The sequence below is a fragment of the Aquirufa sp. TARAVU-A1A genome, assembly GCF_054558675.1.
Genome location: NZ_JBPXKP010000005.1, coordinates 173,014 through 230,684, shown reverse-complemented (window position 1 = coordinate 230,684; position 57,671 = coordinate 173,014). Strand labels below are relative to the sequence as shown.

Genomic DNA, 57,671 nt, shown 5'->3' with positions numbered 1-57,671 from the left:
CCTTACCTTGCCTATTCTTAGCTTTATTGTTACTTAAAATCCAGATGTAAGTTGTTATACCAGTATTGTAGAACAAGTTATTGGGCAGTTGCACAATGGCTTCTAACCAATCATTTTCGATAATATATCTCCGAATGTTGCTTTCTCCTCCACCAGCATCTCCGGTAAATAAACTACTTCCATTATGCACAGAAGCAATTCTCGAACCTAATGGACTTTGAGATAATGGCTTCATTTTATTTACCATCTCCATTAAAAATAGTAATTGTCCATCTGATGAACGAGGTGTCGCATCAGCATCTTCCTCTATACCCCAATAATTGCTAAGCCTAATTTGAAAACGGGGGTCTATTATATCTTTACCGTCCTTAATGTATTTTTTCTCTGTATCCCACGATTTACCGTAAGGGGGATTAGAAAGCATAAAATCAAAGGTAGTTCCTGCAAATTCATCAGTACTCAGCGTTGAACCTACACGAATGTTTTCAGGGTTATTCCCTTTGATCATCATATCCGATTTACAAATAGCATAGGTCTCATCATTGATCTCCTTGCCGTATAAATAGACATCCCCTTTTGCCTTAATTTCTCCTTCTTCATCCTTTACAAAATTTTGGGATTCTGTCAGCATTCCACCGCTACCACATGCAGGATCATAAATGGTCATTACAGGAGGGAGTTTATCTTTGATTGGCTCAAAAATAATATGGGTCATTAAATCAATTACTTCACGAGGAGTAAAGTGCTCCCCAGCTTCCTCATTATTGTCTTCATTGAACTTACGAATCAGTTCCTCAAAAACATAACCCATTCCAAGATTGGTCAAAGGAGGCAGTTTACGCCCATCTGGATCATTCTTTTCGAAAGGTGTAAGATTTATATATGGTGAAGTAAATTTCTCCAAAACGTTTAGCAAGACATCTTTTGAGGCCATGTGACGAACCTGACTCTTGAGTTTAAACTTCTCTATTATTTCTTTCACATTACCACTAAAACCGTTCAAATAATCCTCAAAATTGGCTTGAAGAATTTGCTGGTTATTAGTTGCAGTATCGTGTAAACGTTGCAAAGTCCACTCACTCGTATTGTAAAAAACATAACAGCTTGCTTGTCTTAATCCATTTTCATCCCATTCCGTAAACTTTGCCACGTCTCGTTGAAACGCCAACTCTTCCAACACTGCAGCTTTTGTTGTTTCAAGTAATGCATCCAATCTACGTAGTACCACCATCGGTAAAATTACATCACGGTATTTTCCTCGGACATATACGTCACGAAGACATTCGTCTGCTATTGACCAAATGAATGAGATTGATTTATTGTGGACTGATTGGTTCATTCTTTTCTAGTGTTATTTTATATAATTCTATTTGATTTTATTCGTTAGGTATTTTTTTTCATAAACATACCCGATTTCTATTTCGTTTTTAATCTTAAAAGGCACTTCAATTCTCCTATAATCTTAATCTTTAATGTCGTAGAATTTGATAAAAATAATTTAATTAACTACCTCATTTAATTATTGAATAAAAAAGTCAGTAGCCGTTGTATATTTTTGATGTTTTTCCATGTAGATTAATTGATAATGCAAATACCTAATTAATTACTTCAGATTATTCCTTATTGCTCTCGTTATTATTTTTAGAATTGTGTCAAGTTGAAACCATAGGTTTTCAGCCTTAGTAATAAGATTATTTTCTTTTAAATGTTGATGCAGAGAAATATAGTTATAGAGCAAAAAAAATGCCAAAGGGCACTTATCCGCCAATTTTATTAGACTCTTGTTTTGTGGTGCTGTTAATTTGCTTGTTAATTTTAGCCGCTAGTTTATAAAATTCACTAAAATATGTTTCGTCAAATTTAATGTCTTTTTTAAACTCGGTTAAATACAGCGATTTCAGTCTTTTTTTAGCTGATTCTCTTTCGTCTTTATCTTCAGATTGAATTGCAAAAACTAACTCCGCATTTTCAGCATTTACTTTTGTCTTGATAAAGTCAGGGAGAAGTCCTTCTACACAGCGGTAGCCTGGTTTGTCTATTCCAATTTTAAAATAATCGACTTCGTTACGATATCCCGCTTTGTCAAAATTTGATCTTACATGACCAATTGCGTCAAGGTCAATTGTCACAATTAGTTTATTGAAACGTTCTTTAAGAAACTTCAATAAAACAGGATTATTTAAAAATCCAAAGCCATCATATGGATATAATTCACCTTCAAACTGAAGTCTTTTTGTCCCGTGTTTTTTGTCCCTTAATAGGTTGAAATATTCAACATCAATTTTTCCTTCCAAAAGTATTATGTTGTTGGACTTGCTAAAAAACGCTTCTTTTAAACTTTCAAATTCTGGCCCTACCATACCTAAAGCTAACTCAAATGGATCTCTCCAGTTTTCACCTTCTATATTTTCAATTACAGACTCTCTGGTTTTATTTCTAATAATATTTCGCTTTACCAAAATATTCGATTTGGGATTGTAATGACTCAGTAAATACGGGCTATGGGTTGTAGCAATAACTTGAATTTCTAGCTCTTTACTTAAGTCTTGCAGAATTCTTCCAAATTCAGATTGAGCCGAAGGGTGCAAAAAAGATTCAGGTTCTTCAATAATTACTATAGGGGTAATTTTATTAGATTCATCATCATGATTGATTAAGTTTTTTGCATTGAAAATGCTACTTAAAATCAAAGTTCTATTTTTTGTTCCACTTCCCCATTCTTCGAGAGGTAATTCAAAATTACTTTCACCTAATGATATTTCATAAGGTATATTCTCATAGTCCATATCAAATCCACTGATCGACAAACTTACTTCATACTTTTCAGTTAATCGCCCGATTAACTCCTGTAACTCTGACTTGTGTTTTTTAATTGCTTTGGATAACTCTTTGTTAATTTGATTAACTTTTCCTTCAATCAACTCTTTTGTTTTAACATTTAAACTATCCAATTGTCCGTGTTGTTGTGACCGTCTAAACGGATTCATCGGTTGCGTGGAATTATGAAATACAATAACCTGTGCAAAGTTTATACGCCTTAAGATTTCACCTACTTTATAAATATCGGTTACGGTCTTGTCATCAACTGAAATATTAATCTGATTTTCCTTAGGATTAGGAGTCACTATTAACTTTATGATAAGTAAAGTGTCCTCTATTTCTAACTCTTGAAATTCTTCTTTGCTTTCTTGCAAAAACACATTTAAGAATTTTATTAGCCCAATATCTCCAGTTTTGTCAAGTTGAACTTGAACTGTGATTTCAATATTTTCTTTAGTAGACTTCGCCTTCCATATTGGGAAGTCTTGATGATAATTTATTCTATTTCTGGGTCCCATTTGTCTTTCAAAAACATTTAGGATGGCTCTAATAATATTAGATTTTCCAGAATTATTCTTACCACAAATTGCAGTATAGAAATCTTCAAATTCAATGTTGCAATCTTCAAAAGACCTAAAATTTTTTAAATGTATGTCTTTTATTTTCATAATGTCGGTCTATTTTTAAAATGCCACAATTCACTTATTCAAGAATAATCTTTTCGTTTATCCCTCATAATTTAGAATTAATTAATAAGGGTTTTCTTGGCTCCTCCCTTAAAATAATAGTCAAATTATTTATACAACCATTTCCACCTCTCCCGGCATTCCCCTCAAAATCCGTTCCACCGGCTCCATACTATTTACCTCCCCTTCCAGCAACCAAGATCCGTCCGCTTGTTCCTTCAAAAAAGGTGCCGTTGCCGGATAATCATCTTTTAAGAAGAGCATGGCCCGCATGCTTAATTTTAGCTTGATTGGGAATTTGGAGCCTGTCTCGTTGAAACCAAAGACATCCGGTTTCAATAGGAGATGTGCTTCTTTAAATTTATGATTTTCTACTAATATTTCAATGGCAAACATGCGTTCCAGTTTGAAATATTTGTTCTGCGCTGACGCTGGTTCATAAGCACAGAGGTATTGATAGTTGGCCGTAAATCCAATCGGCTCCACGCGTCGGTCGCTGATGCTTTCGCTGCTGGCCGACTGGTATTTATGCAGGATGATTTGTTTTTCGGTGGATATCGCCTCCTTGATTTGCGTGACGAGTTTGGCTAAATGACCAGCGAGGATGTGTTGGCCCATCGCATGTTGTTCATCCAAATAAGGCAACTTACTCAAAATGGATGCGGCCAAGGGATGGTTTTTGGCAGCTACGGTAATCGTCTCGTGGATCAAAGTCGCTTCCTCTTTGGTCAAGGGTTCCGAGAAATCCTCTGCCGGGATGAAGAATTTGTTGTGCGCATCCTTTTCCACCACAAAACCCAGTTCGGCCAATAAATCCAAATAGCGGTAGCAAGACCGTTCGGAGATTTCGAGGGATTGTGCGAGGCGTTTGATGGACTTGTTGGGAAAAGCCTTCAACAAACTGATCAACTTGAATACGCGTAAAATACGATGTTGGTTGAACATAAATTCGATTTAAGAATTTAAACATAATGAATTGTTTTTTAGGGATTTGGGGAAATGACTTGATTTGTCAGTAAAATTTAGACATTGGACGTTAGACGTTGGACGTTAGTCCGGAGGGAATAGTCCGAAGGGATTAGTCGGGAGTCGCTAGTCACTAGTCTGGAGGGGGGCTGAAAGAATATTAGATTTTAGATTCAAGATTTATGGGTACGTTTTTTTGACCCCCCCCAGGTTAAAACCTGGGGTTATAAATATCCCTAAGCTTTAGCCTAGGGAATAGACGCGAGGTATCGCGTCTCTACACGCATCGATAAATTCTTGTCATTTCGGGTCGCTCCCAGAATATTGACCTTGTCTGTCAAAAGATCGCTGCTACTTGCCGGAAACAAAATATAAACACATGAAAAAAATAGTCCTAGTTCTTAGTTTAGTGGTAGCAAGTGTGTCTGTCAATGGGCAGTCGGTGGTGGTGTCACCTTGTAACGATAGCCTGTATACGGTCTTGAAATCACGTCCCATTGCACAGATGTCGGATCGTGAATTTGCTTATTTTAATCAGAAGGAGAAGGATTGTGCTGAGTATCGCAAGGCCTTGATGCAGGAAGAGGTGAAGGTGGAATCTTTGAATGTGGCAAAGAAGACGATGAATACGTATTGGACGGTGGCGATTATTGGGGTGGCGCTGTCTTTGGTGCCTTTGTTGTTGTTGAAGTAATTATATTTCTATTGTGATTTGCGTGCATGGGCCAAGCTTTGGCAAACCGGTGAGGTTTGCCAAAGAGGGCTACTCAAGACTGTATTATGCATTACCCAGGGCTTTGGCCTAGGGACTAGACGCGAGGTGTCGCGTCTCTACAGTCAAAGGATCAATCGACGCGAAATGCGTCTCAAACTTTGGCAATCCCAGGAGGTTTGCCAAAGAAAAAATGGGTATGAATTTTGTCACTGAAATTTCCTTCACCGTTTTTGGCCTATTGTGTAATTCGCTTTCTTGCAGCTAATTACCGTAGGGATATGCAAAAAATCATTTGGGTTATATGTTTGTTGGCCTGTCTGGGCTGTCGGGAATCGACGCTGGAATGGGGGCAGAATTTATTGAAAGCCAAAAATTATGAGAAAGCGCGGGAGGCGTTTTCGTTGTCGATTCAGGAGGATGAGACGCATTGGGAGGCGTATTACGGTCGGGCGCAATGTGAGACCGCCATGAATTTGTCGGCGGAAGCCTTAGCCGATTATGAAAAGGCCTATATCATGCATCCTACAGCGGAGACTTGTACCGGATTGGGGAAAGGGTATTGGGATGAGCGGAATTTGGAAAAGGCCAAATCCTATTTGAACCGGGCCATCGGGATGGATGCAGATTACGCAGATGCCTATCTGAATCTGGGATTGATTTATGCGAAAGAGGAGGAGTTTCCTAAGGCCTTGCCCTATTTGCTACATGCGAAAGGACTGTATAAGCAAATGCCTGAAGAGCTGACGATGGCTTTGATGTTGGTTTATTTTGAGACGGGAAATGATCCCGCTTGTTTAGAAATCATTCGCTCCTATAAAACGTCGGATACGGTGCGTGCTGACGCTTATGAATACCAGGGGCGAATATATCAGCGTAAAAAGCAGTACAAGCAGGCGCTGAAGGAGTTCAATGCGGCGGTGGATATTGATTCCACGAATGTGTATGCGAAGGTGTTGGTGGCGGAGGTATATGCCCAACAAGCGCAGTATGAGGCAGAGATTAAGGAACGGACTCGGATCATTCGGCAAGTGGAGGATCAGAAAGCTGATGCGGAAATGATAGGCTTGTCTTATTATTTTCGAGGTATGGCCAAAGATAATGCAGGGGATTTTCGAGGGGCATTGCGGGATTTGGATCATAGCATAGCCCTGTCGGACGGTCGGGCCTGGGCCTATTTTTGTCGGACGGTGGCGAAGATCCACCTGCGGGATTTTTCGGGGGCACTTCAGGATTACCAGCGGGCAGTTCGCTTAGAACCGGATGTGGCTTTTGATGATTATTTGACGGAGGATCCTTCGAGTTATTCGACGTTTATTGCTTATGCTGGGAAGCATGGGAAGCAGATTGATTAGTTCTAATTGCGCATAATTTACCCTGTTTTCGAATAAGCAGTTGTTGGTATTCTGCGTAAGTTTGGGTATTAAATCAAAGGGCATGGACTATAATAGAAAACAAGTTGAGTTACATTTGGAATTGGCTAAAAAATTGATGGCTGAGAAAAGGTCGAAAGCTGAAATTTTAGCGGATTTTGTGGGTGCTGGTATATTGGATATCCATGGTGAGTTCACCGAACCTTACAAGGAATTACGGAAATTGAAGCGGACAAAAGTGTAATGTATCATTTTAGACCTAATCTGCACATTGGATTTCATGGCTGTGATGAATCTGTCCGCAATGCGCTCGTATCATCTCCCAATGATGTTGAAATCTCTAAAAAGCCTTATGATTGGCTTGGAAATGGATTTTATGTTTGGGAAAACAATTTTTTGAGAGCCAAACGATGGGCCGATGAAAAAGTTAAACGAAGTGAAATAATCAAATCCTCTGTAGTCGGAGTTGTTTATACCTTATCAAATTGTTTGGACTTTTCGGATAGTACTTTCATAGATGCGATTAGCAATTATTATTTTCTGATGAAGCGAGACTTTGACGAGATGGGAATTGCAATGCCATCAAATGAGCATGGCAAATTGGATACCTATCAAGATTTTTTGGTCCGAAAATTAGATTGTTCTGTTATTGAATATTATCAATATAAGCTTGAAGCGCGAATTCGCTTTCAATTGACAGGTTTGGGATATTCGGAAATTAACTCCTTTGATACCGTTCGAGGAATATTTACGGAAGGTGGTCCAGCATTTCCAGGTGCAGGAATTCAGAAAAAGAATCACATTCAGGTTTGTATTAGGAATCTGGATATGATAAAGGGTTTCTTTATTCCGAAAGTCTAGTAATTTTATTCAAAGGAATTTTAATAATAGTATAGGCGATAATCGGATTTTTGATAATATTTAATGTGTACGATCATTCAATTTAGTCATTCGGGAGATTCCTTAGGAACAAGATTTTTGGGCAAGGCTTTGCGTCTCACTTTTGAAAACTCTATTCATGAGGGAGAAAATGTCGTTTTTGATTTTTCAGATGTAAAGACTATTTCACATTCTTTCGCAGATGAGTGTTTCGGGAAGTTGTTATTGCGGTGGGATCTTGCAGAACTTAAATCAAAAACAACATTTAAGAACGCGAATGAGCAAGTAAAAAAGATGATTGCATTTACATTGGTCAGAAAGATTGTCCAAAAGCGAGCAGGTTTAATGTAAATCCCAATAACAATTTTGATCTTGATAGTCATGCTATATTCGATTCTATCATTTAAACTTTTTGAAATCTAATCGTGCAATAAATAATGTACATAAACTTGTCTTGTTTTAGTACATTATGTCTACTACATAAAACGATTTTTAGGGGTTTAGCTTGTAAGCTTCTACAGATTTTTGTTTTAATACTTCTTTGATTATGGCAGCGCCATAGAATTGTTTGATCTCTTTTATCTCAAGCGCATTGCCTCGTTCCATGATGCGTCGAATAACCGCATATTTTTGTTTATCCCAGTCGATTTGACTGATATCCGTATCCCAAAAAACTGATTTTCTGATTAAGGAAAGATTAGGAGTAATCGGCTTGATCTTTGATTTCTCTGTGTGAATATCAAAATAGGTTTGCAGTAATGCCAAAGTACCTTCTTCCAAACCGAGTTTTTCCTCGATTTTCAGTGCGATCGTGGTAGGTAAATTTCGCTTGGCTTTCGTGATCGCGTTGATTGTTTGCGGATGCTCCCCAATGGACAGCGCGAAAGGACGCTGAGCGAGTCCTCTTTTTTTCAATTCCCGTGCTAAAATTATCCCAGGATGGATGCCCCTAAATTTTGTTAGGTAAGTGTTCATGGCATAAATGTAAACAAAATTGTTTACATGTTATTTCATGGAAAGTAATATGCATTTTCATAGGAACATTTCAAAAGCCTTATGATAGGTATTTTGCAGGTCTAAATGGATCTGCTGAATCCAATAGTTCGTAAATTCCGAACAGTTCAAATGGAGGATTCAACAATGCAATAATTTACCTAATTATCGAATAAACAGCTGTCGGTATTCGGCGTAAGTTTGGGTAATAAATCAAGCGAGATGGACCACAATCGAAAACAAGTTGAGTTGCATTTGGAATTGGCTAAAAAATTGATGGCTGAGAAAAGATCAAAAGCTGAGATTTTAGCTGATTTTGTACGAGCAGGGATAATGGATGCTGAGGGTGAGTTTACTGAGCCATACAAAGAATTACGCCAACTGAAAAGAGTTAAGGTTTAATGTAAAGTTTTCGTCACAACCAACAAGTCGGATTTCACGATTGTATTGAATCTGTTTAGGATTTTTCTTTCCAAATGTCTAGTTGTTTTTGTCACTGAAATCCCGACAAATAGAGTCGGAGCTTTTCTGAATTTCCCAGAATTTTGTAAATTGATGTATACGGTAAAATTCAAACAATATGAATCCGAGCATCGAACTATTGACTATCAAGCGTGCGGATGTGCGTGTCTACATGAACCTCGGATTCGAGGGCGAAGATCTAAAATTTGACGGGCATGATTTGGGAACAACGGTGGATGAACACTGGGGTAGTTCCGAATATGAATATACGGCAACCGTGCTCGCCAAAGATTTGGCAACGCTCTATGCCTTGCATGGCATTACGCCAGGCGATAAGGAGGAATTGCTTCAGGCTTTGGCCCCTATGTTTTCGAATAATTCAGGTTATACCCTGTTCAAGAAATATTTAACGAAGGAGGGAATCCCCTTTGATACATTTACTTATTAAGAATTATTTATGGTTGATTTGATTGGAGATATTCATGGCCATGCCGACAAGCTCGAGGAGATTTTGGCAATCATGGGCTATGTGAAAGAAGCGGGTGTGTACCAACATCCCGCAAAACGGAAATTGGTTTTCTTGGGTGATTACATTGATCGGGGTCCTAAAATTCGGGAAACCCTGCAAATCGTCAAGTCGATGTGTGATGCGGGCCACGCGCTCGCAATCATGGGAAACCATGAATTCAATGCCATTTGCTTTCATACCAAAGACAAGGTGAAGGGAGGGTTTTATCGGAAGCATACGGTCGTTGAAATTGACCAACATATCGAAACTCTTCGGCAGTTTCGGAATTATACACAGGAATGGGAACAGGTGTATTTGCCCTGGTTTCATACGCTGCCGCTCTACTTAGAACAGGATGATTTTCGTGCCGTGCATGCTTGTTGGGATGATGCGCATATCAACTGGCTTGAAACCAATTCCATTTACGAAGAAATTCAAGGCCAAAAACGCATTTCCGAAAAGGTTTTGGCTCAATATGCTGCCAAAGAATCTCCTGTCTACGAGGTCTTGGAAGAGTTATTGAAAGGCAAGGAATTTGATTTGCCTGTAGGGCAGGAGTTTGTCGATAAAGATGGAACGACACGTAAAAGTGCGCGGATCAAATGGTTCCAACCTGTTGAAGACCGAAAATTACATAAGGACGTCTTCTTGGGAATCGGGGAGGAGTTTGGCGATTTGGTATTAGACGAATCGATACATGATGCTTTACATAGATATGATGCAGAAAAATCGGTGTTTTTTGGTCATTATTGGTTGAAGGGCAAACCCACGGACGCATTAGCCAAATCCATTTGTTTGGATTACAGTGTGGCCAAAGATGGGCATCTTGTAGCGTACCGACTAGATGCACAGGAATTTGTTATTGTATAAGTATGTGTGAAATCACCGACCAAATCAAGTTTTGCACCTGCACCCAAGGGCATTATTCCAAACTCCCACATTATTGGTTGTATTACCGCGTGGGGGAGATGAAGGAGGAGCTTTGTATGGGGGATGCAAGGACCCCATTTGAATATTTTGTTTCTGATTTTAAGGCAAACGAAATTAAATTGGCCAATCGTTTAAATGAATCCGACGCCTTCGATATATCCATCAAACCAAAGGCTGGGGATCGAATGGAAATCGTGATTAATAATTTGAAATCCTTTGATGAACGGGTCGTCTACAGTTTTCGCTTTAAAAAACGGAAATGGACGATTGATGAATTTGACCCATTTGAGTCATTGAATCACCACATTGAAAAACTCGCCAAAGGCCCCATCTGCTAAGGGAATAAATTGAGACCAATAATCAAGTTGAGAATCAAAGCTGTTATTGTCAAATAAAACATCGCATTGCAAACGAACTTCGTAAGACGGTATTCGATACTCACCTCGGCTTTATAAAGGTTCATAAATGGCAAAGGGAAGAATAAGATACTTTGCCAGGTTTTAGCCTTTCCCATCGCCTGATCCAAATAGACATGTAAGCAGACTTTCACGCAAAAAGTTAATACGATGATAATACCTGAGGCGGTATGTAGCTGGTGGAGGTTTAACATGTTTGATTTTGTTACCTTTGGCAATCCTTGGAGGTTTGCCAAAGGTAGCGCGTTTCGAGCAAAATTTTGAACAGGTAATTGATAAAATTGACATGGATTCCTACAACCTCAACCGCTTTATTCTTGCACAAGAAAATACCTACGATCAAGCCCTCTGTGAGATTAAAGCGGGTCGCAAAATGAGCCATTGGATGTGGTTCGTTTTTCCGCAGATGAAGGGTTTGGGGACTTCGTATAATTCAATGTTTTATGGAATCAGTGGGAGGGAAGAGGCGGAGGCTTATTTGGCACATCCCTTGTTGGGTCCCCGACTGATTGAAATTTCGAAGGCTTTGTTGGTGCATACTGATAAATCCATCGAGCAAATCTTAGGTCATACAGATTCCCTCAAATTGAAATCCTGCATGGAGTTGTTTGGAAGCATTCCAAATGTAGATCCTGTTTTTGCTCAGGTTATGCGGGTCTTTTATCAAGCATAAAAAAACCAGGAATCTATTGATAGCCTGGTTTCTTGTCTTTCTTTTCTAATTTCTTCTCCTTGGGAGTCTTCGCGGGTTCCTTCTTCTCCGCCTTCTTGGAATTCATGCCTTTTGCCATGTTGTTGGGGTTTAGGCTCACAAGAACGGGAAATTATTTGGATTTCCCCCCACTTACCTTTGGCAAACCTGGTTGGAGGATTGCCAAAGGTACGGGGCATAGCGTTGATTGAATGAATCCGACCTTATATTCGCTTTCAGTTTTTTGATAAAAATGACCTAACGTTTTTTGGTATACACATCGACCACCCTTGACCTTATCGGGGTGTAATTTTGGATATATAGAAATTTTACGCGACCGGTTTTGTCATTGCTAGCTAGCGGAATAAAAACATCATTTAGGCTTGTGTCAATCTCCCAAGTTGGGTTTTCAAACGTGTTGTCTCCTTTATTGAGCCAAACGCGTTGATTCAAATTATCTCCCGTATTGGTGATGAAAAATACGTCATCCCAACCGTCGAAATTTAGATCCATAATAAGGTAATCACGGGTTCCATTCGATTTGTATGTCGATTGTACTTGGCTGATCTCATCCAGTTTTGTCATATCAGCATCGCTGCTGCGGAAGATTTTTTGGACCCCTTGACCTCCCTCGACGAAATAGAAGATATTTTTGATTTTGGGATTTTTAGGATTTGGCAGGGCAAATAATTTGTAGCAACCATAGCTTTGGCCAAAGGGTAATAATCCAGAAATTCGCGTGCTCGTATAGGCACCCTGCGTCAAATTGATTTTTAATACATAGGTCCTTGGACTCGAACCTCGATCTATATAAGGTGCCGAAATGATGTCTGTGATCCCATCACTGTCAATATCGGTTACTAAAACAGCTCCAGTATCATTGTTGGGGGTTAGAATTCGATCTTTCTTCAATCCGCCTGAATTCTTGAAATAGTACATTTCTTCTGGGCCAAAAAACTGCAAAACTAAATCATTGTCGCCATCTCCGTCTAAATCGCCAACGCCGGCATTATGATGAAATCGTTTGGTATCGGATAAGTCGGCCGTTGTGCTGTAATTGAATTTTCCATCCGAAGTACCCAAAAACAGGTGGTTGACAAAACCTGGGAAAAGGCCATTAACCATCAAGGATTGTGTCTCTTTGCCATGGTCAACTTCAAACAAATCTTTGATGCCATCACCATTAAGGTCTTCATAAAAGAACGGACTTTTTGGGAATCCTACTTCTTTATAACCGCCGAGGAATGAACTTGTGTTTTCTGTGAGTTGACCGCTGGTTGTGTCAATTTCAAAGGATCTGAAAAAATCATAAGTCGTGCCATATAGGTCGGCACTTGCAGAAACGAGGTATGCCTTTTTATTCATTTTCAACAGCTTTAAAGATTCTTGATGAAGCGAATTAAAGGTCATCGTTTTGGTAAACGTGGTCGCATTGAATGCCGTGTATTTTGTGCTGTAGTCGGGCGGAATAACCTTCACAACAAAACTCGCAGTTAAAGCCAAAGGTTTCGTGATGGTTGTCGTGATAATGGAATCTTTGCTCGTGATATCGCCTTTCCATTCACTGAAGATGGAACCAGCGCCAGCCTTGGCGGAGAGTTTAACGCTGGTCCCTGATGGGTATTGAGATTGCGAAGCAACAGAAATAATTTCTTCTTTAACGGTTCCGTTTCCTTCGATGGTGAGCGTTAACGGGTATTGTCTTTTTTCAAAAACACCTGTAACATCCTTGTCGGAATCCATTGTCAGCATCGTAGGATTGTTCGTTCCAGAAACGCCCCCCTGCCATTGTTTAAAGGTATACTCACCGGATGGCGTGGCGATTAAATTTACCTGAGATCCTTTTTCGAAAGAGTTCGATGTTGGGGAAATCGAACCTCCATTGGCTGGCGATGCGGTAACTGTTAGTTTTTGTTGGAGTGTTTCTTTAGTACAAGAAACTAAAAGAGCAAAGCTGAACAGTATGAATATTCGTTTCATCGTTTTGATGGGATGTATTTCAATAATCAAATCTATAAAACGTGATTGTTGAACTCAATTTTTAATGTGTTAGTTGGTAAATATCAGATTATTTCAGGCGATTATCAAATACCTGATTTTTAAAAGGGATTTAAATGGCCTTAATCCACTAGCTTTGGCAAACCTGAGGAGGATTGCCAAAGCTTAAAGAGGGGTAAGAGATTAGAAACGCAGGTTATAGGCCAAATAGGGTATAGCTGTTTGTGCCCCGGTAGGTGTCAGAAATCCCGCATCAAACGCCGATTTTCTGCCTAGGATCCGAACACCCGCCGAAAAGATTCCCTCGTAATTGGATACCCGATTGACGAATTGGCCTGTTCCATCATCGTAATTAACTGAGGTTACATTGAATAGCCAATTCTCCGACATCAACATTACGCGGTTTGATATACGTGTCATCCCAGAAAGCGTCAGCATCGGTTTGTTGGCAAATTTCCAAGTATAATCCGAACTCCCCAATCCCGTATTTTCCTTCACAGCCCCCAGTCCCAAATTCACCGTTAGATTATGCTCATGCGTTCCATAGGTCATCGAACCATACAAAGCCCCCACGCCAAAATTCAAATCACGAATCAAAGATGTCGCAAAAAGCACACCTCCGCCCAGATGTAATTTAGGCGCTACTTGATAGCCAATTTTCGGTGTTAAAAATAGCGCAAAGGGAATGAGTACACCGCCTCCCACAGAAAGGTGATCGTTCAAGCCTATTTGGATGGAATTCAATAAAAAGTATGCGTTTTGGTAATATTTATCCCCTTTCTTTAGCGGAATCGCCGAAGGCCCAAAGAAATAGCGATTCGGGTGCGGATTGGCCCAGCGACCTCCTTGACCAGGGATTTCATTGGGATTTAAGCGAATAACGGCCTGCACGCTTTCCCAGGGAATGGTCAGTAGGCCTGTGTCAGGTATCTCAATACTGATGCTCTTGTCGTTTTGATGCTGCAATTTGCCTTCCACCGGAGCACCTTGTTTTAGTTCGATGCGAACGTAAGTTGAATCTTGCGCCGACATCTGAAAACTAACTAACAGAAAGAATATGAGTAAACTGCGCATATTGCTTGGGTTTAGGAAAGAAAGATACACAAAATTTGGAATCCCAAAGTGGCCATTTACATCCTCCATTTGAGGATTCTTGCCTAAATTACATTAATTTTCAAAGCACATCTGTCATTCTATGAAATACCGCGACCTCATTTGGAAATATTTAATCATCATCAGCTTGGGGCTGATTGTGTTTTTTATCGACGACCAAGAATTTTTTGACTACAAAATTACATTAGGTCTAATTTGTGCCTTATCGCTCGCCAAATCCATTTATTTTGTGTCCGTCAGTTATCGAAAAATCATCGAAGCGAGCGTTCGAGAAATTGCTTACCATGCCTTCATGGCTTTCATGTTGCTCAACATTTCGATGATTGTTTTTTCTTTTGCTGTCGATTTTTCCTGTCTATATCAGGTGAATCCCAAAAGTTTTGTGGGTATCGAACCGCATTTGAATTTTTGGGAAACCCAGTTTGAATTTGTCTATTTCTCCATCCTGAATTTTTCTTTTTTTGGTTATGGCCAAATCATGCCCACCACTATCGCCGCCAAAATCATCATCATTTTTGAAGTGATTATTTCGTTTTTGACGATCGTATTTATCCTGTCGGATTTCATTAGCCTAAAAGAATCCATCACGGAAAGGTTAAAGAAGTCTGATTGAGATTTACTCTTGTTTGGTGATTTTAATCGTTTTGTTCTGCGTCTGATCTAGACTCTCTATACGCAAAAAGTAATTTCCCGCGGGAAGAAAACTCAAATTGAGTTCTTGTTGACGTATTATTGCTAATTTCTGTATATAAAATTTGCCTGATATATCAGTAAGCGAAATCTGCGCTTTTTCACCAAAACTCTTCGGGATATCCAACTGAATTAGGTTTATAAATGGATTTGGAGATACGCCGATATTTTCGGGTTCCCAAGCCTTTGCCGCGGTAATTAAGCCATATTCACCCTTGGATACATCCGAACTACAGCCATTTGAACCTGTAACTTGTACGGTGTAAATACCATTGTTGCTTGACTTGATGCTACTATTTGTTTCGTTGGCCAATTTTACACCATCCAAAAACCATTGATTTCCGCTCGTGCTTGATGAATTCAAATTATTTCCATTCCGCGTTATGCTAGGGGTGGGTATAGCAGCGAATTTGGTGATCGTCAACGTATCCGTTTGTGAGGTGCATCCATTTACATCAGTTTTGCTAATGACTAATTTACCTGAATCCGAATAGGTCTTCGTGCTGACATTGGATGAATCTATCTGTTTTCCGAAATACCATTTATAGGCATCTCCACTTGTCGTATTCGTGATATTGAGTTTCAGTGTTTCATTAGCACAAAAACTTAATTTGGTCGTGTTTAAAATGGGTTTAGTTGCCTTACTGCAATTCACGCTTTTGTAATAATAACTTTCAAAAACATTGTTGACGTTGAAAATAAATACATCATTAATTCCATCCTCATTGAAATCCTCAACCCAAGTCCAATATGGAATATTTAGCGGTTTTACAGAATTTGGCGTGATAGTCATCTTGGTGTTTACATATTTGCCATTCGTATAGTAGTAATAATAGTTGAAGTAGTTTTGGGATTTATCTAAATTCCATTCACTTGAAACGATATCTGATTTGCCATCACCCGTGAGGTCCTTGATATAGCCCTGTATACGAAACCCATTTTCATTAAGGTCCGGTGTCCAATATTTTGTAGTCGCTAGTTGGTTATTTTCAATGATGTTGAAACCCATTAATTCGGATTTATTCCCAAATGGAGAAATCATGATTAATTCATTGATGCCATCGCCATTTAAATCTTCATATTTGTAGGATTCGTTGGCCTGAATAGATCCCAAAGAGATTGTACCATCGGGTAATTTGTATTGGGGATGTTGAAAGGAATTGATTATAGTTATTGAACTGTCTTTCAGATTAATTTCTGCAATATCTATTTTAGCTTTGGTTAAATCAGGCGTAAAACTGTCGTGTGAAACGGCCATTCGTAATTTGGCATTTTCTATTTTACCAAAAGTGAAAAATTTAATTAGTTGGGAGGAATATTTCTGTTTCAATAGTTGATTGATGTTATCATGTGACCGATCAAATTGCTTCGTTTTTAGATTGTAAGTGTATACAATAAATTTTTCTTGAGGCATGGAAATGATTTCATCTCTTCCATCACCATTGATATCATAAACTTCGCAATTCTCTGAGATCATGTTTATTGTATCTAAATTCACTCGATCGAAACTTTTTCCATTATTGAAAAAGACATGGCTTGGACTGCCATCAGGAACATCTTTTGAAGTAAATAAATCCAAGGGTTTTTTTGCCTGGTCTCCATGGTAATTTTCATTGACATGGGCGTAATCGACTAATCCATCGCCATTAAAATCGCCAAATTTTCCACTCCAAGGGCGCCCTCTACCGTTGATGATGTAATTGGTATCTAATTCAAATACATCATTACCTTTGTTAATAAAAATTCCTTTGTAATATGCGTAGGCAGAATCATATTGTGCCTGAGGGCGGAAATATTCTAGTCCTAATTCGATACAAATATCCTTTTTCCCATCTTTGTTAAAGTCGTAAAATTGTTTGGATTGATTTGTTCCAATTTTGGTGCCAAGAGCCTCATTATATGGGTTGTAATTGCCTACATGCCGTTTAATCCAATCGGCCATATTGGGTGGAAATTTCAATAAGGAGGATTTGATTTCCATTTTTACCTGTCCGTGCGATACGAATGTGATTAATAAAAGCAGGCAAATTCGAAAGATGTTTTTCATGCGATAACATTATTGTCTTACCAAATTAATGGATCTACAGTTAAATTCTTTGTCTTATTTATTTAACGGCTTTTGAATTTAGGTTGGCCGTTAAATAAGTATGTCTTTGCATTTCCTTTTGCTTTCATTATAATTGAGCATCAAAGTTATTCTTACATGAAAAACCTCATACTCATCGCGTTAGCGCTATTTATGCTTTCGTGCAGCAAATCAGCAGATCCAGCTCCCACACCCGTTGCTCCTACCCCAACAGCATCTGAATTAGTCAAAAAAGTGTGGTCGGCAGGTGTGGTCCAATGGGACGGAACTACACAGTTTGATAAATCTTCATCTGCCAATTTAGTGTCGGGTTATAGCCAATTTCGATTGGATTTAACAAGTAGCACTGCGGCAAGTCTGACGGAATTCGACGGCAAGAAATTTACAGGAACATATACTTTGTCAAGTGATGCGAAGAAGTTGACATTAGCTGGATTAACAAGTTCAGAGGGTGCACCTTCGGGAACGAATGGTGTCTTAGAGTTTACCGTTTTGTCTACGCCATCCGCAACGAGTTTGTCCATCGAAACAACGGGGACTTACATCAAAGCCAGCAGCAAAAAAGTCAAGCTTAACCTAGTTCTATAAATATAAATCTACTCTTAATATCGAGAAGGCCACGTTTGTGGCCTTTTTTTATCCCTTACCTTTTGGCTAACCCACCCCTTACCTTTGGCAAACCTGGTTGGAGGATTGCCAAAGGTACGGCGGGCGGCGCGGTTGACCTTCGGCAAAACTGATTAATAAATCTATTTCCTGATAATTTCATTAAACCACCAACAAGCCTAGCTCCCGCAATTCTTCCCCGATTTCCCCTTGCCAAAATTGCATAAAATCACCGAGTCCCGCTTGGCTAAATGCCTTTTGGAATTCCTCAAAGTTCCAAGTTTTCGATGGACCTAAGGAGACAGAAGCCAGGACTTCCACGAGCCAACTAGCTAGTTTCTCCGGTACGAGCAATTCCACTTCTTCCCGACCCATGCTCAGGTGAAACGCGTATTTACCGCGCGTAATTTGGCCTAACGTAGGGATGGGGCCGAGCCAACAAATTTTGGCATTTGCCTTCGGTATTTTATCGTCCTGTTGCGTTAAGATGCGCGCGATGTAATTTTTGAAAATCTGTGTCCGCGGAATTTTGAACTCAAACCACTCTTGCAAAGGCATGTCTAAACCAATGCCATGCATGTAATTAAACAAGGATTTCTTCAGCCCCTCACTGAATTGTGCGTGGTCCGTACCCTTTGGATCCGCATGTTCCAAATCATTGTTGGCAAAGCTTCCCGGTTCCGGATTCAATATTTTTATGTGATAAGCATCCGGATTTAAGCCCACCGGACTATGCGCTGTCAATGCAAATTGATGCCAAAAACCGGAGTGCATCACCCCATTTTCGACGAGTTGGCGTACAACCTCCAACGAATCCACCGTCTCCTGCGCAGTCTGCGTAGGAAATCCATACATCAAATAGGCATGGACCAAAATGCCCGCCTGCGTAAAATGATCCGCGACTTGGGCCACTTGGGCCACCGTAACTCCTTTATCAATTAAGGCCAATAAACGATCCGATGCCACTTCCAATCCGCCCGAAACGGCAATGCAGCCGGAGCGCACCAATAATTGGCATAAATCCTTCGTGAAACTTTTCTCAAATCGAATATTTGTCCACCAAACCACCGTCAAATCCCTGCGGATAATTTCCAGTGCCACATCGCGCATCAAGGCTGGCGGCGCGGCTTCATCTACAAAATGGAAGCCATTGTTTCCAGTTTGGGCAATCATCGCCTCCATGCGGTCGACCAGCATAGGTGCCGTCGTGGATTCGTAGTTTTTGATGTAGTCCAAAGAAATGTCGCAGAAGGTACATTTGCCCCAATAACAACCATGGGCTAATGTCAACTTATTCCATCGGCCATCACTCCAGAGGCGATGCATGGGATTGGCGATTTCAATGACCGATAAATAGGAATCCAGCGGTAAATCCGAATAATCCGGAACGCCCACGTCCTTCTGTTTGACGTCTGAATCTTTGGAGCCATTTAAGTACGTAACCGTTCCGTCGATGCAACAAAATGTGCGTTTCAAATCGCTTAATTTCCGTTCCCCTCGTAAATGCTCCAGCAAATTCATCAGGGGTGTTTCTCCGTCATCCAAGGTGATGAAATCGACGAATTCAAATACGCGCGGGTCTTGCAAAGAACGCAATTCCGTATTGGCATATCCACCACCGAAGGCGACTTTGATCTGCGGATGGTGTTTTTTGATCCATTGCCCGCATCGCAAAGCACTGTATAAATTGCCCGGGAATGGAGCTGTGATAGCCACCAAATCGGGCTTTTCGGTTTGAATTTTTTGTGACAAGATGCCAACCAACAACTCATCGATGTAGGTCAAAGGTGCTTCTAATGCCTGATTTAATTCATGAAAACTCGAAGCGGATCTACCGAGCCGCTCCGCGTAGCGACTGAACCCAAAATGGGGATCAACGGCATCAATGATTAAATCCGAAATATCTTCTAAATAGAGGGTAGCCAAATGTCGGGCTTTATCGCGCACGCCCATACTACCAAAGGCCCATTCCAAATCCGTTACTTGCTGAAAACGGGACGCTTCCGGCAGGTAATTTTGTTCGGCAATGACATGCGCCATGGTAGGGTTTTTATCATGCAAAAATGAAATAACAGGGTCAATGGTGCGAACGTAGGACTGTTGCAGTCGGAGCATGCGTTGCCCGTTTTCATTCAATTTTTTGCCGGATGCTTCAATGTGAGCGAACAATCGTTGGAGTCCTCCTTTCGAAAACAGTTGGAGTATGACTTCCAAACCTAAGTCGGCCTGATATGACCCTATCCCCTTGGTGTTCAGAAATCCCTTCAAATAAGCCGTCGCTGGGTAGGGCGTATTTAATTGGGTAAACGGCGGGGTAATGAAAAATACCTTGGGAATCTTTATGTTCATCGACGTCAAAAGTACTCCAAAAGCTTTTAAAACAAAAACACTTAACCTTTGGCAATCCTCCTCAGGTTTGCCAAAGGTAGTTCGCTGAACTTTGCTTTCGATTAAACCAACTGATAAAAATTATCAACAAGCTGATTTTTTTGACCTTAGTATTTTCCCCTGAAAAAACTACCTTTGGCAAACCTGAGGAGGATTGCCAAAGGTTAAGAGGGAGGTACCTGATTTTTGTATATTTCTAAAATAAAACCTATCACGATGAAAATAATATTCCTTCTATTCGCTAGTCTTTGGCTATTACAATCTTGTGGAATAAAAGAAACGAGCGTTTCCTCGTACTTCAATTATGGAGATAGCCTCGAATCCGCAGGTGTCCGCATGATTCCCATTCAAACGCCAAAAGGCACATTCAAGGTTTGGACAAAACGATTTGGCAATAATCCCAAAATCAAAATTTTATTGCTCCATGGCGGTCCTGCCATGACGCATGAATACATGGAATGCTTCGAGACTTTTTTCCAGCGGGAGGGTTTCGAGTTTTATGAATATGACCAGTTGGGATCCTATTATAGCGATCAGCCGACAGATACGACTTTATGGACCAATGAGCGTTTCGTGGAAGAAGTCGAACAAGTTCGCAAGGCGATCGGGGCGGATGCTTCCAATTTTTATATTCTAGGGAACTCGTGGGGCGGCATTTTAGGGATGGAATATGCGCTGAAATACCAGAAAAATCTGAAAGGTTTGTTGATTTCCAACATGGTTGCTAGCGCGCCCGAATATGGAAAATATGCAGATGAGGTGTTGGCCAAACAAATGGATCCCAAAATTCTAACAGAAATCCGAGCGATAGAAGCGAAAAAAGACTTCGCCAATCCCCGCTACATGGAATTGCTGATTCCGAATTTTTACCATGAACACATTTGCCGCTTGCAGGAATGGCCAGATGCGCTGAATCGCTCCTTGAAGCATGCAAATGGTGTCATCTACACGCATATGCAAGGTCCCAGTGAATTTGGGATAGGAGGTTCTTTGGCAAAATGGGACATCAAAAACCGCTTGAAAGAAATCTCCGTTCCCACTTTGATGATTGGAGGAAAATATGACACGATGGACCCCAAAGCCATGGAGGAACAAAGTAAAATGGTTCAAAAAGGCTCCTATTTATATTGTCCAAACGGAAGTCACCTTTCCATGTGGGATGACCAAAAGGTCTACATGAAAGGGGTTATCGATTTCATCCATCAAGTAGACCAACATGAAAAATAAAATATGCTTATTCATCGTGCTTTTGCTAAGCTTTAGCTTGCATGCACAAAACTGGAAACCACTTTTCAACGGCAAAGATTTGACCGGTTGGAAACACGTAGGAGGTGGCTCTCGTTTCGTTGAAAATGGATTACTCGCTAGCAAAGGCGGTATGGGACTCTTGTATTGGACTGGTGGAAAATTAGGTAATTGCCAAATCAAAGTCGTTTACAAAATGCAGAAATTCAATAGCAATGCCGGCATTTTTGTGAAGGTACCTGTCGAACCTAAAGAAGAATGGATGCCCGTGTTTTATGGCTATGAAGTGCAAATTGACAATCATCCAGAAACCTCCGGCGAAGATGAATATCACATCAGCGGTACGCTTTATGCTTTTACAAAACCCAAAAGCAAACCCGGAAAACCGGGTCCTGAATGGAATACGATGTTGATCACCTTAGACGGTCCGCGGACGATTGTATACCTAAACGATGAACTCGTGACGGATTACCGGGAAGGAGAACCTGTGCCGGCAAGGAAATTTGATTTTGAACCTTACCCAGGGCGCCGACCGGATTTCGGGTATTTTGGCTTGCAGAATCATGGCGATGAAGATGTCGTGTATTTTAAAGAAGTATCCGTTAGACCCCTGAAAAAATGAAGCGTTCCGAATTTATCAAGAAAAGCACCTTAGCTTCGGCGGGATTTTTTATTGTGCCCCGACATGTCTTAGGGGGTAAAGGTTTTGTCGCACCCAGTGATAAATTGGTCATCGCGGCGATTGGTTGTGGAGGCGAGGGGGATAATGATATCCAACATTTGGCTAAAACACCCAATAACAATTCGACCATTGGTTTTCTATGCGATGTGGATCAGCGTCAAGCAGCTCCGAAACGTAAGCAATTTCCGAAGGCCAAATTTTACGAAGATTGGCGGGAATTGTTTGACAAGGAAAGCCAGCATTTTGATGCGGTGACCGTTGCCATTCCGGATCATAATCATGCTTTAGTGGGTCTTCGCGCGATGCAAATGAAAAAGCATTTGTATTTGCAGAAGCCTTTGACCCATGACATTCATGAGGCTCGAATCATTACGCAGGCGGCTTCGAAATACAAAGTCGTTACCCAAATGGGAGACCAAGGTGCTTCTTGTGAGGGCATGCAAACGATGCGCGAATGGATCGAAGCGGATTTGATTGGAGAGATATCCAAAGTCTATTGCTGGACAGATCGTCCCGTTTGGCCACAAGGCATTGCCTGGCCGAAAACCCCGAGTCGAATTCCGAAAGAACTGAACTGGGATTTATGGTTGGGAACCGCCCAACAAACCAATTACATCGAGAACCTCGTGCCCTTCAATTGGCGCGGTTGGTGGGAATTTGGTACGGGAGCACTTGGAGACATGGGTTGCCACATCATGGGGCCGCCGTTTAAATTGCTGAATTTGGGCTATCCGAATGAGGTGTCGGGAAGCGCATCTACGACCTACAGCGGCGTATTTAAGGAATCAGCCTATCCGGAAAGTGGCCCTATTTCGAGTTCCTTGAAATATAGGTTTACGATGAACAATGGCAAGGATTTGGATTTGTATTGGATGGATGGGGGGATTACACCGGAGCGTTTACAGGCCTTAGCACCTGATGTCAATATGAATGATGCCTTGGGTGATTATCCTGGGGAAAACGATTTTGAGGGCTCTACTTTATTTGTGGGGACCAAAGGGGTGATAGCCTGTGGTTGGGGTGGTTCGCATCCGCGCCTGTTTTCGAAGGAATTGCAGGAGGCAGCCCAACATATCCCGCAAAAATATGCCCGCGTGAAAGGTGGGATGGATGGTCATTGGTGGCAGTGGATTGATGCGAGTATTGCAGGCTATGGCAACATGGAGGTGAGTTCTCCTTTTGAGGGCTATGGCGGACCGTTGACCGAAACCGTGTTATTAGGTAATTTATTGTTGAGGAGTTTTAATATTCGAGAGAAGGTTAAAAAGATGGATCCCGTTTACGGAGCCATGGAAGGTTATGCCTATAGCGGAAGGTACAAGGCACTGAATTGGGATGGTGCAAATATGCGTGTGACCAATTACGAACCAGCGAATCAGTTTTTACGTAGAACTTATCGAAAAGGCTGGGGGGATTTGGTGCTTTAATCGAAGATACGCTTATTGGATACCAAAGGTTTGGCCCAAAAACCAATACTGAAAATATAGCCCATGCTCAGAAACAGGATACTCATGCCTGTTTTTAGGCCAAAAATATCGCCAATTCCACCGACGATGAAGGGGAAAATGGCGCCGCCAACGATGCCGGTAACGATGATGCCGGCGAAGGATCCATGGTGTTCGGTGACAGAATTTAAGGCCAACGAAAAAATGATGGGGTACATGACGGATGCGAAAAAGCCAATGAGCGGGAAGGCGATTAAGGCCGCATCTGCGTTTCCGTATAAGCCAAAAGCCAAGGCAATCATCGCTAAAAATGTAAAGGTTATCAGGATAATTCGGCTATCCAATAATTTCAATAAGACGATCCCTAAGACTCCTCCGGCCGTCATCAGTCCCCAATAATAAGCGATGGTGTTCGCGCCATCTGTTTGTGGATTGAGGCCATGGTAGGTTTGTAAAAATTGCGATATCCATGTCGCAATCCCTTGTTCGGTTCCTACATAACAGAGCATGGCGATGAAATATAAAATGACTTGTTTGTTATTGAATAGTTCCAGATGAATGGCGATAGCGCCAGGTTTTTCCTCTTCCGATAATTTCACTTGGGGAAAATGGGTGCTCTGGGTTATGAGCATCATGATGACTGAGATTCCAATAAAAAGGATGTATAGACTTAGCCAAGGTAAATGTATATCAATGAAAAATTGATAGACCAAAGGGCTTAAAAACGACGCAAAACCAAAGATCAATTGGGCCCAAACTGAGTAATTCGCATAATTTTCCTCACCTCCAGCGGTTCTTAGTAGAGGATTAATGACCACTTGCAACATGGCCATGCCGCTACCAATCAGGAATAAGGATAAGAGGGCTGTTAAGTAATGTGGCGATAAAACAATAAGTAGTGACCCTAGGGTTGCTAGAACAAAAGCCATCATCATCACTTTTTTCTCATGGAATGTTTCAAGCAAAATTCCCGCCGGAATGGATGTAAAACCATAGGCAATAAAAAACGCGAAGGGTAGGAGAGAAACTAAGGTAAGACTCAAGTGAAAGGTCCGAATCAAGTCGGGGATAATAGGCCCAATGATGTTCGAAATGAATGAAATGACGAAGAAGGTCAATAAGATGACTGAGACGAGTTTTGTGTTTTTCATATCCTTACCTTTGGCAATCCTCCAACCAGGTTTGCCAAAGGTACAGGGGTAATTTGATTTTTGATGGGTGCCAACTGATAATTATTATCAAGAATCTGATTGTTTGATTTCTAAGTCTAATTTTTTGATTCCGCAAAGCTACCTTTGGCAATCCTCCAACCAGGTTTGCCAAAGGTAAGAGCATAGGCTTATTTAAAATAATTCTAAATAAGCTTGCATTTGTAATTTGTCGCATGTAGTTTTGGTCATTATTTATAATTAGTCTAAACAAATATAAGTATATGATCCGCCTAATAATTCTTTTAATTTGTTCGTTTACAGTTGTTTATGGTCAGCAGGCTTCTTTGGAAGGTGTTGTACGGGATGCGAAACAGCAAGTTGTGCCCGGTGTTTCTATTCGGCTCATCGAGTTGAAACGCGGAAAGCCATCGGATGTTGATGGGAAATTCAATTTTCAAGGCTTGAAGCCGGGTATGTACACCTTGCAAGCTTCATTTGTAGGTTATAAAACCTTGCAAGAAAAAGTAAATCTGGTCGCAGATAAAACGCTTCATTTGGATTTGGAATTGGTTGAGGCAAGCAATGATTTGAAAGAAATTGTTGTTGTAGGCTATATGAGTCAAAACGAGAAGCCGATTACCATCGGGAAATTGCCTATTAAACCCATGGATTTGCCGCAGAGTGTGGTGACGCTCGATAAAAGTTTGTTGGAGGCGCAGCAGGTTAACCGCATGAGTGACGTTTTGATGAACACAAATGGCGTTTATATTTTCGGTGCTACGGGTGGCTACCAAGAGGAAATTGCGGCGCGTGGCTTTTCGATGGCAAGTTCAAATACGTTTAAGAATGGAATGCGCTATGCGAACGGAATGATTTCGGAACTGAGTGGGGTGGAGAAAGTGGAGATTCTGAAAGGTAGTGCTGCGATTCTGTATGGAAATGTGGCCGCTGGGGGAGTGCTGAATTTGGTTACCAAGAAGCCCAAATTCAATTTCGGGGGAGAAATAAGTCTTCGTACGGGTTCATGGGGTATGTACAAGCCTTCTGTTGACGTATATGGAGGCCTTTCCAAAAACATCGCCGTCCGCTTAAATGCGAGTGCCGAGCAGGCCAAAAGTTTCCGTGTAGGGGTTTCCTCAGAACGCGTATATGTGAATCCGTCGATCTTGTTCAAGCTTGGTAAAAAGACCGAATTGATTTTAGAAGGAGATTATTTGGCCGACCAAAGAACGCCTGATTTCGGTGCTGGAATCATTAATTATCAAATTGTTGATATTCCCCGGGAACGATTTTTAGGCGTATATTGGTCGAATATTAAATCTTCTCAAAGTTCTGTTACGACTACTTTGACACAACAAATCAATGAAAATTGGACACTAAAATGGATGAATGGCTGGCGCCAAAATGCCAGTAATCTTTTCTCCAACACGCGTCCGAATGCTGGTACCTTAATCTCTGCAAACGGCCAATGGATTCGAAATTTACAGAAATCTGAGGTAGAGGAAAGCTATGGAATAACCCAATTGGATTTAATTGGCTCTTTGAATTTGGCCGGGATGAAACATCAAGTATTAGTAGGGCTAGATTCGGATTTTTATAACACGGATACCTATGCTTATAATCAGTTTAATCGCTACGATACGGTCAACGTATATATTAATGCGTTGAAGTCAGCACGTAGTGACCAACCGGCTATGATACCTTTTACGAAAACCATGGCCCCGATTCGCCGCTTGGGTATATATGCACAGGATTTGATACATCTCAATGAGCAGTGGAAGGTTTTGGCGGGAATTCGGTATTCATACCAACAAACTTTGAGTGATGTTTATGCCTATGCGACTGGCCAAACTGCATCGACGTCTAATTTTGATGGGGCATTTTCACCTCGTTTGGGAATCGTATATAAACCTTCGTTGGATCATGCTTTGTTTGCCAGTTATTCGAATTCTTTTGCTTTGAATACGGGAGTTGACATCAATAACCAGGCCTTACCTCCCTCGTTGATCGATCAATACGAAATGGGGGTTAAGAATGACATTTGGGATGGTTTATTTTCGGTAAATGTTACTGCGTATCGGATTTTGAATAATAATTTGGCCCAAAATTCTTTGGTCAATGCCACGACCTATTCCTATGTCAAAGAAATGGCGGGTTCTGTGCAAAGTGAGGGGATTGAATTGGATGTGATGTCAAAACCCATGGCAGGTTTTACGATATCAGGTGGATATAGTTTCAATGAAACGAAATATGTCAAAAGTAATACCTATATCGAAGGAAGCTTATTAAAATACAACCCGCGGCATACTGCAAATTTAAGCGTTCAATATCGACATCAAGGCTTTCAATTAGGATTGACGTCGGTGTATATCGGCGAACGGTTTGCGGGGCGGTCGACGCGTGTGCTGGTGGCGAATGATGCCTACCGACTCATTGCGCTTCCAGCTTATGTGCAAGCAGATTTAACAGCGGGCTATACGTTCAAGAAAATGTCCTTGCGGGCTCGCGTGGCGAATTTGGGAGATGTGTTGAGCTACAATGTTCACGATGATAATTCCGTGAATCCCATTGCCCCTCGGAATTATAGTTTGACCCTGACCTATGGGTGGTAATACCCCATCTTACCTTTGGCAAACCTGGTTTGAGGATTGCCAAAGGTAAGTGCGGGTTATTTTACGATACTTCCCCAAGCTAAATGGCGGAATTTTTCATTGAATCGCGTGGGTTCAGGTGCAATTTGTAGGAAAACCATTCCAATCATGTCTTCTTTCCGATCTACCCAATATTGTGTACCAAAATATCCTTTCCAGAAATAAGTTCCTGCAGAGATCGTCTCGAATTTGGCCTGTTCCTCAGGATAAACATAAACGGTTACACCAGCTTTGAACTGTGATCTGCCCGTAACGCCTTTGGCAACTCCATCATTCGTCGACACATCGAATAAAGGTTTCTCAATCATCTCAACCGTTTTCTTGCTCAAAATGCGTGCGCCATCTAATTCTCCGTAGTTCAGGATCATTTGGAAGAAACGAGCATAATCGTCCACATTGCTAACAATGTCCGTTCCACCCATGGCCAAGGGGGTATTCGTGTTCTTGTAGTAGTCCATCGACATGTCTGCCGAGAATCCTAAAAGCCGCTTTCCTACTTCATCTGTATAGACCGACTTTTTCCCCGACCTATCTTGAGTATATACCTGAGTCATGTTTTTCCACTCGTTTGGCGTAACACCTACAAACGTTCTTGTCATTTTTAAGGGCGTAAAGATTTCTTGACGAAGGAAGTCGGCAAAGGTGCGGCCATCTAGTACCTCAATTACTCGACCTAATACTTCGAGATTCATTCCATAGGTCCAGCTCTCACCGGGTTCGTGAACAAGCGGCAATTTTGCGGTGCTGCGAATGATTTCTGCGAGTGTTAGTTTTGTATCGCCCTTAGGAAACGCGATTGTAACGCCAGCATTTAAATAACCTTCTCGGCCCAGACTTGAGAAGGGTGGGTAGGCAATGCCCGAAGTATGTGTAAACACGTGCTTCATCAAGATTTTGTTTTTCGCTGGACGTGTGATGAATTGGTGTTTCAAGGTATCGTATCCGACCAAAATTTGCATGTTGGCAAATTCTGGCAAAATCGTTTCCAAAGGCGTATCCATTGTGAATAGTCCTCTTTCGAATATTTTAAGTCCTGCAACGCCGGTAATAATTTTGGTCATACTCGCCATCCGGAAAAGGTGGTCGGTGCGCATCGCTTCACCCGTTTCGAGGTTCGCTTTACCAAAAGCTTTTTTGTAAGCAATTTTCCCATGTCGGACGATCATACCGATCGACCCAGGAATGTGTTGGTTTTCTGATTCTTTTGCCAAAAAGGCATCTACGCGTGCTAGTCCTTCTTTCGATAAACCGAGTTGTACGGGGTCGCCTCCAGGTAGATTTTGAGCAAGGCTGCCAAAGGAAATAAGGGCAACGAAAAGGAGTAAAGTGTGTTTCATCGGATGGAGTAATTTGTGTTAATCAAGATACTGATAATATAACAAAAGGAGGACTCGTTATCCTCCTTTCCCCGTACCTTTGGCAAACCTTGGAGGATTGCCAAAGGTAAAGGAGGGGGTAAAAATAGAATTATTGCATGATTTCGTTAATCTTCTTCGTATCATAACGCAACCACTCAACCACCTGCTTGCCATCTTTAATGCCATCAACCGAGTGAATAATTACTCTGACCGATTTGTCTCCACGCGTCAAGGTAAACCAAGCATATGCGTAAACAAAATGATTCGCGCCGAAATATCCTGGTTCGTTATAAATCGTTTCCGTGATATTCGGGATGGAATCCAACTTCATCGTAATTCCTTTCGCTTTGAAAGCGGTGAACAAGGAAACGTTTTGGTCTAAAGTAATTGTATCTGCGTTGTCATAAAAGACCGCATCTTCCGAATAGGTAGCACGATAAGTTGCTGAATCCCCATCGCTTAAGGCTTGCATCGATTTCTTGGCTAAATCGATGTTGGCCGACTTGTCTATTACATAACCTACAGCACCTTCTGGTAACTTACTTTCTTGTTTCGAACAAGACATCATTCCGCCTGCGATGACGCAAGCAATGGCTAATATTTTTTTCATGATCCGTTGGGTTAAAAAAAAGGCCGACTTGTGCCGGCCTGGAAAATTTAGAACTAGTTAAATGTACCCACAGCGTATTGCAATAATACGGATTGGTTGATGCTACGTAAATCCCCTACTTTTTAAGTGAATTGCTCGGGACTTAAGTTCATGTATTTCTTTGCACCATTGATGTAGATGCTGCTTGAATCGAAATCCAGTTTAGAAAGATCCTTGAAGAATGTAACGGTTGTGAATTGGCCAGAACCTTCATAAGAGATAGGTGCCAAATGTTGCCAAAACGACCATTCTTGGATATTACCAGCCTTGATGCGGTCTAATTGGATAGCCTTTACTTGTTTTTCGAAATCCAAATAAGCAAAATAGTTTTGCTGCGTTACTTGCATCGTTTCCATCAAGATAATCGAGTTCAAATCATTCGAAGGACCTGTAGCCTCTAATACCTTTGTCAATTTGTTTCGAACAATCGATTGAACCTTTAACGTTTCATCCATTAAGGAATAAAAACTTGGATCTTCTTTCATCAAGGCTGTTCTCATAGCTTCTGGGTATTGCGTAAGCTTGTTTAGGTCCTCAGATGCATTTAGGGATACATAATCATAATCCACAGATTCAGATTTGTATTCATTCATAATTGGATAAACAGCCCAGGCGCCAATGAGTCCTGCTGCCTTACGTTTCAAATGAATAACTTTCCATTTCTTTTCGAGCGCCATCGCTTCTTCAATCGTGTGGCCCGGCTTTAATTTGTGGAAAGCGATATTGATGTAAATCGGTTTGTTTTGTGCGAATGTGCTTGCTGTGATTGCAAAAATTGCAAGGAATAATAAGGTAAGTTTTTTCATGGTTTTTTGGGTTTAAAAATATTGTCCGTGAGCGATATGCCCACGGACTTAATCAATTTAATTTTTTGTTTTTTCTCTAGAGAATTGCTTAACTGAATCTATTTTTCCAGCCAAATTGAAACCGAAAAGTTCTACTAGATTTTTATCCCAAATTTTACCATCTTTCATGACGCGTTTTTCATTTGAGAATACGATAATTCCGGAAGCCGGATCGGTGTCTTTTACTTTGAACGGAAGGATAAATCCAGGTTTCCAATCCAAAGATTGAAATTCAGCGAACAAGGCTGGAAGCATATTTTTGGTGAATGTGAATTTGTTTCCGTCGAAATCCTCAAATTGAACTTCATCTGCCAAAATAGCCTCAACCGCTTTCACATCCATCGCATTATAGGCTTTTGCAAAATTTTCAATTGTTTCAATTTCACCTCGGTTGCTGAATTGAAGAGTGCGACCTGCTGGATCAGCCCCAGGCTTGTAAGAGATTAATTTTCCGCCATAGGTCTTTCCATATTCATTGCTCGCTGGAATGGAATGGTATTGGGTAAATCCGGCGATTTTCCCCGACTTATCCACTTGGAACAATTCGAATAAATTCAAATTTTGCTTTGAGCCATTTTTGAATATGCGCTCCTCGGTAGATTGCAATAGGACAACTTCTGTTTTTTGACCCTCAGCATATAAGGGAAGAATTGCCATAGGCTTGTTTACGACGGATTGATATTCCGCATGTCCTTTTTGATTCGCTTCTGCGTATTTCTTGATCATTTCATCAGACCACAAGGCAGTCTCAGCAGCAGAGTTGTTTGCATTGTAAGCTTTGACAGCTTCCAAAACAACATTGCTACTTTTTTCTGAACCAAATTTGAATGATTTACCTTGACTGTCGCCAACAAATATTTTGCCAGCTGTTTGCGCTTTTACGAAGAATGCAGAGGCTACTAATGCCCCTAATAGAACTAGTTTTTTCATGTGTTTTTTGATTATTAATTAATGAAAGCAAGAACGAAAGTTTGATTCCCTTATCGAATAATATCAATGGGCAATTTGTACCCTTTTGCATTTTTGGGAACAGATTAATTATGCCAAGTCAGGCGTTTCGGATGTGCGTTTTATACTTTTGGGTACAAACCAAACATATCAAATATGAAAAAATTAATTATGATCGTGTTTGCGGCAGGAACCTTATTTTCTTGCTCGACACAAAGTGAAAAAAATGAAAAAGTAGCTGCAGAGAATGTTGCCAATTATGGTCACGTATGGGACGTTGTCATCAATGAAGGACGTAGTAACATTTTAGATACGGCCTATGCGGAAAATGTAGTGTTGCATACCGTTCCTGAAATTAAAGGAAAGGCTGCTGCTAAAGCTTATTACGAAAACTATATCACGGGATTTTCTGATCGTGAATTTATCGTGAAAGAATCTTTCGCAGCAGGAAATAAATTGGTTAAATACTGGCAGTTCAAAGGAAAACACACAGGTAATTTCTTTGGGATTCCTGCCACAGGAAAATCGGTGGATGTAATCGGATGTACGATTGCAACGATTATTGAAGGTAAAATTACGGAGGAACAAGACTTTTTTGATAACCTTGAGTTTTTCAAACAGTTAGGGTTGAAAGCTCCGTAATTTTAGATGAAGTAGGTAGTACAAAAAGCCCCTTGCTAGTTAGCAGCGGGCTTTTTTGATTTGATGAAAGCAGAAGGGGTAACGCCTTGTCGGCTTTTGAATGCATCAATGAATTTAGATCTCGACTGGAAACCCGCTTCCGCGGATAGCGCCTCGATCGTATAGACTGCTGCGTGACCATCTTCAATCAATTTCACCACATATTCGATTCGTTGGTCATTTTTCCATTCGCCAAAAGTCTTCTGTAGATCATTGTTGAAATAGGCAGAAAGGTTTCGCTCAGGTATCTTCAGATCAAAAGACATTTGCGATAAGGTGAAATCCTTTTTGATGAAGGGTGCAGATTTTAAATAATCGACCAATTGTAGCTCGAATTCTGGGATGTTCTCCAGGGGTTTAACTTGTTTGGCAAAACTGGATTTGATTTTCTGGAAAGTGGAGGCCTCGTCCAAATCCAAGGAATAGGAAATATTCCCGTAAAGGATATTTGGAAAGAGGAATAGGAAGAAATTTTGGATAAAAAATCCACCGCCACAAATGCGGAAGAAGTGTTCTTCACTAAAAATTTGCAAAGAAGAGATTCCTAGAAAATATACAGGTTTGAAATACAAAGTAATCATGTGGCCTAAACTCGTGGAAGCGATGATGACTTGTAAAATGATTAAGGTGAAAAACCAACGTTGGATGATGGGATGGTTAGACGGGATTATGCCATATTTTTTTAGCAATATCTGTTTGTTCCAAAAGAAATAGCCGATTGAGATGAAGGCATACAAAATCACATGAATCGATCGTCCATAGAGTAATTGCTCAAAGGTTACCCAGTTGAAATTGAGTCTATAGTCCTCCGTGAAATTCACAATTTGATGCGCCATCTGTGTTTTGATTGCCAAAGGCTGCAAGGTGAAGGGGAGGGTGGCGAGGCCAACAAATATAGCCGGGATCAGGTGTAAAGAATCCTGCCAGGTAAATGCTTTGTTTTCGGAAACGGTGTGCTTGACGTAATAGAATAGGGTAGGGCCTAATAGGAAAGAGAGCGGTAGGAAATGCACAAAACAGATACCTTCCCAAAACTCCATCTTGCTGTAATGCAAACCGAAATAGACCATCACCACGAGGTTGCAGCACAGGAAAAAGAGTGCTAAAAAGATGTTCGACCTGTTTAATGAACTGAGGTAATACAACAGGATGAACGAGGTAAAGATGCCAAAAACGGGCGCAAGTATTTCCAAATGAACTAGTTAATTAACGAAAGATAATCAAAACGAATTAAATTCTCCACCCCTTACCTTTGGCAAACCTGGGAGGATTGCCAAAGGTAGTGGGAATAGAATTATTTTTAATTGACAAAACTGATAATTTCGCATAATTACATCTTCGCGCTTAAGCAGCATTTTAATTCGAATGCCGTTCGATGACTTATGTTGGGGATCATAAAGTGTCCCCCTGTCTTCAATTGAATATGCAGCTCCGTAAAAAGATTTTTCTTTACTAAAGTGACGGAATCTATTTCCTTGTATAAAATCCGGTGCGTACACTGGCTGAATTGAAAGAGCGATAACGTGTCGATTTCAATTTGGCTTGCCCCTACATATATTTTGTGTTTGGTGCATCCCAAAAGGGTGCTAAACCATGGACTTTGAAACGTGTGTTGCATGGGAAAATCGATTTGCTCAAATATAGGTCAAAACCGTTTAATCAGCAAAATCCAAATGTGTTCAAATACTTTATAGCCAATGACTTAGGTTTTTTTGCCAACGATTTGAGTTCGAAGTGCAACGTATTACAGCGTGTAGACTTAAGTTATGGTTGCATAACATGTACTGTTCTCGAAACCTATCCAATCCACCTCCCACAAAGCTCCTTTCAAAGAGCTGATCACCACGAAATCTTTTGTTTCTTGATCTTTGTATTCCAAACCTTTTGCTACAATGATGTCCGTGAAATGTTCCAAGTCATTCCAATTCATACAGCCGAATCGGACTAAGTCCTCATCTTCGCGTAATGACCGATTCGGTAGGTCCTTGCGAAATTGTTCAATACCGCCCTGGTATTTTTCCTCCAAGGTGCTTTTGCGTATCACCAAATTGATAAATTCTAGTTCTATTGCCATGCCGCAAAACTACGCAGGTTTTGTGTAGGAAATATCGGTTTGGTGTTTTTCGAATTGTCAATTTTGAATGCGTTTAATCCGTTTATTTTCAGCACGTTGGCAATCATTTTATTTCGTAATGTGCGTAAAAATTGTCACAGTATTTTTTGGGAAAATTCGTATTCGTAAAATGAATTTGCAGCTTTGCATCTCGCAAAAGTAGAATCCATGAACACTATTTCGGAACGCATCAAAAAACATTTTGACGGGGATGTACACATCCTTTTAATTGTTATTCTTCTCAGTATCGTTGGCGTTATTATTCAATTCTCCGCCAAAGGGCGATTAACGATGGGCGGTCCTTTTGTTCCGCTCCAACATCTCGTCAAGTCACTCGTTATCTTGGTGGGGGGATTTTATGCGATGGGGGTATTTTCGCGAAAGGATTATTTGAAATCAACGAAATATGTGGATTTAGCCCTCTACGGATCGTGGTTCCTCATCGGACTCGCGTATCTATACGGAAAGGAAGCGGGCGGCGCAAGTCGGTGGTTGCAATTAGGCCCCTTGAGTTTTATGCCTTCTGATATGGCCAAATTGTGTTTGACGATTTCTTTGTCGAAGATGTTTGCTGCCCGACAAGCCGATCCGGAGGCCTATGATCCCGCCGTATTATTCGTTATTTGTTTTAAACTAGGGGTGACCTGTTTTCTGATTTTTTTGTCCAATTTTTCCACGAGTGTGATTGTCTTCGTGACCTCGATCGTCTTAATGATTTTCGGTCGGGTGCCCTACAAGGCCATTGCCATTGTACTAGGAATTTTCATATCCACGGGTATAGGATTGATTGTGGGTGGTGTAGGCCAAAGGGCTGAAACGATTAAACATCGAATTGAAGTGTATGTGAAACGTATGTTTGGGCATCCTTCCAAAGAGGAAATTGAGCTGGATGATCAAGGAACGAATTATCAATTGAAACAAAGCCTTTATGCCATTGCTACAGGTGGTTTGCAGCCCAAAGGTCCGGGAAATAGCCAATTTCGCTTTCATTTATCGCAGGCGGAATCTGATTTTGTATATGCCATCATCGTGGAAGAATGGGGGATTGTTGCTGGATTTTTATTGCCTGTAATGTTTATGTGGTTGTTTTGGCGTGGCGCTCTGGCAATTTCGTATAGCTCCAAACCGCTCGGCGGACTGATGTCGGCCGGCTTAACTTTCTCCATTGTCAGCCAAGCATTTTTAAATATGTTCGTGGCTGTAGGGGCGATTCCGGTGACAGGTCAGCCGATTCCCTTGGTCTCAGCAGGAGGGACCTCGTTGATCTTTACGATGATTAGTATCGGTTATATTCTTTCGGTTACGCGTGATAAAGCTAAAACGCAACTAGCGCGCGCTTAGCTTCCTAGCTCAGCTTTGGCAAACCTTGGAGGATTGCCAAAGCTAAGGGTTTTAAGGGGCAATATTTGTAGGCCAACTGATATTCGATTTCAGTTAATTGATATTCTGTTTCTGGCTCCCAAAAATCTCCCTCAAAACCACTACCTTTGGCAAACCTCGGAGGATTGCCAAAGGTAAGGGTGACTAGCCAAGGTAAAGCAAACAACCCAAGGTAAAGGAGCTCGAACACATTGAAATACATCGTCTTTTTATTTTTACTAGTAAGCGCTTCCCTGCATGCGCAAAGCCCCCTCGATTCCTTGATGCAACAAGCCGAATCGCTCGGTCTCCGTTCTAAAGATTATCAATACACATCTCAAGATACCAGTTCGGCGAAAAAGGCAGTCCAACAGTTCATGCTCGATCTCAAGTTTGGGAATCAAGCACCTTACCTCCGATTTCAAGGCTTTGATTTTAATCTACCGCGCGATGCCTATCGTAACCGCTATGGCGAACTTTGGAATACACCTAAAATTAAAGAGTTAGCGAATCGTCTAATTAGTGAAGAAAATGAAGTCAGTCAAATCCTTCAAGTATTAAGAGATTCTATACAATACAACCCAGAGAAAAAACAATTATTGGCAAAGGCAGCCAATGAATACCGTTGGCTCATCGCGGCGAGAGCCAATCGTTCTTTGGTTTTGGTCAATATTCCCTCGACCCAACTCAAAGCCTTCGAATCTCATAAACAGGTTATGCAAATGCGTGTTGTCCTCGGTAAACCCACAAGACCCAGCAAAACGCTTTCCAGTAAATTGAAAAACATGATTATCACGCCCTATTGGAGCGTACCGCGTAGCATTTGCATCGAAGAACTTGTGCCAGAAATTAAGAAGAATATCCGCTATTTCTATGCAAGTCATTTGGAGATTTTCGACCAACAAAATCGAAAAGTAGAACCTGAAAAGGTGCCTTGGGGGCGTTTGAGTGCTAACTATTTCCCGTACTCCATGCGTCAGCGCACTGGCAAATGGAATACCCTCGGGATTTTGAAAATTCAATTTGATAATCCTTTTAAGATGTACCTCCATGATACATCTGAAAAGAAATTATTTAGTAAGGAAAAACGATTTTACAGCCATAGCTGCATCCGACTAGATAAGCCATTAACCTTCGGTTCTTGGTTATTGAAACCAAATTCAACAGCCATCGATACACTCGATGCCCAAGCAGCCTATTCCGATAAAACGCCTAAATACCTGACGATTAAGCGCAATGTCCCTTTGGTTATTTGGTACAGCCAAGTGGATTTTGACGAAAACGGTCATTTGACGTTTTACCCGAATATCTACAAGCGTTAAATCTTGTAGTATTGCTCCCAACCTTTACGTGGTGCTGGTCCTACCAATAATTGGTTCGCTAATTTGTTATTCGTGATCATTTTCGTGTCACGATCAAATACCAGGCGCGTATTTAATTTTTGAGCTAATACACCCAAAGAGAATACTTGACTCAAAGGTCCCGCAATCGCAAATGGTGAGCGCGTTTTCTCCTGACCCATACAAGCCTTTAAGAAATTCGCATAGTGATTCGATGGACTCTTAGGTACATCCGGCAATTTTAGATCTTTTCCAGCATCTCCTAAAATCGATAAAGTTGAGCCATGCGATCCTCCTTTGAAGGTCAAATCTTTGCTATAAATGATCTTTCCAGGATTCAATTTCGCCGGTTGAATTTTGCCATTGCTCGCTGCTGGAATGTTCGGATCTAATTCTGTTGTACCATAGTTGGCCGGCACCGGAGGAATATTATTCAAGCCATCATACCACGTAATATCCATTGCTGGCATGTTCTTGCGAGAAGGAAATTTAAATTGAATTGTCGACGACATTGGATAAAAGAAATCATTGTGTCCATCCGCACGCAACATGTTAATCTCCGTCGGTAATCCTAATTCCAAAAACTCATGTGCCGTATCCATAATATGTGCACCCCAGTCGCCCAATGCACCTAAGCCATAGTCAAACCAGCAACGCCATTGTCCATTGACAAAGTCTTTTTGGTAATCATGATTTGGCGAAACGACGCCTTGCCAAATATCCCAATCCAAGGTACTTGGAACAGCTTCTGCAGGTGGGAAGTTCTTTATTTTAGGATCCCATCCATGCCATCTGCGAGGGGAGTTCATGTGCGCCGTCATCGCAGTCACATCCTTGATGATACCGGCTTCTTTCCAAGCTTTGAATTGGAAATAATTCGCCTCCGAGTGACCTTGATTTCCCATTTGGGTAACCAAATTCGGATGCTTACGAGCCGCGGCCATCATCAATTCAACTTCCTGGAACGTACGCGCCATCGGTTTCTCCACAAATACGTGTTTGCCCATTCCCAAAGCCATCATCGTGATAGGAAAGTGCGAATGATCCGGAACGCCAATCGAGACAGCTTCGAATTGATTTCCCATCTTGTCGAACATTTGTCGGAAATCCTGAAAACGAGGAACATCTGGGAATTTTTCCAAAACCTTCAAGGTCTGTGGAGCGCCCATGTCCACGTCGCATAGTGCGACGATGTTACAAAGTCCTGTGCTATACAAAGACATGACATCCAATCCCCCTTGGTTTCCAATTCCGATACAGGCTAAATTGACTTTATCACCCGAATTTTTGGAGATAAACGCGGGAAATGCCGCCGCGGAAGTTAATAATGCCGCATTCTTTAGAAAGGTTCTGCGGGAGGATTCATGTGCTTGATTCATAGCTTTTTATAGGTTTGTACCCACTAAAGACAGCATGAATCAAAATTTACTTAAATTATATTTCAATCGTACAACGCTCTTCCGCGCATTGTACTCTCATTTCAGATAATTCCAAATCTGACTTTAATATCTCCCGTTTTTCTTGGGATAATTTTCGAATGATTTTTCCCTCACAGAAACGTCTTACTTGGGTCTCTGTTGTCAATTTAAGTCCTGGAACCTCGGTTAAATTTCCATGCTCATCTTTGGCTGCCATCGTAAAATAACAGGAATTCGTGTGGCGCACGATGCCATCCCGCGGGTTAAAAGATTCCACGCGCATACCTACGATCATGGTCGTCCGACCGACATAATTAACGGAGGCTTTGATCTCGACCAAATCACCCACTTCCACCGGACTTTTGAACTCAACGCCTTCTACGGAAACCGTTACACAATACTGATGGCTATGTTTGGAGGCGCAAATGTAGGCTACTTTGTCTAATAAGGATAGAATAATTCCTCCGTGCACCTTCCCGCCAAAATTGGCATACGATGGAATCATCAATTCGGTATAAGTGGTCTCCGACTCGTGTACTTCTTTGTATTGCATCTTACATGATTAAAATTAAACCTGCTATCCCGAGCAAATAAACCCATAAAACAATAAATGAATCGATCCCCATTCGGAGGATTTGCCGATGGGAAGGAATCAGCATGCCTGTCATGTAAATGCCGGTCAAAATGATTCCCAAGGTCGTTAAATATAAATCCGTCGGTTTTAAACTTGGCAAAATGGCATCACCGCCGATCATCGAAGCAAATAAAAACAGAATAGGTAAAAAGGCATTTCCACCAAAAATATCACTCACGGCCATGTTGTAGTCGCGGATTTTGGCAGAAGCGATTCCCGTGGAAATTTCAGGTAATGCGGTGCAAAGTGCCAAAATGGTTCCACCAAAAATGACGCCATTGATTTGAAATCGGGATGCAACAATTTCGCCTGAGGCTTCTAATAACCAACCCGAAAATAGAATAAGTAATGCGCCTGTGCCTAATTCAATGAATGCTTTGGTGCTACTTCCTTTGAAGCGTTTCGTTGGATGACGGGAATGGTGCAATTCCTCGGTTAGTCTTTCGCGGGCTGCATCAGCTTTGCCTATCCGAGAAATGAAATAAATGGAGCCTAGCCAAATCCCAAAAATGATCCATTCAATGGGGCTGCTACGAAAATATTTAAAGCTTTCTGGGAATTGCTTCCCCATCAAGACAAATGTCAAAATGAAAATTAACGCAAGTCCTTCCAGAATCAGTACCCGTGCATGACCTTTCCATGTTAATGGGGCGGCGTGACCCACCCCAAAAACATCGATTAAGACAAGAACAACCGTTTGGATGGCTATTCCGCCTAAAATATTACTGACTGCGATATCGTAATTACGGTGGGCCGCGGCCATCAACGTAATCGCAATTTCAGGCAGGTTGGTGATAATCGACAAAAAAACCATGCCGCCAAAAGCCTCCCCGAGATCAAATCGGAATGTGACATAATCTACCACTTTGGTAATTCGAATTCCCAGCCACCAAATTATTGCTGTGGAAAGCAGGAATAAGGCCACCAAAAGGGGAGTTGATAGAGCTTGCATGCTCAAAGCTATCAATTTTTAGATAAATAATTGAAATTGAAGCGTTAATGTATTTAATCGATTACCGGCTTTTATCACATCGCCTTGCACCTGGTAACTCGGTCTGTTTTGGAAGTCCAAACTCAATTTGGATTTGTTTCCTTGGATGTAATAATTCAGTCCTAGGTTATACGTGTTCGTCGATAAACCTTGCATGCGGTCATATTGAGCCAATGTCGCCGTTGCATAAGGCATCCAGCGCTTAGACGGCAAAAGGTAGCCCACTTGACTGTAAATGACATGACCCGTTCCAAACATCGGATACGAATTTCCGTAGGTAGTTCCTTGACCTGTTATCGAATTTGCAGAATTCAATGTACTTCCATTCGCTGGGTTCATAACCCCATTATAACGCAAATAATTTGTACCGTAATTCGTATTGAAATAACCTACATACGCATTGATGGCTCCTTTATTCGCTAAAGGCATATCTACAAAACTTTCCACAGCCCAGTGCATCATTGCATGGTAAGTCGTATCGCCAGTAGCTGATTTGTTCCAAAGCGCATTAGCCTGGTAAATAGCTCCCGCAGCAATATTTACAATTTTTTTAGTCCCCAAATACGATCCCGTCATATACGGTGTCGTGTGGTTTTCATGATCAAAAAACTGATAAATTAAGTAGGCTTGCTGTTGGATCGCATGCCCCTTCGTACTAAAATTCGCCACAGAACTCAAGGCTGGTGGCGTTTGACCGTTTGAACTAATCGGGAATGGATCACTCAAAATGTAACGATAATCCCATTTGCCTATTTGCCCACGCGCATAGATGCTCAGTTTACGTGAAAATTGATCAATCTGATCCACGGTTGTTTGCGCAAAAACAGGAACGTCCATACTCGTAATAGTTCCAATGCTCGGTTGGGAAAAGCGCGATAAACCCGAAATGATGCTTAATCCACCACCTACTTTCAATTGGTTTTTGCTCGAAATCCGATATTCACCCAAGGCATCATGGAAGAATGGGGCAATTTTCCGATTCCCCGTACTGTTGTATTGGGCATTGAAATTATTTTGGCCAAACTGAAAATACAAGAAAGTACGATCCGTTAGTTGACCAAATAATTGCATACGCGTTCTGCGTAAACCGATGTCAAAGGTGCTCGATGCCGGATCGCCTTCCACGGTTGTACCAGGATTACTTTCGTTTGCACGAACCCAAACTTGGTTCAATAGGGTGGCTTGGAAATAATGACTTCCCGACTCGTTTAATTTGAATTTTAGCGCTTCGTTATCTTGCGCAAAGGATTGCTGTAAGCATAAAAAGCTCACAAGCAATAAACATAAATTTTTCATATATGGGTGATTAGGAGGCTGCCTATGAGGAAGCCTGATGAATTAATATGTGCTAATGATTGAAGTCCGGAATTCTACAGGCGAAGATTTCGGAATCGAATAAATCTTGGGATCGAAACAGATGCTTCAAGCTGCTCATAGTTTGCTAGGATAGCAAGATTTGCGCTTTCCATTTTGGAGAATTCCCAAATAGGCGTTAGCGCTGGGACAAGAACATCGACCTCATCCTCTTCGTCAGCTGTTTGTGCTTGAAGGGTATATTTAGCTTTGGTATTTGTTTCTGAAAATGCGAATATCCGATTGGCCGCTACAAAGAGGGCCAAACATAGACAAATTCGAAAAAGCCAAAGCTGCTTCATTTTCATGTTACAAATATGGTTTAAAACGTCGCAAGTTAAATGGGTATTGTCCTGAATGTTGCATCAAAATCTTGAAATTCTGTTTTAAGTCCATATAAAAATCTTGATATTTACATACAAACTTATTCAACATGAACAGAAGAAAATTTTTAGCAGCGACTCCTTTGATTGCTGCCTCCGTAGGAAATACTCCATCAAAAAAACCTTTATTACACCATGTGTTTTTCTGGTTAAATAATCCGAATTCCGAAGCAGATAAAAAACAATTAATCGCCGGTTTGAAAACCTTGAAAGGTATTCCGACCATCAATGAAATTCATATTGGTACCTTAGCCTCCACGGAAAAAAGGGATGTCGTAGACACGTCTTGGGACGTTTCCGAGTTGATGTTTTTCGATAACGAAGCCGGCCAAAAAGTCTATCAAGATCATCCGATTCATCTGGAATTTGTGAAAAACAATTCGCATTTATGGAAGAAAGTGGTCGTTTACGATTCGATTGACGTTTAATTGGGGTAAACGCTGCCGGGGTCTTCAGACCCCGGCAGCGTTAGTCAACGGCCAACTATATGAAATCGTATATCAATTTCTTGATAAATCGCGAAAAGCGATGTTTAAGTCAATGAAAATAAAGGTAAAATCAGTTTTTTGGCGGACACCCTGCCGACCTATTACACGAAATCTTCCCGCATAGGCGTAAAAACATCGATTAATTCCCCTTTTTCGATACACACTGCGCCATGTACTTCACCACTAGGGACAAAATAGACGTCACCTGCCGACAATCGCTGGGTTTTCCCATCTATCGTTATATCAAATACTCCTTTGGAGACATAGGACGCCTGCGTATGTGGGTGGAGGTGTAAGCTTCCTACAGACCCAACTTCAAATTGCACTTTGACGATCATCATTTGATCATCAAATGCCATTACTTTACGACGAATGCCCGCACCTAAATCCGTCCATTCGATTGTTTGGTCTGCAATTAATGTCTTTGTCATATTACGAATAAACACGTAAGCTAGTTCCTGTTAATGTCGTTTTATAGACAGTTAATGATTTACTCGTTACCGATAAAGCACTTCCAGAGGTAGTAAATGTAGCGCCATGTTGCCCACAATAGAAATTCGTTCCATTAAAAGTTAGAGCCAATAAATTCTCATGCGGACAAACTTGACTGACAGCAACATAATTGCTGGATGACACACGCGCAACGACCACTTGGTTGTTCACAACATATTTTCCCACGGCAAGACTTGAAACATCTAAGGAAAAATCAACATTGCTAGCGGGCGTAACGCCAGCATCAGCTTGGCAAGCACTTGCACCGCAATAAACGGCTAAAAGTGCGGCACCTTTCAGTCCCAAGGACTTTAAAAATTCATTGCGTTTAATTCGCTCTTCCATATTTATCGGTTTAAGTATGCTAATTTACGGATTAGATTGGAACTATATCAAAGAATTGATAATTGCACGAATCTCGCATAGCATTCACCATTTTTGGTCGATAAAAATTGTACATTTGAGAAATTTATGACACCCATGATTGAGCTTTTTGCACTCCGATTTTTGATCAATTTGTTTTTTACCTTCTTGGTCATTCGATTCATCTATTATCCCCAATACAAGAATAAGGACTTTGTTTTTACCTTTTTCTTGTTCAATTCAATCTTGTTTGTGTTGTGTTTTTTGTTGGCTGAGGCCGACCTGAAATTCGGTTTTGCTTTTGGCCTTTTCGCCATGTTTTCCATGTTTCGCTATCGGACGGTTACGGTTCCCATCGGCGAAATGGGCTATTTTTTCTTGGTTGTAACGTTGGGTATTATCAATTCGATTGCCTCGCTGGAAAATTATCCCATGCTTATACTTGCGAATTCATTGCTCGTAGGTGTAACCTTTTTATTAGGTCGTTTTCTGACCCTAACGCATGAAAATTTCCAGGTCTTGACCTATGAGAATTTGGCTTTGGTTAAACCGGACCAAAAGGGATTATTGATTCAAGATTTAATTGATAAGACAGGCCAACCTATTCACCGCGTGCAAGTGGTAAAGGTGGATTACCAAAGAGGTGTCGCGCAATTGAAGGCCTATTACTATTCCAAAGACAACGAAACTTTCTCTGCCGATGCAGAAGCTTAGGCTACTCTTTTTTTGCCTAATTTCATTCCAAGTTGCTGCGCAGGTTGATACTTTGCTCAATGTCGAGGTGAAAGCCAGTAGACCCGAATTTGGGAAACAAATCTTTTACCCATCGGCGAATTTGACCAATTTAGGGGGTAATCTACAAGATGTATTAGCGAATATTCCGTCCATCTACGTCGCTGGCGATGGTTCGATTCAATACCGGGGCAGCCAAAGTCTTACGATTTATTTTGATGGTAAACCTTCCGGAATTCTTTCTTCTTCACGGGCCAATGCGCTCAGTCTTTTTCCCGCGGATCGCATCGATTACATCGAAATTATTTCGGCACCAGGGGCAAAATATTCTGCTGAAGGGAGTTCTGGAATTTTAAATATTGTCCTGAAAAAAGGAAGTGGATTCAAGCAAGCGCAAGCAAATTTACAATGGGGGACGCACGATCAGGTAGCTCTTTCTACGCGTTATGGGAACGGCTTTAAAAGACTTTCTTATTCGTTCGATTATAATTTCAAACAATCCATTCGTGATAATTTTCAGCATTTGTATCGCGAAAATGCCAGTCAATATGGTTTGTCTCAAATCGAACAAAACACCCAAGAGGTAAATCGGGATTATAATCACGCACTACAAGCACGTTTGGAATATAGCTTAAATCCGCGCTGGACCCTGGGATTGCAGGGAATTGGTCGATATTCCAAAGATCACAATAATGAAGCCCGACTGAATTTTTCGCAATTTGTGCGCGCTCCGGATCGCTATTACATCCGGGATGCCGACAAGCAAGGAGATGACCGAGGATTGGACCTATTAATTTCTTTGGGAACCGTGGGGAAACAACGAACAACGGCACATTTGGATTTTCTATGGATTCGAAATATAGGATCGGATCAAAATGATTTCACACAACGCTATTTCTACGGCGGCTTTGACATTCCCAATTCGAATTTTCCAAATCGAATCGAACAATCTTCCGCGAGAAGCGGCAATTATACACTACTTTTTCAAGGGGATTGGGAGACACAGCTGTCCAAAAAACTCCGTATTGATTATGGGTTTAAGTTGACAGAACGACTTTTTGATACCGATTTTCGCTATGAGAAATTTCAAGGTGTTTGGAATGTAGACCCGAGACGTAGTAATGCCTTCCAGTATGTAGAACGTATCCAAGCCGTATATGGGGCAACGCATTTTAGCGGAAAAAAATGGGATGTTCAAGGTGGATTGCGCGTGGAGGCAACACAAGCCAATCTGAATTATGTACAGCTATTTCCTTCGTTTTCAGTGGAAAGGCAATTGACAAAAAACCAACAAATTGGATTTCGCTTTTCTTCACGGGTGAACCGACCGTCCTACAAGGCTTTGAATCCTTTCATATCCTTTGCGGATCCGTTGAATCTGCAGTCGGGAAATCCGATGCTTCAACCCGAGCGAACCTATTTAGCGGAATTAGAACATTCCATGGATGTGGGTACTTTGCATACGAGCAATCAACTATTTTACCGTCGGGTCAATCAATTGGTTGGCCGGGTGCGCACCTTGCTTGAAGGCGACACGACTTTAACCCGTTTTGAGAATATTGCCCGGTCGGAAACCTGGGGCTTTGAAAATATTACCACATTTAATCCAACGAAAAATTGGAAGGTCAATGTAACGAGTTCCTTGTATCAAACCGATTTGCAAGGCCAGGTTCAAGAACAATCCTTGAACATGAATCGCTGGAGTTGGAATGGCCGTTTAAGTCAAATTTGGAATGTATCATCCACCGCATCTTTTCAAATCAGCGGGATTTATCAATCGGCTCAAATTCATCCCTTGGGTATTATTCAGGGTTTTTACACCGTGGATTTAGGTTTCAAAAAGGAGCTGAAAGCTTGGGTGTTGAATGCGCGGATTAACGATGTGTTTAATACCCAACAAACCGTTTATGATTCGAGGCCTTTTGGCTTTGTGAGTGATTTGACAAAGAAGAAAGAAACCCGAATTTTCTATTTGGGCCTTGCGTTTAAGCTAAGCACGAAGAAAAATTCGGGTCTTAAAAATCGGAAATCAGTCAACGAGGACGAGGCAGGTGAGGAGGATTAATTCGCTCCTTTGACGCGTCCTTTTTCAGCATCTAATCCCGTAGCACGTTGACGTGCTCCTTTGATGGAAGCATTTCCAAAACGATACGTGAAGTTTAATCGAACGATGCGCGAATCGTTCTTTGGCTGAACAAATACATCCAAATCCGCATATTTGATCGTCACCGGCGGATTAGACGTGTACAACATATCTTGCGCGTTCAAACGAATGGTTGCGCGCTTCTTCATGATGGTTTTTTGAATCCCCATGTTCAAGGATCCTCCCGCACCGAATAAAAAGGCTCCTTCTAAACCTCCTGTGAAATAATTCCCTCCAAATTCAATTTTGATGTCTTTGGGTAAAGTAAAAGTATGGTTTGAGGAAATGTAGAACATATTTCCAGCCGGTGAAATTGTCGACGTAGCGATATTTCCGGTTAATTCCGCCCGATTAAAAAAGATGTCGGAATTGCTTGTCCACCATTTATTCACTGGGATAGGTAAGGAAATCCCCAAGCTATAGGTCACGCGCTGTGCCATGTTAGCCGTCGTTTGGTAGGTTTTACGCGTCGCCACATCTTGTTTTAATAGTTGTGTAATAACCTGATCTGTGTGACTATATCCCAAAGTGGTCGAAATACCTCCCATGTAGGTATGACTCAATTCGAAGGAATTGGTTAATTGGGGCATCAACATCGGATTTCCCACATTGTAGGTATAGTTGTCGAGGAAAAATACGAAAGGATTCAAATCAGAGTAGCCGGGGCGGTCGATGCGCCGACTGTAATTCATGCCCAACGTATGCTTTTTTGAAACCTCGTACTGCAAAAAGGCACTTGGAAAAAATTGCAAGTAATCGCGGTGGAAAGTTTGATCGGCTTCGCCAGTATAGGATTTGGAAGTTCCATCGGCAAAAGTCCACTCGCCTCGAAGGCCAATTTGGTAACTCCATTTACCTATGGCCCGTTCGGTATTCAAATAAAGCGCATGGATTTGTTCGGTATAGACAAAACGGTTGCTTTGGCCCGTCAAGAAATTGTAGTTTTCAGCCAAAGCAGATTTCGCACGGAATTGTAAATCGTTATCCGTTTTCACCCAAGAAGATTTCATTCCAAGGCCCCATTTGGCCTTTAAAAAGGAAGGGATGACATAGTCGGATTTTAGGGAGTATTGCTCGATGTAAGATTGTGAGGCTGTGCTTAACAATGAATCTGCTTTGAAAGGCAAAAACAAGGCATTTACATAGCGTGAGCGATAGTTGTTTTGGCTTTCATCTACGAATCGTGCCTGGTCCAAGTCAATGGTTAATTCACGTCCTGTTGAATCGTAAGTATGCTTGAAATTAAAGTTGGTCGCATAATTGAAAAACGGATTGTCTAGCGAATTATACGTATCCAAACGCGAGAGAACCTCATTCTGACTGTTCATTTGAACCGTTCTATTTAGTCCGTCATTCAGGCTATTGTGATTATAGCCACCAGAAAATAACACGCCATAGGTAGTTTTAGGTGATGCATACCAATCGACACCGGCTTTCAATTGCGTGTTTTCACTTTGATTCGCATATTGAAAATTTTGCTCCCAATTTTCTTGTTGGGCCGTGAATTTTCGCAGTAGATAATTGCGTTCCATGTTCGGACGGTGGACGTATGAGGCATTTCCAAACCAGTTCCATCCATTATTGCGGTAATTGAGGTTTGCCCCCACAGATTGGCGGAAAAAGTACCCTTGTGCTAATGTGGCATTAGCTGAGCCATTCATGCCTACGTTGGCATTTTTCTTCAATTTAATGTTGATAATTCCACCCGTTCCCGCGGCATCATAGCGCGAAGAGGGATTGGTCATGATTTCCAACGTTGAAATTTGATCCGCAGGTAGGTTACGTAGGTAATTGGCCAAATCGGTCCCAGTCAAATAGGAGATTTTTCCATCGATCATGACTTTGGCGCCGGATTTACCACGCAGGGAAATGTTACCATCCTTGTCCACAATCACACCAGGTGAGCGCTCCAAAACCTCCATGGTCGTATTACCGGCCGCCATGGCCGAATTCTCCACATTGACGATGGTTTTATCTAGCTTTTTTTCGATGAGCGGTTTTGTGGCGCGGACTTCAACCTCCGCTAATTCTTTGGTTAAGGCCAAAAGGCTGATGACCCCTAAGTCAATTTGAGCTGTCTCCGTGATAGTAGGTAGGCTTAATTTTTGGGTGATAAATCCCGTCGATTGGACTTGCAGTGCATAATTGCCCGCAGGAATTTTGCTCAGTTTCCCAATTCCATTTTCGTCGGTCAAAAAGCCTTTGTATAGGCTAGAATCTGGTAATTTCTTTAGGATGGCGGTGGAAAAGGGGAGGTCTTGTTTGTTCGAATCCTGCAAACGAAACTGCAATGAATTTTGAGCAAGAGAAACTGTAGAAATCAACAATAGTAAAAGTAGTAAACGCATGTGGGCGGATTGAATAAGGCTGTTAATGAAAAAAAGCTAGATGCAATTTCCTACGAATGCGTTGCATGGCCAAGCAGAATAGGATGAGTGGCCAAAAAAAAAGCCTGAACGAATCAGGCTTTTTTTGAAGTATTATAAAGGTCTAAGTCGGAAGACCATGCCCGGATTTTCAGTTCCTACATACAAGTATCCGTCAACTCCTTGTTCCACATTCCGCATGCGGCCTAAGTTGACTAGGACTTTTTCTTGTTTGATGACCTTGTTGTCTTTGATCACACAACGATTCAGGTAGTTGAAACGTAAAGAACCCACCATCAAATTGCCTTTCCAAGCAGGGTATTTGTCGCCTACGACAAAGGTCAATCCCGATGGAGCGATGGATGGAATCCAATACGTGATCGGTTGTTCCATGCCTTCTTTTTTAGAGATGGCTGTGATCGGTTTTCCGTCGTAGTTGATGCCGTAGGAGATGACAGGCCAACCGTAGTTTTTGCCTGCTTGGATGATGTTGATTTCATCGCCACCGCGTGGACCATGTTCTGTTTCCCAGATCGCGCCGGTTGTAGGGTTCAGGGTCAAACCTTGTGGGTTTCGTTGGCCGTATGAATAAACCGTTGGGTTCGCGCTTTTGGCAAATGGATTATCTGCAGGAATGCTACCGTCATCCTTGATGCGGTGGATTTTACCATTGTCATTATCCAGGGCTTGCGGGAATACTTTTTCCATGCCTCGTTCGCCTACACTGAAGAAAAGGAACCCTTTTTTATCGAATGCCAAACGAGATCCGAAGTGGTGGAATGTTTTGGTATATGGTTTTGCCTCGAAAATTTCTTGTGATTCAACCCATTGATTGTTTTTGATTTTACCGCGGACGATGGCAGTAGTCGTTTCCGTTTGACCCGCTTCTGTTCTGAATTTCGAATAAGACATGTAAACCCAACCGTTTTGCGCATAGGCAGGGTGAAGGGTGATGTCTAATAATCCGCCTTGGCCTTTAGCCATCACAGCAGGAGTACCTGAAATGACCGTTTTGTTTTGTTTTTGGTCGACCAAATACAATTTTCCTGCGCGATCCGTGATTAGATAATCGTGGTTAGGCAATTGTGCAAACCCCCAAGGACTGTCTAAACCTGTGGCGATCGTATCCAACTGAATCGTCATTCCATCAGATTTAAAGATATTGCTCGTAGGCTTGTTGGCAAATTTATATTGCTCCACACCCGCCAAATTCTCAACGATCAAGTCGGCCAATTTCTCGATTTCCTGTGCTGTTAAAACTTCTTTCCAGGTAGGCATGCCTAATTCGGGGTAGCCACCGGTGATGCTTGCGATGATTTGTTCTTTTTTATTGCCGTGTTTCCATTGGCGGTCTACAAAGGCTTCGACTTTTTCGCCGTGGCAAGAGGCGCAGTATTGCGTATATGTTTTCTCTGCGGGTCTGTCGATGGCTAATGTTTTGGCAGGACTATTACGCAGCGACATGATGGAAATGGCGCTGATGGATAGGGCCGCGAAGAGGAGTATTCTATTTTTCATAGGGATGGAGTTAATGGTGCGTAAAGGTATAAAATTTTGGATAAAATGCAGAGATGCGATACTTCGCGTCTGAAACGGAGGAAAAACTAGACGCGAGGTATCGCGTCTCTATAGGTTTTGTCGAAGGAGAAGGATTTCAAAAAAAAAGCTTATCATTGTATCAAATTATTACAATAGCTAAACCTATCAATCATGAAAAAATTATTCTTAGCCTTAGGCGTTTGCCTTTTGGTCTCGTGGACTGCGCAGGCACAGATTACATTAAGTAAAGATGTGGCTGTGGTGCCTACAGAATCTGGACAAGTTCGTGGGTACGTACATGGAGGTATTTATACCTACAAGGGCATTCCTTACGCGGAGGCGAATCGTTTCGAAGCGCCACACAAACCCAAAGCTTGGTCGGGTGTTCGTAGTTCTTTGGTATATGGTCCCGTTGCCCCTTTGTTAACACCTACCACGCAAGTGCAAGATGAATCCGAATTTGTCTTTGATCACTCATGGGGATATACGAATGAGGATTGCATGCGTGTGAATGTTTGGACACCTGGTATTAAGGATGGGAAAAAGCGTCCTGTCATGTTTTGGATTCATGGAGGAGGATTTACTGCGGGTTCTGCCGAGGAATTGAAGTCGTATGATGGAGAGAATTTAGCCAAAAAAGGAGATGTTGTAGTCGTTTCGATTAATCACCGTTTGAATATTTTGGGATACTTAGATTTATCTGCCTATGGTGATAAGTACAAATATTCAGCGAATAACTCGGTGATGGATATGAAGGCCGCTTTGGAATGGGTAAAGACGAACATTAGCCAATTTGGTGGTGATCCAAACAATGTGACGATTTTCGGTCAATCCGGAGGTGGCGCGAAGGTAAATACCTTGATGGCGATGCCTTCTGCCAAAGGTTTGTTTCACAAAGCGATTAATCAGAGTGGGGCTTTCCGTGGTTCTATGCTTGACAAGGCAACAACACAAGCGATCACAGCAGAGGTGTTGAAATCCCTAAATATCAGTGTTGATTCTTTGCAAAAAGTTCCTTTTGCGACTTTGGCAAGTGCTGGAAACAAAGCGCTTCAAGTAGTAGCTGCTCAAATGAAAGCAGCTGGAAAACCTATGGTTGGTTTTGGATTAAGTTGGGGCCCAAGCGTCGATGGCGACTTGTTACCTTATCAATTATTTTCGGATGAGGCAATGAAATTATCGAAGGATGTTCCTTTGATGATTGGAACGGTGAAAAATGAATTTATGCCTTCGTTAATGACGAACATGGCGAATGCTACAGCTGAGGAGGTTGATGCATACATCAAAAAGACTTTTGGAGCCAAAGCAGATGCTTATAAAGCAGCGGTCAAGAAAGCCTATCCAGCGGATACAAAGCCATCGGATTTGATGGATGTGGATACGCGTTTCCGTCCGGGAGCAGTGGTTCAAGCGAATCTGAAATCGGCTTTGAATGCTGCGCCGGTGTTTATGTATTTATTTACTTGGCAATCTCCTGTGATGGATGGCAAATATAAATCGATGCACTGCTTCGAGTTGCCTTTCTGTTTCAATAACATTGCGCGTTGTGAAAACATGACGGGCGGAGGAAAAGAAGCTTATGCCTTAGCGGATAAGGTGAGCCAAGCCTGGATCAACTTTGCACGTGTAGGAAATCCGAATCACAAAGGTTTACCAACTTGGCCGACGTATAATGCAGCTGCAACGCCAACGATGCATTTGGATAATACGTGTGAGGTCAAGCCACAAATGGATAAGGAGTTGTTTGAGTTGACGGCGAATTAATAGCGTAGAGACGCGATACTTCGCGTCTAGTTTTTAGGAAAGGAAGCACGATAGAATCGTGTCTCCTTTTTTTATGATTTTTAGACGCGAAGTATTTCATCCCTACGTTTTGATTTTAGACGCGAAGTATCGCGTCTCTACAAATCACCACTTAAAAATAATGGATTGCCCTTACCCGATAAACTTCGTTTTTACGGGCTTCGCGGTAAGAGCCGTCGATGAATAATTGCAGCCAAGCAATGTTTTGGTCGGTGATCGTTGTTCCCGAGTATTCGGTGGAAGACCAATAGAGATCGGTTTTATCGATTCCGCCGATTTTATCTGCCTGTAAATAGATTTGGTTTAATTCGTCTTTACTTGGTAAAAACCATTCACTATAGCCGCCGTAGGCATATTTGGCGCATAACCTTGCTGCAGAGTTTAGCGTTCCACACATTCGAACAATTTCAGCGGTATTTGCCTTGCCTGCACCGATATTTTCATTACGTGCTTTGATGATTGAAATTTCTGGGCAGCCCCAATAGGTCGACTGGGTAATATCTTCCGGGCTGACAACAAAGCCATGCTGTTCGCCTCTCACATAGCCTGGGTCGGTTTCTTTGAAGAAATAAGTGATTACGCCTCCTTGGTGAAAATCGCCTATTTTCAAGCTTCCAGCTGTTGGGTTTGTGGGATTACTCGGTGAAGAGGGATCGGTAATTAGCACGGGGACACTGGATAGTGTTTTAAAACTTAGCGGGCTTCCATAAACAATTCCTTTTCCATTGATCGCATATGCAACGATGTAATAGGTTTTATTTTCGGTTAAGTTGGCCAAATAGTAACTAAAGGGTCCTTTTCCTATGGCCACAGGGAATTTCAAATTGTTGACCGTGGGATTTGGTACAATACTCACGCAGAATCCTTTTTCCGTGACGGGGGTATTCCCCTCTTCGGTTACGGTACCTGTGAGTACGGCTCCATGAATAGCAATGTCCGCGACAGAAACAGTTTTGACGCTCGCATAGGTATACTCCCCCGTTGTGAAAGGGATAGGCGCTCCATAGGCAGTCCCTTTTTTATTGGTAGCAAATGCTCGCATGAAGTATTGTACTCCCGTTTTTAAATTGGTGACAACTAAGCGGTATGCGCTTAATCCTCCTGGAATGGAGAATTTTTGGCAAGTGTTTAAATCTTCTTTGTCTGCGCAAAGTAGAAATCCCCTTTCGGTAATTTCAGAGCCTCCGGTGTCCATTACTTCGCCTTGAAAGTTGGCCGTTGTATTTGTAATATCGCTTACATGATTACTTGCGACGATGGGTGGGCTGAAGTTAAACGTGGTAAAGCTAAGTTCATCGCCATAGGAGATCCCCAGGGCGTTGATGGCATAGGATTTTACGTAATAGGTTGTGTTCTCGTTAAGCCCGTTCAGAAAATTATCAAACGGTCCTTCTCCCTTGCCACTGGCAACTTTGTAATCTTGTATGGTGGGATTGGCATGCGTGCTGTAACAAAATCCGCGTTCAGTTACCTGTTTTCCACCGTCATAACCTACGATGCCTGCAACTTGGCAGGAATTAATGTAGACATTTTTGATTTTATCAGTACTTACTTCGGGAAGTGTATATTCGCGGGTAGAAAAGGTTTTGGTCGTGCCAAAACTGGTTGTCTCCGAATTTTTTGCAAAAGCGACGAAGGAATACAGCGTTTCTGCGGTTAATCCCGTTACGAGGACCGCGAAATCACCCATGCCTGCACTTGCACTAACTTTATGTTTAAGAAGTTCTTCAGGTTTATTGTGGTCGGCATAATAAAAACCACGTTCAGTTATACCAAGAAGTTCTTCTGCTGCGTTAGTACCCTGGAGCGTCACGGAGGTGGCGCGGGGGTTGATGGCATCTTTTGTTTGGACATTGGGAGCAATAGGGAGCTGTTCTTTTTTGCAGGAGACAAAAAATAAGGCAAACAAAATCCAAATTAAAATGTTTCTAGAACTAAGTTTATGCATTGAATCTTTGACCTAAGGTCAAGGATAATTTGCGGTAATATTAAGGATAAATATTGAAAATTTAGGCACTGTCCTGATGCATGTTGGCAAGGATGATTCAAGATTTTTGTAAATTGCCGAATAATATTTCGGTGAAAGTGAGGGAAGAATCCTAGGATTTGACCTTTGCGACATAGAAAAATTAGAACTAGGATTATTTAAAACCTCCTTGAAATTCAGGGAGGTTTTTTTACTAGTTAGGCAGTCGCTTTCCCAATCGCGCAACTCACATAGGATTTCGCCTCCTTCAGGAAGGTATTATTTCCTTTTTCGGGATATCCCATGCCATCCATTTTTTTGACATAAGATTCCTTGTCTAATTGCTTACCTTGAATCGTGATTTTCTCCTCTTCGAGGTTGATGTCCACGGATTTTACACCGGGGAATTCCAAAAGTGCCTTTTTTATGCCGCTCATGCAGCCGCCACACTTGATGTTTTCAACAAAAATTTCTAAAGTTTCCATACGATCTTTGTTTGATGTTTTCAAAGATACATAGGGGATAGGATTCGGGACGTGACGAAAGTCATGTCATTAATCTCAATTCTTTTTTTTTATTTTGTCGCATGTGTATCAATATGAAAAATATATTCTTGGCGTTATTTCTGTTAATTAGTATTGACTTAGAAGCATCGCCAAGTTTGGAATGGTTTGATTCTAACGAAGCAAAACGAATACTACTAGATTTGCAAAATGGTAAAATCCATGTTGAAAAATTACCAGGTCAATGGGAAATAGTAAACGAGGTAGATGTTTCTTCCATAAAAGAAGTTGAATTACCACGTGGGTTTCATCATCATACATTTGTTGACCCTACCAATAATTTGATATTTACGATTGATGGTACTGGAATCGTATTTGAGCTAGATTTTGGAACGAAGCAATTGAAGCGAATTGATAAAACCTATTTTCGAGGCTTTAACTTTGGAGCAACAGTTTTTACTCGGAAAAATGTAATATATAGTTTTGGTGGTTCCGGTTTTTGGAATTACAGTCATGCCTTAACCTATTTCGACTCAGGTAAAATGGAATGGGAAATTTTGAGGCCAACGAATAAAGGTCCCTTGGGTATGTTTAACGGATTCCAAGGCTATGATAAATCAACAGATAGTTATTTCTCTGGTGGGTCTGAGTATGGTGATTTTTTAGCTCATTATGATCTTATTATTCAAAAGGAATTGTATCAATTTAACTTTCGACAAAAACATTGGGAACTATTAGGGGAGTTGAACTCGATTTTATTAAATGAAAAATCACGTGATGTTTTTTGGACAGGAACATATTTTGTTCAATTCTCGAGAAATAAGGTATATATAATTGAACCGAAGTTGAATAAAGTATATCAGTTCGAAAGTCCGAAAGAATTATTTCAAGACGGTGGGGATACCTATATTGTAGGGAATAAATTATACCAGTTTTGGGATGGTAACAGTGGTGCAAATCAAGTAATTGATATCAAAGGAATTTTGCATAAATCAAAATACATTGGACCATTTTATACCAAACAAAATCCTGTATTTTGGTATGTTGGCTTAAGTATTTTCCTTGTTTTCATATTTCTATTTACATGGATGAAATTGAAAAAACGGAAAATAGTAATTTTGGATTTGACGATTGAAGAAAAAAAACTTATTCAGTTGATGTTGTCAAAAGAAGAGCTTGAACGGTTTTCAACGGTAGAACTCAATGAGGTATTAGGATTAGATGCTAAGTCCATTGAAAATCAAAGGAAAATCCGAACTTCGATTATTGCTTCAATTAATCAGAAAATTTATTTTCGATACAGTATTCCAAATGCGATCGAGCGTTCTACCGCGATGCAAGACAGGCGATTAACATTATATCATTTAAAAGCTGAAGCATATCGCTTAATTAAATAAGTGATATCCTAATTCACACATTTAATTGCATGCAGCCATAATTCTATAGATAGTTTTGAGTGATTAAAATTCAAAAGACGACTCTATGAGAAAAATAGCCTTTATTGTATGTGGATTAATATTACTTTCTTGTTCCAAGGAGATTATTCAACATAATTTAACTGTATCAGCCGAACCGATAAGTGGCGGTACGATTACCCCGGCTAGTTCAAGTTTTGAACATGGTACCCAAGTAACGCTTACTTCAACACCGAAAAGTGAATATATCTTTAAAGGTTGGTCTGGTAGTCTCTCTGGGAATGTGAATCCCTCGACATTAGTTATTGATTCAGATAAGCAAGTAACAGGTATTTTTGAAAAACGAAATTATCCTTTGAATTTAACGATTGAAGGTTCTGGTATCGTCAAAGAAGAAGTTATTTCCGTTGCATCGCAAAGCCAATACCCTTCTGGTACCTCAGTAAGATTGACAGCTGAACCAGCGTTGAAATGGAAATTTAAGGCTTGGTCTGGAGATCAAAGTTCAAGCAGTAATCCCTTAGATTTGAAAGTTGACAAATCAATAAGCTTGAAAGCTATTTTTGAATTAGCTAATGTTACGCTCCAAACTTATACAGGTACATCCTATGTATATCGTCATTCTGATTTGTGGTTAGATTTTTATTCGTTACCTAAATCAAACGGAATTGATATCAAAGATTATTATTACGGTGGAGGAATTGCATTTGCTGATTTTGATCGTGATGGATATACGGATGTGCTTTGTTCAAAGCAGTTTGGCGCAAACAATACTCCAGATGTTAGAAGACCCTTGGAATTATATTTGAATGATGGTTCAAATCAAAAGTTCGTATTGAATACTAGTCTAATAAAGAATAATATAGGAACCGAAGCAGCACGTCAAGCATTAGTTGGAGATTTTAATCAGGATGGTAAACCTGATGTGTTTTTTGCCGACCAAGGCGCGGAGGATGGTTCAAAAAATTTCTATAATAAAGCATTTCCAAGTCTATTATTGAGTAATGCATCGGGGTATGATTTCAAAATATTGACAAATTTGGCCAAAGAATACTATCATGCTGCAGCTTCTGCAGACATCGATAAAGATGGCGATTTAGATATATTTACGACAGCGGTAAATGGCTCGATTTTAATAAATGATGGCAAAGGGAATTTTACAAATCGACCGGACTTATTTAGTTATTCTCGTTGGGGTGCTTGTGCTGAATTCGCAGATTTAAATAAAGATGGATATGTTGATTTGATCTTAGGGGGGCATGCGATGGGACATCCAACAATTGACATGAAAGGAAATACAATATTTTGGGGCAACGGAGTGGATTATCAAGAATCTCGAAGCACAACCTTGCCCAATGTAGATAATTGGGGGGTTAGTATAGATTTTGCTTTTCAAGATTTGAATCAAGATGGATTCTCAGAAATCATCGTTTCTCGCATCGGTGGAAAATATGTATCAGCAACAGATTCATATGAAAATTTCTACAATGGCTGGCGCCTACAAATTCTAGAACGTAACGGTACAAACAACTATGAAGATAAAACTGAAGCTTATATTGCTGATTATTCAGGTTCAGAACAATGGCTTCAGTGGTTGCGTGTTCAAGATATAGATGGTAATGGAAAATTAGATCTTTTTCCTTCTGATAAAAGTAGAAAAAGGACTAATGGATCGCTATTTCGATGGGAATGGAATGGCTCTAAATTTGTCTCTAAAGAATAGCCTTAATCTTATCTTTTACCCCTTTCTTCAGTCGGTACGTGATAAGTCGCTTATCTTCCGTTGAAGAGGTACGCTCTATGGCATTTTTGATGTTGTAATAGAAGGCCAACTTCTCATTGACTTGTTTGATGATCATGAACCGAATCCGCCGTTGGTTTTCTTGTGATTTTTGGCTGCAGTCAAGAATATCATTTAACTCATTCGTTGAAATAGAGTTTTCTCCCGCTACGATCAATGCGTTTAATAATTTACGTTCCATCGCATCGAAACTAGGTTCAAGTTTGCGTTTTTTCTTATAAATGAAAATGATGAGTGCTAGGATGGCTAAGATCGCAGCAAATCCATAATAGTAGGTGGAATAATCTGTTACATAAAATTTGCCTTCGTAGGTTGATTTCTTTAACAGGGCTAAAACGGGAATGCTTGCAAGTGGGCCTCGATTTGGGAAATGGTAATATTTGATGGTGTCTCCACAGACGTAATGATTGCCACTCGATTCAAAATAGGTGCCATTGTCCTTGTATTGAAAAATTTCATTTTTGAAGGGATCAATGATGAAAATTCGATCTCGGGCC

Annotated in this window: 54 protein-coding genes and 2 pseudogenes (2 of these 56 only partly in view); 27 read left to right on the top strand and 29 right to left on the bottom strand. The window is 41.1% G+C overall.

What is annotated here, in order from left to right; all coding sequences use genetic code 11:
- The 3 genes from V7S75_RS09000 to V7S75_RS08990 form a co-directional block, all read right to left on the bottom strand.
- Positions 1-1,339, bottom strand: the 5' portion of a protein-coding gene (locus tag V7S75_RS09000) for a type I restriction-modification system subunit M (RefSeq protein ID WP_459513234.1). It extends 1,028 nt beyond the left edge of the window; 1,339 of the gene's 2,367 nt are visible here — the first part of the coding sequence; its start codon is at positions 1,337-1,339; its stop codon lies off the left edge, out of view.
- Between the two features lie 418 nt (positions 1,340-1,757).
- Positions 1,758-3,488, bottom strand: coding sequence for an ATP-dependent nuclease (locus V7S75_RS08995; RefSeq protein ID WP_459513232.1), 1,731 nt, complete (start codon positions 3,486-3,488; stop codon positions 1,758-1,760).
- Positions 3,489-3,617: 129 nt separating this feature from the next.
- Positions 3,618-4,451, bottom strand: a complete 834-nt coding sequence (locus V7S75_RS08990; RefSeq protein WP_459513230.1) for a helix-turn-helix transcriptional regulator — start codon at positions 4,449-4,451, stop codon at positions 3,618-3,620.
- Between the two features lie 400 nt (positions 4,452-4,851).
- On the opposite strand from V7S75_RS08990, the gene V7S75_RS08985 reads away from it, so the two are divergent.
- The 5 genes from V7S75_RS08985 to V7S75_RS08965 all read left to right on the top strand — a co-directional run bounded on the left by V7S75_RS08985 (position 4,852) and on the right by V7S75_RS08965 (position 7,787).
- Positions 4,852-5,166: a hypothetical protein gene (locus tag V7S75_RS08985; RefSeq protein WP_459513229.1), complete on the top strand. Its 315-nt coding sequence runs from the start codon at positions 4,852-4,854 to the stop codon at positions 5,164-5,166.
- A 299-nt stretch (positions 5,167-5,465) separates the two neighbouring features.
- A complete protein-coding gene (locus tag V7S75_RS08980) occupies positions 5,466-6,539 on the top strand; it encodes a tetratricopeptide repeat protein (RefSeq protein WP_459513227.1) in 1,074 nt (357 codons plus the stop codon).
- Between the two features lie 82 nt (positions 6,540-6,621).
- Entirely contained in the window at positions 6,622-6,801 is a 180-nt protein-coding gene (locus V7S75_RS08975) for a hypothetical protein (protein WP_459513225.1), read from the top strand.
- On the top strand, positions 6,801-7,418 hold the full coding sequence (locus V7S75_RS08970) for a hypothetical protein (RefSeq protein WP_459513224.1): 618 nt from the start codon (positions 6,801-6,803) through the stop codon (positions 7,416-7,418). Before V7S75_RS08975 ends, V7S75_RS08970 begins: the two co-directional genes overlap by 1 nt.
- A gap of 63 nt (positions 7,419-7,481) precedes the next feature.
- Positions 7,482-7,787 (top strand): STAS-like domain-containing protein, encoded by a 306-nt coding sequence (locus V7S75_RS08965; RefSeq protein WP_459513222.1) that lies wholly within the window; start codon positions 7,482-7,484, stop codon positions 7,785-7,787.
- Between the two features lie 141 nt (positions 7,788-7,928).
- On the opposite strand, the gene V7S75_RS08960 is transcribed toward V7S75_RS08965, so the two are convergent.
- Positions 7,929-8,351 carry a helix-turn-helix transcriptional regulator gene (locus tag V7S75_RS08960; protein ID WP_459513221.1) on the bottom strand — a complete coding sequence of 141 codons (423 nt, stop codon included), beginning with the start codon at positions 8,349-8,351 and terminating at the stop codon, positions 7,929-7,931.
- A gap of 300 nt (positions 8,352-8,651) precedes the next feature.
- Between V7S75_RS08960 and V7S75_RS08955 the strand changes: the two genes are divergently transcribed.
- From V7S75_RS08955 to V7S75_RS08940, 4 genes are all read left to right on the top strand, one after another.
- Positions 8,652-8,831 carry a hypothetical protein gene (locus tag V7S75_RS08955; protein WP_459513219.1) on the top strand — a complete coding sequence of 60 codons (180 nt, stop codon included), beginning with the start codon at positions 8,652-8,654 and terminating at the stop codon, positions 8,829-8,831.
- A gap of 178 nt (positions 8,832-9,009) precedes the next feature.
- Positions 9,010-9,339, top strand: coding sequence for a hypothetical protein (locus V7S75_RS08950; RefSeq protein WP_459513217.1), 330 nt, complete (start codon positions 9,010-9,012; stop codon positions 9,337-9,339).
- Positions 9,340-9,348: 9 nt separating this feature from the next.
- The gene (locus V7S75_RS08945) at positions 9,349-10,269 is read left to right on the top strand and encodes a metallophosphoesterase (protein WP_459513215.1); all 921 of its coding nucleotides are present in this window, start codon (positions 9,349-9,351) and stop codon (positions 10,267-10,269) included.
- Positions 10,270-10,271: 2 nt separating this feature from the next.
- On the top strand, positions 10,272-10,667 hold the full coding sequence (locus tag V7S75_RS08940; protein WP_459513213.1) for a hypothetical protein: 396 nt from the start codon (positions 10,272-10,274) through the stop codon (positions 10,665-10,667).
- Here the strand turns inward: V7S75_RS08940 and V7S75_RS08935 are convergent.
- On the bottom strand, positions 10,664-10,939 hold the full coding sequence (locus V7S75_RS08935; protein ID WP_459513212.1) for a hypothetical protein: 276 nt from the start codon (positions 10,937-10,939) through the stop codon (positions 10,664-10,666). The genes V7S75_RS08940 and V7S75_RS08935 overlap by 4 nt on opposite strands.
- Before the next feature lie 17 nt (positions 10,940-10,956).
- Between V7S75_RS08935 and V7S75_RS08930 the strand changes: the two genes are divergently transcribed.
- A complete protein-coding gene (locus V7S75_RS08930) occupies positions 10,957-11,418 on the top strand; it encodes a DUF1810 domain-containing protein (RefSeq protein ID WP_459513211.1) in 462 nt (153 codons plus the stop codon).
- Between the two features lie 276 nt (positions 11,419-11,694).
- Here the strand turns inward: V7S75_RS08930 and V7S75_RS08925 are convergent, their stop codons facing one another.
- Complete coding sequence (locus V7S75_RS08925) at positions 11,695-13,416, bottom strand: InlB B-repeat-containing protein (RefSeq protein WP_459513209.1); 1,722 nt, start codon at positions 13,414-13,416, stop codon at positions 11,695-11,697.
- 201 nt (positions 13,417-13,617) lie between these two features.
- Positions 13,618-14,508, bottom strand: coding sequence for a hypothetical protein (locus V7S75_RS08920; protein WP_459513207.1), 891 nt, complete (start codon positions 14,506-14,508; stop codon positions 13,618-13,620).
- A gap of 121 nt (positions 14,509-14,629) precedes the next feature.
- Between V7S75_RS08920 and V7S75_RS08915 the strand changes: the two genes are divergently transcribed.
- The gene (locus V7S75_RS08915; RefSeq protein ID WP_459513205.1) at positions 14,630-15,160 is read left to right on the top strand and encodes an ion channel; all 531 of its coding nucleotides are present in this window, start codon (positions 14,630-14,632) and stop codon (positions 15,158-15,160) included.
- 3 nt (positions 15,161-15,163) lie between these two features.
- Here V7S75_RS08915 and V7S75_RS08910 read toward each other — a convergent pair whose 3' ends face one another.
- A complete protein-coding gene (locus tag V7S75_RS08910; protein ID WP_459513203.1) occupies positions 15,164-17,284 on the bottom strand; it encodes a T9SS type A sorting domain-containing protein in 2,121 nt (706 codons plus the stop codon).
- A 156-nt stretch (positions 17,285-17,440) separates the two neighbouring features.
- Between V7S75_RS08910 and V7S75_RS08905 the strand changes: the two genes are divergently transcribed.
- Entirely contained in the window at positions 17,441-17,911 is a 471-nt protein-coding gene (locus V7S75_RS08905) for a hypothetical protein (protein ID WP_459513202.1), read from the top strand.
- A gap of 180 nt (positions 17,912-18,091) precedes the next feature.
- Here V7S75_RS08905 and V7S75_RS08900 read toward each other — a convergent pair whose 3' ends face one another.
- Complete coding sequence (locus V7S75_RS08900; protein WP_459513200.1) at positions 18,092-20,278, bottom strand: B12-binding domain-containing radical SAM protein; 2,187 nt, start codon at positions 20,276-20,278, stop codon at positions 18,092-18,094.
- A 255-nt stretch (positions 20,279-20,533) separates the two neighbouring features.
- Here V7S75_RS08900 and V7S75_RS08895 point away from each other — a divergent pair, with 255 nt between their 5' ends.
- The 3 genes from V7S75_RS08895 to V7S75_RS08885 are packed head-to-tail and all read left to right on the top strand — an operon-like array spanning position 20,534 to position 23,671.
- On the top strand, positions 20,534-21,544 hold the full coding sequence (locus V7S75_RS08895; protein WP_459513198.1) for a proline iminopeptidase-family hydrolase: 1,011 nt from the start codon (positions 20,534-20,536) through the stop codon (positions 21,542-21,544).
- Complete coding sequence (locus tag V7S75_RS08890; RefSeq protein ID WP_459513196.1) at positions 21,534-22,184, top strand: 3-keto-disaccharide hydrolase; 651 nt, start codon at positions 21,534-21,536, stop codon at positions 22,182-22,184. Before V7S75_RS08895 ends, V7S75_RS08890 begins: the two co-directional genes overlap by 11 nt.
- Positions 22,181-23,671: a Gfo/Idh/MocA family protein gene (locus V7S75_RS08885; RefSeq protein ID WP_459513194.1), complete on the top strand. Its 1,491-nt coding sequence runs from the start codon at positions 22,181-22,183 to the stop codon at positions 23,669-23,671. Before V7S75_RS08890 ends, V7S75_RS08885 begins: the two co-directional genes overlap by 4 nt.
- Here V7S75_RS08885 and V7S75_RS08880 read toward each other — a convergent pair.
- Entirely contained in the window at positions 23,668-24,840 is a 1,173-nt protein-coding gene (locus V7S75_RS08880; RefSeq protein WP_459513192.1) for an MFS transporter, read from the bottom strand. The genes V7S75_RS08885 and V7S75_RS08880 overlap by 4 nt on opposite strands.
- Before the next feature lie 281 nt (positions 24,841-25,121).
- Between V7S75_RS08880 and V7S75_RS08875 the strand changes: the two genes are divergently transcribed.
- Positions 25,122-27,452 carry a TonB-dependent siderophore receptor gene (locus V7S75_RS08875; RefSeq protein ID WP_459513190.1) on the top strand — a complete coding sequence of 777 codons (2,331 nt, stop codon included), beginning with the start codon at positions 25,122-25,124 and terminating at the stop codon, positions 27,450-27,452.
- A 56-nt stretch (positions 27,453-27,508) separates the two neighbouring features.
- Here the strand turns inward: V7S75_RS08875 and V7S75_RS08870 are convergent, their stop codons facing one another.
- The 4 genes from V7S75_RS08870 to V7S75_RS08855 form a co-directional block, all read right to left on the bottom strand.
- Complete coding sequence (locus V7S75_RS08870; protein WP_459513188.1) at positions 27,509-28,828, bottom strand: serine hydrolase domain-containing protein; 1,320 nt, start codon at positions 28,826-28,828, stop codon at positions 27,509-27,511.
- A 130-nt stretch (positions 28,829-28,958) separates the two neighbouring features.
- Positions 28,959-29,459 (bottom strand): hypothetical protein, encoded by a 501-nt coding sequence (locus tag V7S75_RS08865; protein ID WP_459513187.1) that lies wholly within the window; start codon positions 29,457-29,459, stop codon positions 28,959-28,961.
- Between the two features lie 122 nt (positions 29,460-29,581).
- Entirely contained in the window at positions 29,582-30,304 is a 723-nt protein-coding gene (locus tag V7S75_RS08860; RefSeq protein WP_459513186.1) for a hypothetical protein, read from the bottom strand.
- Positions 30,305-30,361: 57 nt separating this feature from the next.
- The gene (locus V7S75_RS08855; RefSeq protein ID WP_459513184.1) at positions 30,362-31,273 is read right to left on the bottom strand and encodes a nuclear transport factor 2-like protein; all 912 of its coding nucleotides are present in this window, start codon (positions 31,271-31,273) and stop codon (positions 30,362-30,364) included.
- Positions 31,274-31,447: 174 nt separating this feature from the next.
- Here V7S75_RS08855 and V7S75_RS08850 point away from each other — a divergent pair, with 174 nt between their 5' ends.
- Positions 31,448-31,933: an ester cyclase gene (locus tag V7S75_RS08850; protein ID WP_459513182.1), complete on the top strand. Its 486-nt coding sequence runs from the start codon at positions 31,448-31,450 to the stop codon at positions 31,931-31,933.
- 35 nt (positions 31,934-31,968) lie between these two features.
- Here V7S75_RS08850 and V7S75_RS08845 read toward each other — a convergent pair whose 3' ends face one another.
- Positions 31,969-33,165 carry a helix-turn-helix domain-containing protein gene (locus V7S75_RS08845; RefSeq protein ID WP_459513180.1) on the bottom strand — a complete coding sequence of 399 codons (1,197 nt, stop codon included), beginning with the start codon at positions 33,163-33,165 and terminating at the stop codon, positions 31,969-31,971.
- 566 nt (positions 33,166-33,731) lie between these two features.
- Entirely contained in the window at positions 33,732-34,046 is a 315-nt protein-coding gene (locus tag V7S75_RS08840) for a hypothetical protein (protein WP_459513178.1), read from the bottom strand.
- 207 nt (positions 34,047-34,253) lie between these two features.
- On the opposite strand from V7S75_RS08840, the gene V7S75_RS08835 reads away from it, so the two are divergent.
- Positions 34,254-35,426: an FtsW/RodA/SpoVE family cell cycle protein gene (locus tag V7S75_RS08835; protein ID WP_459513177.1), complete on the top strand. Its 1,173-nt coding sequence runs from the start codon at positions 34,254-34,256 to the stop codon at positions 35,424-35,426.
- Positions 35,427-35,430: 4 nt separating this feature from the next.
- On the opposite strand, the gene V7S75_RS08830 is transcribed toward V7S75_RS08835, so the two are convergent.
- The gene (locus V7S75_RS08830) at positions 35,431-35,667 is read right to left on the bottom strand and encodes a hypothetical protein (protein ID WP_459513176.1); all 237 of its coding nucleotides are present in this window, start codon (positions 35,665-35,667) and stop codon (positions 35,431-35,433) included.
- On the opposite strand from V7S75_RS08830, the gene V7S75_RS08825 reads away from it, so the two are divergent.
- Positions 35,657-36,766 (top strand): L,D-transpeptidase family protein, encoded by a 1,110-nt coding sequence (locus tag V7S75_RS08825; RefSeq protein WP_459513174.1) that lies wholly within the window; start codon positions 35,657-35,659, stop codon positions 36,764-36,766. The genes V7S75_RS08830 and V7S75_RS08825 overlap by 11 nt on opposite strands.
- Here the strand turns inward: V7S75_RS08825 and V7S75_RS08820 are convergent.
- From V7S75_RS08820 to V7S75_RS08800, 5 genes are all read right to left on the bottom strand, one after another.
- On the bottom strand, positions 36,763-38,163 hold the full coding sequence (locus tag V7S75_RS08820) for a Gfo/Idh/MocA family protein (protein ID WP_459513172.1): 1,401 nt from the start codon (positions 38,161-38,163) through the stop codon (positions 36,763-36,765). The two genes, V7S75_RS08825 and V7S75_RS08820, sit on opposite strands and share 4 nt — an antisense overlap.
- A gap of 55 nt (positions 38,164-38,218) precedes the next feature.
- Positions 38,219-38,755 carry an acyl-CoA thioesterase gene (locus tag V7S75_RS08815; RefSeq protein ID WP_459513171.1) on the bottom strand — a complete coding sequence of 179 codons (537 nt, stop codon included), beginning with the start codon at positions 38,753-38,755 and terminating at the stop codon, positions 38,219-38,221.
- Between the two features lies 1 nt (position 38,756).
- Positions 38,757-39,788 (bottom strand): sodium:calcium antiporter, encoded by a 1,032-nt coding sequence (locus tag V7S75_RS08810; RefSeq protein ID WP_459513169.1) that lies wholly within the window; start codon positions 39,786-39,788, stop codon positions 38,757-38,759.
- 18 nt (positions 39,789-39,806) lie between these two features.
- Positions 39,807-41,123: a hypothetical protein gene (locus tag V7S75_RS08805; protein WP_459513167.1), complete on the bottom strand. Its 1,317-nt coding sequence runs from the start codon at positions 41,121-41,123 to the stop codon at positions 39,807-39,809.
- A gap of 74 nt (positions 41,124-41,197) precedes the next feature.
- Complete coding sequence (locus V7S75_RS08800; RefSeq protein ID WP_459513165.1) at positions 41,198-41,488, bottom strand: hypothetical protein; 291 nt, start codon at positions 41,486-41,488, stop codon at positions 41,198-41,200.
- A 125-nt stretch (positions 41,489-41,613) separates the two neighbouring features.
- On the opposite strand from V7S75_RS08800, the gene V7S75_RS08795 reads away from it, so the two are divergent.
- Positions 41,614-41,991, top strand: a complete 378-nt coding sequence (locus V7S75_RS08795) for a Dabb family protein (protein ID WP_459513164.1) — start codon at positions 41,614-41,616, stop codon at positions 41,989-41,991.
- Positions 41,992-42,152: 161 nt separating this feature from the next.
- Here V7S75_RS08795 and V7S75_RS08790 read toward each other — a convergent pair whose 3' ends face one another.
- Both V7S75_RS08790 and V7S75_RS08785 read right to left on the bottom strand, forming a co-directional pair.
- Positions 42,153-42,482, bottom strand: a complete 330-nt coding sequence (locus V7S75_RS08790; protein WP_459513162.1) for a cupin domain-containing protein — start codon at positions 42,480-42,482, stop codon at positions 42,153-42,155.
- A gap of 1 nt (position 42,483) precedes the next feature.
- Complete coding sequence (locus V7S75_RS08785) at positions 42,484-42,888, bottom strand: Rieske 2Fe-2S domain-containing protein (protein ID WP_459513161.1); 405 nt, start codon at positions 42,886-42,888, stop codon at positions 42,484-42,486.
- Between the two features lie 135 nt (positions 42,889-43,023).
- On the opposite strand from V7S75_RS08785, the gene V7S75_RS08780 reads away from it, so the two are divergent.
- Positions 43,024-43,620: a DUF4956 domain-containing protein gene (locus V7S75_RS08780; protein WP_459513160.1), complete on the top strand. Its 597-nt coding sequence runs from the start codon at positions 43,024-43,026 to the stop codon at positions 43,618-43,620.
- Complete coding sequence (locus V7S75_RS08775) at positions 43,607-45,703, top strand: TonB-dependent receptor domain-containing protein (RefSeq protein WP_459513159.1); 2,097 nt, start codon at positions 43,607-43,609, stop codon at positions 45,701-45,703. Before V7S75_RS08780 ends, V7S75_RS08775 begins: the two co-directional genes overlap by 14 nt.
- On the opposite strand, the gene V7S75_RS08770 is transcribed toward V7S75_RS08775, so the two are convergent.
- Positions 45,700-48,129 carry a TonB-dependent receptor gene (locus V7S75_RS08770; protein ID WP_459513158.1) on the bottom strand — a complete coding sequence of 810 codons (2,430 nt, stop codon included), beginning with the start codon at positions 48,127-48,129 and terminating at the stop codon, positions 45,700-45,702. The genes V7S75_RS08775 and V7S75_RS08770 overlap by 4 nt on opposite strands.
- Before the next feature lie 132 nt (positions 48,130-48,261).
- Entirely contained in the window at positions 48,262-49,665 is a 1,404-nt protein-coding gene (locus tag V7S75_RS08765; protein WP_459513156.1) for a PQQ-dependent sugar dehydrogenase, read from the bottom strand.
- A gap of 192 nt (positions 49,666-49,857) precedes the next feature.
- On the opposite strand from V7S75_RS08765, the gene V7S75_RS08760 reads away from it, so the two are divergent.
- Positions 49,858-51,450: a carboxylesterase/lipase family protein gene (locus V7S75_RS08760; RefSeq protein ID WP_459513154.1), complete on the top strand. Its 1,593-nt coding sequence runs from the start codon at positions 49,858-49,860 to the stop codon at positions 51,448-51,450.
- 151 nt (positions 51,451-51,601) lie between these two features.
- Here V7S75_RS08760 and V7S75_RS08755 read toward each other — a convergent pair whose 3' ends face one another.
- Together V7S75_RS08755 and V7S75_RS08750 are read right to left on the bottom strand one after the other, a co-directional pair.
- Positions 51,602-53,398, bottom strand: a complete 1,797-nt coding sequence (locus tag V7S75_RS08755; RefSeq protein WP_459513153.1) for a hypothetical protein — start codon at positions 53,396-53,398, stop codon at positions 51,602-51,604.
- A gap of 275 nt (positions 53,399-53,673) precedes the next feature.
- Positions 53,674-53,940, bottom strand: a complete 267-nt coding sequence (locus V7S75_RS08750) for a heavy-metal-associated domain-containing protein (RefSeq protein WP_459513151.1) — start codon at positions 53,938-53,940, stop codon at positions 53,674-53,676.
- Between the two features lie 113 nt (positions 53,941-54,053).
- On the opposite strand from V7S75_RS08750, the gene V7S75_RS08745 reads away from it, so the two are divergent.
- The 4 genes and pseudogenes from V7S75_RS08745 (at position 54,054) to V7S75_RS08730 (ending at position 57,096) form a co-directional block, all read left to right on the top strand.
- On the top strand, positions 54,054-55,355 hold the full coding sequence (locus V7S75_RS08745; protein WP_459513149.1) for a hypothetical protein: 1,302 nt from the start codon (positions 54,054-54,056) through the stop codon (positions 55,353-55,355).
- Positions 55,356-55,440: 85 nt separating this feature from the next.
- Positions 55,441-55,707, top strand: a pseudogene (locus V7S75_RS08740) (InlB B-repeat-containing protein); the annotation flags it as partial.
- A 21-nt stretch (positions 55,708-55,728) separates the two neighbouring features.
- A pseudogene (locus V7S75_RS08735) lies at positions 55,729-55,986 on the top strand (InlB B-repeat-containing protein); the annotation flags it as partial.
- Positions 55,987-56,112: 126 nt separating this feature from the next.
- Positions 56,113-57,096 (top strand): FG-GAP repeat domain-containing protein, encoded by a 984-nt coding sequence (locus tag V7S75_RS08730; RefSeq protein WP_459513258.1) that lies wholly within the window; start codon positions 56,113-56,115, stop codon positions 57,094-57,096.
- Here V7S75_RS08730 and V7S75_RS08725 read toward each other — a convergent pair.
- Positions 57,086-57,671, bottom strand: partial view of a hypothetical protein gene (locus V7S75_RS08725; RefSeq protein ID WP_459513147.1) — the end only. The gene runs 737 nt beyond the window's last position; the window shows 586 of its 1,323 coding nt (coding positions 738-1,323); its start codon lies off the right edge, out of view; it ends in the stop codon at positions 57,086-57,088. The two genes, V7S75_RS08730 and V7S75_RS08725, sit on opposite strands and share 11 nt — an antisense overlap.

Bases quoted from the DNA above. Each gene is read 5' to 3' on its own strand.
- V7S75_RS08995 (WP_459513232.1), bottom strand. From the start codon at position 3,488: ATGAAAATAAAAGACATACATTTAAAAAATTTTAGGTCTTTTGAAGAT.
- V7S75_RS08990 (WP_459513230.1), bottom strand. From the start codon at position 4,451: ATGTTCAACCAACATCGTATTTTACGCGTATTCAAGTTGATCAGTTTG.
- V7S75_RS08985 (WP_459513229.1), top strand. From the start codon at position 4,852: ATGAAAAAAATAGTCCTAGTTCTTAGTTTAGTGGTAGCAAGTGTGTCT.
- V7S75_RS08980 (WP_459513227.1), top strand. From the start codon at position 5,466: ATGCAAAAAATCATTTGGGTTATATGTTTGTTGGCCTGTCTGGGCTGT.
- V7S75_RS08975 (WP_459513225.1), top strand. From the start codon at position 6,622: ATGGACTATAATAGAAAACAAGTTGAGTTACATTTGGAATTGGCTAAA.
- V7S75_RS08970 (WP_459513224.1), top strand. From the start codon at position 6,801: ATGTATCATTTTAGACCTAATCTGCACATTGGATTTCATGGCTGTGAT.
- V7S75_RS08965 (WP_459513222.1), top strand. From the start codon at position 7,482: ATGTGTACGATCATTCAATTTAGTCATTCGGGAGATTCCTTAGGAACA.
- V7S75_RS08955 (WP_459513219.1), top strand. From the start codon at position 8,652: ATGGACCACAATCGAAAACAAGTTGAGTTGCATTTGGAATTGGCTAAA.
- V7S75_RS08950 (WP_459513217.1), top strand. From the start codon at position 9,010: ATGAATCCGAGCATCGAACTATTGACTATCAAGCGTGCGGATGTGCGT.
- V7S75_RS08945 (WP_459513215.1), top strand. From the start codon at position 9,349: ATGGTTGATTTGATTGGAGATATTCATGGCCATGCCGACAAGCTCGAG.
- V7S75_RS08940 (WP_459513213.1), top strand. From the start codon at position 10,272: ATGTGTGAAATCACCGACCAAATCAAGTTTTGCACCTGCACCCAAGGG.
- V7S75_RS08935 (WP_459513212.1), bottom strand. From the start codon at position 10,939: ATGTTAAACCTCCACCAGCTACATACCGCCTCAGGTATTATCATCGTA.
- V7S75_RS08925 (WP_459513209.1), bottom strand. From the start codon at position 13,416: ATGAAACGAATATTCATACTGTTCAGCTTTGCTCTTTTAGTTTCTTGT.
- V7S75_RS08920 (WP_459513207.1), bottom strand. From the start codon at position 14,508: ATGCGCAGTTTACTCATATTCTTTCTGTTAGTTAGTTTTCAGATGTCG.
- V7S75_RS08915 (WP_459513205.1), top strand. From the start codon at position 14,630: ATGAAATACCGCGACCTCATTTGGAAATATTTAATCATCATCAGCTTG.
- V7S75_RS08910 (WP_459513203.1), bottom strand. From the start codon at position 17,284: ATGAAAAACATCTTTCGAATTTGCCTGCTTTTATTAATCACATTCGTA.
- V7S75_RS08905 (WP_459513202.1), top strand. From the start codon at position 17,441: ATGAAAAACCTCATACTCATCGCGTTAGCGCTATTTATGCTTTCGTGC.
- V7S75_RS08900 (WP_459513200.1), bottom strand. From the start codon at position 20,278: ATGAACATAAAGATTCCCAAGGTATTTTTCATTACCCCGCCGTTTACC.
- V7S75_RS08895 (WP_459513198.1), top strand. From the start codon at position 20,534: ATGAAAATAATATTCCTTCTATTCGCTAGTCTTTGGCTATTACAATCT.
- V7S75_RS08890 (WP_459513196.1), top strand. From the start codon at position 21,534: ATGAAAAATAAAATATGCTTATTCATCGTGCTTTTGCTAAGCTTTAGC.
- V7S75_RS08885 (WP_459513194.1), top strand. From the start codon at position 22,181: ATGAAGCGTTCCGAATTTATCAAGAAAAGCACCTTAGCTTCGGCGGGA.
- V7S75_RS08880 (WP_459513192.1), bottom strand. From the start codon at position 24,840: ATGAAAAACACAAAACTCGTCTCAGTCATCTTATTGACCTTCTTCGTC.
- V7S75_RS08875 (WP_459513190.1), top strand. From the start codon at position 25,122: ATGATCCGCCTAATAATTCTTTTAATTTGTTCGTTTACAGTTGTTTAT.
- V7S75_RS08870 (WP_459513188.1), bottom strand. From the start codon at position 28,828: ATGAAACACACTTTACTCCTTTTCGTTGCCCTTATTTCCTTTGGCAGC.
- V7S75_RS08865 (WP_459513187.1), bottom strand. From the start codon at position 29,459: ATGAAAAAAATATTAGCCATTGCTTGCGTCATCGCAGGCGGAATGATG.
- V7S75_RS08860 (WP_459513186.1), bottom strand. From the start codon at position 30,304: ATGAAAAAACTTACCTTATTATTCCTTGCAATTTTTGCAATCACAGCA.
- V7S75_RS08855 (WP_459513184.1), bottom strand. From the start codon at position 31,273: ATGAAAAAACTAGTTCTATTAGGGGCATTAGTAGCCTCTGCATTCTTC.
- V7S75_RS08850 (WP_459513182.1), top strand. From the start codon at position 31,448: ATGAAAAAATTAATTATGATCGTGTTTGCGGCAGGAACCTTATTTTCT.
- V7S75_RS08840 (WP_459513178.1), bottom strand. From the start codon at position 34,046: ATGGCAATAGAACTAGAATTTATCAATTTGGTGATACGCAAAAGCACC.
- V7S75_RS08835 (WP_459513177.1), top strand. From the start codon at position 34,254: ATGAACACTATTTCGGAACGCATCAAAAAACATTTTGACGGGGATGTA.
- V7S75_RS08830 (WP_459513176.1), bottom strand. From the start codon at position 35,667: ATGTATTTCAATGTGTTCGAGCTCCTTTACCTTGGGTTGTTTGCTTTA.
- V7S75_RS08820 (WP_459513172.1), bottom strand. From the start codon at position 38,163: ATGAATCAAGCACATGAATCCTCCCGCAGAACCTTTCTAAAGAATGCG.
- V7S75_RS08815 (WP_459513171.1), bottom strand. From the start codon at position 38,755: ATGCAATACAAAGAAGTACACGAGTCGGAGACCACTTATACCGAATTG.
- V7S75_RS08810 (WP_459513169.1), bottom strand. From the start codon at position 39,788: ATGCAAGCTCTATCAACTCCCCTTTTGGTGGCCTTATTCCTGCTTTCC.
- V7S75_RS08805 (WP_459513167.1), bottom strand. From the start codon at position 41,123: ATGAAAAATTTATGTTTATTGCTTGTGAGCTTTTTATGCTTACAGCAA.
- V7S75_RS08800 (WP_459513165.1), bottom strand. From the start codon at position 41,488: ATGAAAATGAAGCAGCTTTGGCTTTTTCGAATTTGTCTATGTTTGGCC.
- V7S75_RS08795 (WP_459513164.1), top strand. From the start codon at position 41,614: ATGAACAGAAGAAAATTTTTAGCAGCGACTCCTTTGATTGCTGCCTCC.
- V7S75_RS08790 (WP_459513162.1), bottom strand. From the start codon at position 42,482: ATGACAAAGACATTAATTGCAGACCAAACAATCGAATGGACGGATTTA.
- V7S75_RS08785 (WP_459513161.1), bottom strand. From the start codon at position 42,888: ATGGAAGAGCGAATTAAACGCAATGAATTTTTAAAGTCCTTGGGACTG.
- V7S75_RS08780 (WP_459513160.1), top strand. From the start codon at position 43,024: ATGATTGAGCTTTTTGCACTCCGATTTTTGATCAATTTGTTTTTTACC.
- V7S75_RS08775 (WP_459513159.1), top strand. From the start codon at position 43,607: ATGCAGAAGCTTAGGCTACTCTTTTTTTGCCTAATTTCATTCCAAGTT.
- V7S75_RS08770 (WP_459513158.1), bottom strand. From the start codon at position 48,129: ATGCGTTTACTACTTTTACTATTGTTGATTTCTACAGTTTCTCTTGCT.
- V7S75_RS08765 (WP_459513156.1), bottom strand. From the start codon at position 49,665: ATGAAAAATAGAATACTCCTCTTCGCGGCCCTATCCATCAGCGCCATT.
- V7S75_RS08760 (WP_459513154.1), top strand. From the start codon at position 49,858: ATGAAAAAATTATTCTTAGCCTTAGGCGTTTGCCTTTTGGTCTCGTGG.
- V7S75_RS08750 (WP_459513151.1), bottom strand. From the start codon at position 53,940: ATGGAAACTTTAGAAATTTTTGTTGAAAACATCAAGTGTGGCGGCTGC.
- V7S75_RS08745 (WP_459513149.1), top strand. From the start codon at position 54,054: ATGAAAAATATATTCTTGGCGTTATTTCTGTTAATTAGTATTGACTTA.